Origin of the sequence: Neobacillus cucumis, assembly GCF_002860255.1 — a bacterium.
Lineage (GTDB): Bacteria > Bacillota > Bacilli > Bacillales > Cytobacillaceae > Neobacillus > Neobacillus cucumis_A.
Window position 1 is genome coordinate 115,344 of sequence record NZ_PGVE01000063.1, and the last position, 57,671, is coordinate 173,014.

Genomic DNA, 57,671 nt, shown 5'->3' on the forward strand with positions numbered 1-57,671 from the left:
ATGATGTGCTTTATCAAGGGGCAAGACAGACCGTATTTACCAATATAATCATTGTCATCATTACACTGATTATCGTTTTAATTGCCACCATGTTCATTTCTTTCCGATTGACAGCTCCGATAAAGGTCTTAATAGCCAATATGAAAAAGGTTGAGAAAGGTGTCTTCGAAGCAGACTTTGAGTCGTTAGGAAAGGATGAAATAGGAATGCTTGGAAGGCATTTTAAACTAATGATTGCAAAAATAAACGAATTATTTGAGCGGGAATATAAATTAGAAATTGAAAATAAATCTTCGCAGTTAAGAGTACTGCAATCGCAAATTAATCCTCATTTCTTATATAATGCCTTTCAGTCGATTGGAACTCTAGCACTGCAGTTGAAAGCGGTCCCCGTTTATTCGTTATTAACTTCCTTATCAAATATAATGCGATACAGTATGAATATGAAGGATGATATCGTCCCATTTTCAGCGGAGATTAACCATGTAAAAGCATACTTGAAATTGCAGAAGCAACGATTTGAAGAGCAGCTTGAATTTGAGTTTGACCTTGGAGAAGATGTGGACGAGGTATTGGTGCCAAAAATGATCTTACAACCAATTGTAGAAAATTGCTTTAAGCACGGTTTTGACCAACAGATAGAAAAAACAGCAGTCACCGTTCAAGCAAGAATTTTTAACGATTATTTATATATTAGTGTGAAAGATAATGGAATCGGTATTAGTGAGGAAAATCTTGAAAAACTTCGCAGAGAATTGTCTCACAACGGGAATCGTGAAAATCTGAGGAGCTCTGGAATTGGCCTGAAAAATATTTATGACCGCTTAAAGATTTATTATAGTAAACAGGCAGATATGGATGTCTTTAGTGGAGTAGAGGGCGGTTTTGTTGTTACGCTAGCCATTCCTAGAGTGATTCATAAAGAGGTGGTACATCCATGAAAGTCTTAATAGTTGATGATGAAAAACATGTTCGTGAAGGAATTAAGCTACTCGGTGAATGGGAGCTGAACGGGATTGTAGAAATTTATGAGGCAGGAAATGGGGAAGAAGCCATTCAGCTCATTCAAACCCTTCGTCCAGAAATTATTTTTTCAGATATGAAAATGCCTAAAATGGATGGAACACAATTGTTAGAATGGATAAAAGAAAATCAGCCAAATAGTAAAACCATTGTTGTGACTGGATACGATGATTATCACTATATGAGGAAAGCCATCCATTTTGGGAGTTCGGACTATTTATTAAAACCAATTGATCCAGAAATATTAAACCAAACGTTAGGTAAAGTGGTAAAGGAATGGAGGAAAGAGGAGAAAGAAAGAGAAAGTAAGACAACCAGTACCCAATTAATGAATGAAATGAAGCCAGTTTATCGGGACCGAAAACTGACTCAATTAATTAACAGTGACAACCTTAAGGAAGAATTGTATGAGGAATTTGGTTTTTCTAAAGCACAAACGTATCAAGTTGCACTGGTTCGAATCAATAGAAAGGCGATTGAAGCTTTTCAAGGTGATCGTGATTTAACTTATTTTACGATTTTGAACGTGTTAAATGAAATTCTGCAAGAAAAAGACTGTGGAATAGCCTTTCGTTATCTCGCTCATAAAGGGGAAATTGTGATTATTTTTTGGAACCACTTTGCCCAAATAGAAGAGCTTTTAGGACAAATCTATAAAGCGGTCCTTCATACTATAGGTGTTGCTTGTCCAATTGCTGTTGGAATCAAGGTAGAGAAAAGAAACAAGTTAATGGGTTCCTATCTGCATGCCAAGCAGGTTCTGTTGAACAGTAATATATTAGAAAATGCAGAAACCAAGGTTTACAGTCAGGAGGTCCTGCAAACGCCTGTATTAAAAAATTTATTTGTTTATTCTTCTGATATTGAATTAGCTATTCAAACTGGGGAAATAAGAGCTTTTGAAGAATTGATTGGCAAAATCGCTAAAGATTACATTGAGGGGAATAACCTATCGTGGGGACAGCTGCTGCAACTTGAAAATGAATATCTTGTCATTAGTAATCGTTGGTTTGAACACTATCATCTTGCAGGAAAGATTTCAGATCATATTGAATACCGTGTTGACCAATTTTTTAATCAAAATGCTGCTTTCCAGCTGCAGGATTATATTGATCGAACCATTCGTGAAATTGCCATTTTTTTAAGAAAAATTAAGCGAAACACCGTTCAGAAAAACAGTAATGTTATATATGAAATAGAGAAATATTTGGAGGCAAATTTTGACCGGGATGTAAAGCTGCAGGAGATTTCAGAGCATTTTTATATAAGCAGGGAATATATTTCGAGGAAGTTTAAACAGGAGTTTAATGTGAATATTTCTGATTATATCGTTAACATCCGTATAGAGCGGGCAAAAGCATTATTGAAAAATAGTGAGCTGAAAATTTATGAAATAGCCAATATGATCGGTTATCAGGACGATAAATATTTTCGTAAGGTATTTAAAAAGGTCGAGGGTGTAACTCCCAATGAATATAGGGAATTACATATGATTCAGAAATAAGCAGATAATAATTAGTTAAAGAGTGTAAACATAAAACAGATATTCATTGTAAAATACAGTGACCCAAATGAGATTTTGGGTCACTTTTATTTTTCATTTAAGACCTAGAATGCTCAATAAAAATACGATGGTAGGATGGGAAAGGATATGTTAAATTGAATTAATAATATAAATAGAGTAATAGATTTGCATAGGGATGTAAGGGCTTACTTAAGCCTTGAGGAGGACTGATATGTTTTTTTCCTTACGTAATCGTTTATTTATCGTATTTACTTGCTTATTAACGATTCCATTAATTCTATTGTCCTTTATTATTCCAAGCTGGTTTACATCCATCATTGAGGAACAGACTCAGGAATTGACAGTAGAGGCTATGGACCAATATTCACTGTTTATTGATTCTATTACAACTCAAGCGAAAGATTTAGGAAATCAGGTACTCGTAAATCAAACGACACAAAAATGGATCAAACTAGAAACCGAGAATGCCAATACACCTATCGGACAGAGGTTGTTACAGAAAAATCAACTCAAAATGCTGCTATCATCGATGATGGTTAACAATTCAAATGGGATGTCCATATCAGTTGTCTTGAATGACGGGACAGGGATTTGGGGAAATATCCCTAACATCCATCAAATAGATTGGTATCAAGACTATACTCAAAATAAGCAGCGATATATTAGGTCACATATTGACCCATTTCAGCCGACACAAGGTAATATTAATAGCTTTATTTTACCCCTCTTTGATATGAATACATTTGTCTCTTATGGGATGATTAAGGTGAATTTTCCTTCTGAATTACTTGAAACATCATTAAACAAAACGAAGATTGGAAAAAAAGGCCATGCCTATTTGATCAATCATAATGGCGAGAATATATTGCCTGGTAAGGTCCGAACTCCTAAAAAAGTCCTAAAACAAACCCTAATTAAATTAAGCGATGATAAAAATCAAAAGGGATTAATTGAAACGGAAGATCATGGAGAAAAGTATTTAGTTTTTTACCAAAAGTTGGGAGTTGGCGATTGGATTTTAATTAGTGAAGTGACCAAGTCTGAATTGTTCGCTAAAGTAACACATTTACAACGAAACCTGCTTTTAAGTAGTGCGATTGTGTTTTTTATAACAATTGCAGCTTCTTACATGATTTCTTCGAATATAGTTAGCCCGTTGGGTAAACTAGCAAAAGCAATGAGGTATATTGAAAAAGGGGATTTTTCCGGAGCCAAACGTTTTATGCCGACAATAAAATCTGCTAATAACGAAGTTGGTTATCTAATAACCGTCTTTAATCAGACCATTGATCGGCTAAAAAAGTTAATTGAAACCGAATATGAGGCGAATTTACGCAGAAAAGATGCGGAATACAAGGCTTTATTATTACAGATTAATCCTCATTTTTTAAATAATACTCTTGAAATTATTGGTGGATTAGCTGTGCAAGGGAAAAATAAACAGGTTATGGATGTAAGTGTTCACTTAGGCAGAATGATGAGATATTCGTTGAATACCCATAGTGATGTAGTTAATTTGGGAGAAGAGCTAAAGTATATCCGCAGTTACACCGAAATATTAAAGGTGAGATATGAAGAAGCGATTATAATTAATATTGAGGAAGATTTAGGGACAAGGAATCTCCCTATTATTAAATTTATTTTACAGCCGCTCGTCGAGAATGCAGTGAAATATAGTTTTATAGAAAAGACATCCGCAGAAATCTTTATTAAAACCAAACAAAGTAATCATTTCATATTTATTGTTATTGAAGATAAAGGGATTGGAATGTCTGAAGAAGTGATCTCCGATTTAATGAGTGTTGAACCGAAGAATGATAGTAATAGGGTACTTATGAGTAAAGGAAGCAGCATTGGACTTAGAAATGTAATAAGCCGTTTGAAACTTTATTACGGTTCAAATTTCTCGTATACGATTGAATCTGAAAAGAATGCAGGCACACGAATTACATTATGTATCAATGTTGATCGGGGTGATAGACATGTTGAAGGTGATCATCACAGATGACGAGATTCAAATTCGTAAAGGATTACGAATGAAAGTGAATTGGGAAGAAGAAGGGTTTCAAATTGCAGGGGAGGCATCCAATGGAGTAGAAGCACTCGAATTACTCCGTATGATGGATATCGATGTGGTTATTACGGATATGAGGATGCCAATGATGGATGGTATTGAATTAGCAAAATGCTGTCAGAAAGAGTTCCCAAACGTAAAAGTGGTTGTTTTATCGGGCTATTCTGATTTTGAATATGTAAGAGGATCGTTGAAAGAAGGGGTAAAAGACTACCTGTTGAAACCAGTTGCTCCGGATGAATTAGTAGAAGTATTGAGTAAGATTCGTAAAGAAGTGGAAGCGGAAAAGCTGATAAATGCCGAATCCTCCCGATTGCGCAGGCTTGTTCACTCCCAGCTTCAGGAGGTTCAGGAGCAATATCTGCTGTATCTAGTAAAAGAAGAATGGCTAGAGTTGAAGATGGTAACAGAAAGATTGTGTCAATTGCAGTTAGCAGAACTTATTAATGAAACCACAGAAGTACAATTTGTTACCGTGGAAATTAGAGAAGGGTCAGACAATCCGAATCGATTAAAGGAACTTTGGCTTCCCTTTCAACTGTTATGTAAGGAGATTGCGAAAGGCCATCCCAAAACCTATTCCTTCTATGACCCTAGTTACGCCAATATGATCCACTTTTTACAGATCCTCGAAATGGACAAAAGAGATCGTCCCTTAAGGTTAGTAAAGGAAATACAACAGACGGTTAAGAAACTCTTAAAATTAGAAACGGTTGTCGGTATTGGAAATGTGACTAGTGGCATGACAAATTTTAAGACAGGTTATATCTCTAGTTTACTAGCCTGGAGCCAAAGTCAACTTGGCTCAAAATCACAAGTATTGGATGGATCGAATGTACAAGAGGAAGTATTTGAGTTTTCACCAGAGATCGAAAGAAAGTTAACGAATGGAATTGAAAGTGTCAATTACGAGGCATTTAAAGAAAATATATACGTATTATTGGAAGGGAATCGACACCTCTCGATTATGTCCTTTACATTTGCTGCTAATCGAGTGTTATTTTTGTTAGGCTCACTCGGAAAAAAATATAATATGGAAACAAATGATTTTCAAAAGGTAATGTGGAATTGCCAGCAAAGTATTTGGGAGCTCAATTCGCAAAGTAAAGTAATCGAGCATCTTCTTCAATTAGCGAAGCTAATTATAGAGAAGGTACATGTAGCACGTTATTCAAACGGGAAACTAATCGTAGCTAGTGTTCAGCAATATTTGAACCAGCATTATGCAAGTGAAATTTCCCTTTCTATGCTATCAGATCTCTTCCATATTAATAGTGCACATTTATCCGAAACATTTAAAAATACAGTTGGACAGAATTTTAGTGATTATCTTGTTCAATTACGATTAGAGAAGGCCCGGCAGTTCCTGAAAGATAAACAACTTAAAATCATTGACGTAGCAAATTTAACTGGCTTTTCTAACTCGGGATATTTTAGTACCGTTTTTAAAAAGTATTTTGGACAAACCCCTGTTGAATTCCGGAATTCACTAGATTCATAAGTATTTTTTTAGCAGGAAGGGGGGAATGCAGATGAAAAAATGGTTATCTTGGATTATCTTTGTCATCATACTTATAAGTAGTTTATTATATGCACTCACTTTTTTTGATATATTCTCTAGCAGTAAAACAGAAAATGTAAAAAAACAAAAGGAAACAAACAAAAAAGTGCTGACCTTCTGGAGAAATAACGGAAACGCAGCAGAAAATAAGGCATATGAAGAATTAGTTTCTTCTTTTGAAGCAATTCATCCTTCTATTAAAGTTCGTATGAAGACGTTCCCGTATAGTGATTATGAAATAAGACTGCGAACGGAGCTTGCCACTGGAAACCCTCCTGATGTTTTGACCATTGACAGTCCAACCCTGGCTCTTTATGCCAATACTGGCTCATTATTATCGATTGATTCCTATATGAGAAAAGAGGGACATATTGAGGATATCCCTGAATCGACGTTAAAAGGAATGAGTTTTCAGGGGGACATATATCTGGCTCCACTCGTAGAATCTAGTATTGCATTGTTTTATAATAAGCGGCTTTTCAAGGAAGCGGGTATCCCTTTTCCATCAAGCGACCCGAATAAACCAATGACATGGGAGGAAGTGAGGGAGATGGCCAAAAAACTCACTAATCTCAATAAGGGAGTTTACGGGATTGATCCAGCTCAGGGTTTTAATGATGGGGAGTCTCCTGCTTATTTTAAAATGCCTCTCCTTTGGCAGTTTGGAGCAGATGTCTTAAGTCCAGATGGATCAACAGCAAGCGGGTATTTGGATTCAAAAGAAGCGTTAAAAGCCCTGCAATTTTATCAAGATTTATATTATAAAGATAAAGTTGCCGCTTTTGAATTGCCGCCAGACCCATTTGTATCGGGGAAACTCGCAATGACTGTTCTAGGATCTTGGACATTAAAAGAACTTGAAAATAGTTCGAAACTTAAGTTTGGAGAAGATATTGGTGTTGCCCCTTTGCCAAGAGAAAAGGATCAGGTCGTTCCCAATGGAGGATGGGCGCTCGGAATCTCTTCCAGAACAAAAAACTCAAAGGAAGCTTGGGAGTTTATTAAATATGTTACTAGTTATGAGGGGATAAAAAAATATGTTAACGAAACAGGGGATATACCTGCCAGGTACTCTGTTGCTAAAAACTTTCCTGAATTTAATCAATATCCTAAAAATATCTTTTTGGAACAGGCACAAAAATATTCGAAAAACCGCCCTGTTACCCCGGCTTACCCTGTGATTAGTGATGCCATAAAGACCTTATTTGAAGAAGTTGGGCTAGGTGGATATGAAGTTGGAGCTTCTGCAGAAGAAGCGGTGGAGAAGATTAACGCTAGTTTAAAACAAATACAGAACCAATAAAAGGTGGTCCTCTAGTTCAAAACTAGAGGATTTTTTATTTAGTAGAAGTGTAAACGATTTCAAAGTGCCGAAAATATTAAACACTCTTATCCGAAAATATTGAAATATTCCTTTCATCCACTTTGTTAAAGTAAAGCCAGAAGCAATTAACAAAGAGAGGAGGAATTAATGTGGAACAGGTATACCAAAAACTAGAGAATGGTCCAAACGAGGTCAGTCAAGCAAAAGTGGGCACAAAGATTTCGAGGAATCTAAAGTATATAAAGAATAATTATCAATTATATCTTCTTATTCTTCCGGCCTTGATCCTGCTGCTCATTTTTAAATACGTGCCTATGTATGGTGCCATTATTGCCTTCAAGGACTTTAATCCATTGCAAGGAATCATGGGAAGTCCATGGATTGGGCTGAAGAATTTTGAGAAGTTTATGAGCACACCAGATTTTGTAAATCTTTTAAAGAACACCTTACAACTAAGTGCCTATGGATTAATCTTTGGTTTTCCCGTACCTATAATTCTAGCACTAATGATTCATCGGATTAAAAGAGTGGCAATCAAGAAAAATATTCAATTAATTTTATATGCACCCAATTTTATTTCAGTAGTCGTTGTAGTCGGGATTGTTTTTATTTTTCTATCTCCGGTGGGACCTATTAACCGTTTAATTTCTTTTTTTGGCGGTGACAATATCTCCTTTATGACAGAACCTGGGTACTTCAGGTCGATTTATATCATAAGTGATATTTGGCAGTTTGCCGGATGGGCATCAGTGGTTTACTTAGCTGCCCTTTCCAATGTCAGCCAAGACCTCATTGATGCTGCCAAAATAGATGGAGCGAATATTTTACAACAAATATTCCATATCGATTTGCCAACGATTAAACCGATTATGGTGATTCAATTTATTTTAGCTGCTGGAAATATTATGAGTCTTGGTTTTGAAAAAGCCTATTTATTACAAACATCGATGAACCTTCCAACATCTGAAATACTGCCTACTTATGTATATAAAATTGGTTTGCAAATGGGCGATTATGGTTACTCAACGGCCATCGGGCTTTTCAATGCTGTGATTAATATCATTTTATTGATCAGTGTGAATCAAATCGTCAAACGGTTAAACGAAGGAGAAGGTCTATAAATCTACTAGAGTGGAGGTGAGAGGAATGTTCAAACATCAAACGAGGGCAGATAAGGTGATATTAACGACAAATGGGATAATCATGACACTAATCGTCTTTGCTATTTTAATCCCATTAATTTATGTCATTATGGCATCGTTTACAGACCCAGCTACATTATTAAACAGTGGGATTACTCTTAATCCAGCTAAATGGACACTCCAGGGATATTCACGGGTGTTTAAAGATGGATCCTTATTAACAGGCTTTCGGAATTCACTTTTTTATTCGACTGCTTTTTCGATTATTTCCGTTACGATCACGTTGTTCGCGGCTTATCCATTATCGAGGAAGGATTTTGTCGGCAGAAAAGTGATTATGACCCTCTTTATTATTACCATGTTTTTTGGCGGGGGATTAATTCCAACCTATTTGCTAGTCAAAAATTTAAATATGCTAGATACCATTTGGGCCATTCTATTACCAGGTGCGGTCAATGTATGGAACATTATTTTAGCAAGAGCCTACTTTCAAGGCATTCCTAATGAATTACGGGAAGCAGCGATTGTGGACGGAACAACGGACATCCAGTTTTTCTTTAAAATCCTGCTTCCATTAAGTAAACCCATCATTGCCGTTTTAGTATTATACCAATTTGTGGCACAGTGGAATTCCTACTTTGACGCCATGATCTATTTAAAAAGTGAGAATTTGCAGCCCTTGCAAATTGTTCTTCGATCCATCCTTGTTCAAATGCAGCCAAGACCGGGAATGATTCAGGATGCACAAAATACAGCCCAGCTCCAGCAAATGGCGGAAATGGTTAAGTATTCAAGTATTGTAATTTCAAGTTTGCCGCTTATTATTATCTATCCATTCTTCCAAAAATACTTTGAAAAAGGAGTCATGGTGGGTTCAATTAAGGGGTAAAAAATGTATTTTTAAACTAATAAATGGGGGGAAGGAATTATGAAGAAAAAGTATAAAATGAATTTTTTAGTAACAGCAGCACTGGTTACAAGTTTACTAGCTTCAGGTTGTTCGAATTCAGCCAGTTCGAAAAAAGAGGCAGATGGGGCCAATTCATCACCAAAGTATGAATTGAAAAATATCAATTTTCCATTAGACAAAAAGGTAACCTTAAAGTTTTTAACACAAAGCTCCCCAATTGCGCCAAAGGATCCAAATGATAAATTAATCTGGCAAAGAGTAGAAAAGGATACAAATGTTCATATTGATTGGACGAATTATCCTTGGGAACAATTTGGAGATAAAAGGAATTTGGAACTTGCCAGCGGCGACCTGCCGGATGCTGTGTTTCACGCGGGCTTAAGTGATAACGATATTTTGCGATATGCCAAACAAGGAGTGATTGTTCCTGTTGAAGATTTAATTGATAAAGATATGCCAAATTTCAAGAAAGTCCTGGATACACGTCCTGAATATAAGAAATTAATCACTGCGTCAGATGGACATATCTATTCTTTCCCATGGATTGAGGAACTCGGAAGTGGAAAAGAAGCTATTCAAGCATTAGACGACATACCTTGGATCAATAAGAAATGGTTAGATGAGCTAGGACTGAAAATGCCGACAACCACTGATGAGTTAGAAAAGGTACTGATTGCCTTTAAAGAAAAGAAACCAGAGGGAAAAAATGATGTCATCCCGATGTCTTTCATGATTAACCATGGTGGTGAAGATCCGGCCATGCTTCTAGGAGCTTTTGGCCAAGGTGATAACTATGATCATTATGTTGTTTCAGAAGATAAGAAAGTGGTCTATACAGCAAACCAAGATGGCTATAAAAAAGGAATTCAATGGCTTCACCAGTTGCAGCAGAAAGGTTTAATTGATAAGGAGGCCTTTACGCAAGACTGGAATACGTATGTGGCAAAGGGGAAGAACGGCCGTTACGGATTATACTTTACTTGGGATCGAGCTAATATTTCTGGTAATAATGAAGATTACGTTCCACTTCCTCCATTAAAAGGACCGGATGGACAGGTCAATGTTGCGCGTACCAATGGTTATGGATTTGATAGAGGCAGAATGGTTATTACAAGTGCAAACAAAAACCTTGAATTAACGGCAAAATGGATTGATAAGGCATACGAACCAATTCAATCTGTACAAAATAACTGGGGTACTTATGGAGATAAGAAACAACAAAATATATTTGAACTTACCAGCAATGGTTCTTTAAAACATTTACCGCTTGGATCCACTTCACCTTGGGATTTAAGGCAAAAAACAAATGTTGATGGGCCTTTGGCAGTTCTAGACAGCTACTATGGAACAGTAACAACCATGCCAGATGATGCTGCTTGGAGACTTGATATCTTGCATAAAATATATGTTCCTTCTATGAAAGCAACCTATAATTATCCTCCGATTTTCTTAGATAAAGAGGATCAAGATCAATTAACACAACTGGAGACAGTGGTAAAACCATATGTTGAAAGAAAGAAAGCAGAATGGATCTTAAAAGGCGGTATTGAAAAACAATGGGACGATTATTTAAAACAATTAGATAAAAACGGTCTTCCTAAACTACTAGATATTAAACAAAAAGCTTTAGATAAATATAATGCTGGGGAATAAGTTAGTAAGCTATTAAATAAGAGAGTGACCAACAAGCCGAAACAGAATTTCGTTTCTGTTCGGCTTATTTCTTCATGGAAAAGCAGATTTTCATACCGCTAGAAAGTTAGGTGAGTGAGATATGTATGATGTTGTAGCATTAGGTGAAGTATTGATTGATTTTACACCGGCAGGGATTTCAGAAAATGGAGAAGTTCGGTTTGAAAGAAATCCAGGAGGAGCCCCGGCAAATGTTCTTGCAGCGCTAGCTAAGTTAGGAAAGAAAACCGCGTTTATAGGTAAAGTAGGTAATGACCAGTTTGGCCATTATTTACATTCAGTATTACGTTGGAATAACATCGACACAAAGGGCGTTGTATTTTCGAATGAGTCCAATACTACACTAGCTTTTGTTCATCTAGATGACCAAGGGGATCGTTCTTTCAGTTTTTACCGTAATCCTGGGGCAGATAGGATGCTAAAGGAGCAAGAAGTCGATCTAGAGTTATTAAACCATACGCGTATCTTCCACTTTGGAACGATATCAATGACGCATGAACCTACTGCATCTGCCACTTTAAAGGCGATTACTTATGCGAAAGAAAAGGGTCATCTCATCTCCTTTGATCCTAATTTAAGAGTGAAACTTTGGGAGAATTTGAGTTATGCAAAGGCTATGTTTAATGTAGGTTTACGATATGCCAATGTCTTAAAACTATCTGAAGAAGAGCTTGAATTTATCTCTGGCTCGAAAGACCCTCATACGGGAACGGCTTATATTTTTAATCAATACCATACTGAATTAATCTTCGTTACGATGGGGGCTGAAGGCTGCTTTTATCGACTAGGAGAAAAAGTAGGAAAATGCAGCGGGTATAAGGTGGAGTCAATCGATACAACAGGTGCAGGCGATGCCTTCTTAGCGGGCATCCTTTATCAAATACTTGAGAACAAGCGTTTGATATCTAATTTGAGTTTGGACGATGTAGAACAAATGGTATTATTTGCAAATGCAATGGGTGCCTTAGTAACAATGAAAAAAGGGGCGATCCCGGCAATGCCATCAGTGGAAGATATTATAGCGCTAAGAGACAGCCAAGTGCTAATGTGAAAAGGAGAATTGAACCATAATGAACAAAATTAATGTGAATGAAAAGTTTCGTCCGCAGTATCACTTCACACCGGAATCCAACTGGATGAATGATCCAAATGGAATGGTCTATTATGCAGGGGAGTACCATTTGTTTTTTCAGCATCATCCTTATGGAACGACCTGGGGTCCCATGCATTGGGGACATGCTGTAAGTAAGGATTTAATTCATTGGGAACACCTTCCCATCGCCTTGGCACCTGATGAGCATGGTGATATATTTTCTGGCAGTGTGGTGGTCGATTGGAATGATTCAACAGGCTTTTTTCAAGGTGCTTCTGGGCTAGTTGCGATTTTTACCCATGCTGACCAATACCCGGATTCGGACCTTCCAAGACAGAGACAAAGTCTTGCCTATAGTACAGATCAGGGACGTACTTGGATTAAATATGAAGGAAATCCTGTCTTAGCAGAAGAATCAATCATTGATTTTCGTGATCCGAAAGTATTTTGGCATGAAGAAACCAATCAATGGATTATGATTCTTGCTGCAGGGGACCATGTAAGGTTTTATACTTCACACAACCTAAAGTCATGGGAATTTGCAAGTGAATTCGGAGCTCAATCAGGGTCCCATGCTGGAGTCTGGGAGTGTCCTGACATCTTTAAAATATCAGTTGATGAAAATGAAGATACGGAAAAATGGGTGATGATTGTAAGTATTGGTAATGATTCTGCTTATGTCGAGGGTTCAAGAACACAGTACTTTATAGGTGACTTTGACGGTTTCTCGTTTACTAATGATAACCCTGATGACACAGTACTTTGGCTTGACCATGGTAGAGATAATTATGCAGGTGTTACATGGTCAGATATCTCCAATGAAGATGGCCGGCGAATCTTTATTGGCTGGATGAGTAATTGGAAATATGCGAATGAAACACCGACCATTGGGTGGAGAAGTGCGATGACATTGCCGCGGGAATTAACATTAAAAGAAACCTCTGAGGGCGTTAGACTTATTCAAACTCCGGTGACTGAGCTTGAAAAAATCAGACGGGAAAAACGGTCATGGGATCAGTTCATCATTGAACCAGGGAAAAATGTATCAATTGACGTTTCTGGAGAACAGTCAGAAATTATAGCTGAATTTGAACTTCAGTCAGCAACAGAATTTGGTATTAAAATTCGAAAATCTGAATCTGAGGAAACCATTATCGGATATGATGCTGTAAATGAATTCCTATTTGTTAATCGTAATAACTCAGGAGTTACTGAGTTTAACGAATATTTTCCTTGCATGCATGGATCTTCATTAAAGACAGAGAATAATCTACTTAAACTGCACATTTTTGTTGATAGTTCCTCCGTCGAGATTTTTGCGAACAATGGCCAAGTGGTGATCACGGATTTAATCTTCCCTGATCCTAAAAGTACAGGAATTGAATTATATACAACAAATAAGAAAGTTAAATTAGCCTCGTTAGTTATCGTTCAATTGGCTTCGATTTTTTAATGACTACATCCAGTCTTGTTTTTTCTGATAACTGCTGAAGTTAATTGTTATGTCAAATTTAATGTAAATGAAATATTTGAGTTAGGGCAGATTACAACCTGAGTGATCCTGCCCTTTTTCAGCCATTAATTGAGTTTAAAACACTTAATAGGAGGGCTTTTCATGCAATTAGGCTTTATTGGATGTGGGGTTATTTCAACTGAACATGTTGAAGGATTAGCGGAGTTAAAGAGCAGCGGGCTGGAAACATTTGAATTGTCAGCAGTCTGTGATATTCAGTTTGAAAGAGCGGCAAATTTTGCTTTAGAGGTTGAAAAACGGTTAGGTAAACGCCCTGCTGTATATTCTGATTATCGTGTGATGTTAGAAATAGAACAATTAGATGCCGTTTCTATTTTGGTTAATCATGATTTGCATCATTCAGTAGCTGAAGATTGCTTTGCTGCGGGAGTAAATGTGCAAATGCAAAAACCGTTAGCAATTTCCCCTTCTTTTGGTCAGAAAATGATTTCTGATGCCAAAAAGTATAATCGTGTTCTAACAGTTTCAGAACCAAGTGTGTTAGGTGCAGCAAATGTTGCGATGGTCAATGCTGTAAAAGATGGAATAATTGGTTCTGTTTTTTTAATCATGGATTATGCGACAGTTTCTTTAAATCGAGGATTTTTCGCTGGTACTCCGTGGAGGCATATGAAGGGGAAGGCCGGGGCTGGCTGGATTAATGATCATGGTGTACACCGAACACACTTCTTTACTGAAATTAATGGTGCGATTGATGAGGTTTTTGCCTATACAGAAATTTTTGAAAAAGAATTAAGTAATGGTGAGTTGACAATTAAACCTACTGGAGAAGATACTGCCGTTACTGTATTTAAATTTAATAATGGGGGACTTGGACATTGGATGTGTGCCACATCGGCTCATGGTGAAAGAACCGGAGGTGTGTGGATTTATGGGAATAAAGGATGTCTTCGTCCGGGACAGCATGTAACACTTGATGATGGAAGAAGAATTTTGATACCAGAGTTAATAGAAAAATATGCATCGGATATTATTAAACATCCATTTGGCCATTCCTATGTGGAATTATGGGATGCGATAGTTAAAAATAAGACACCTATTTCTAGTGCTCAAAGAGGCTTAGAAGCATTAGGCGTTGTATTTGCTGCACTAGAATCGGCAACAATTGGCCAGCCAGTCAAAGTTAACGACATCCTAAATGGTAAAAAGCACAAGTATGAAGATACAGTTTTTGATGAGATGGAATCAAATAAGTGAATTTATAATCGAGCTCTAATAAAGATATGAATCTAGTAATTGATGTAATTGGAAGAGAGGGCAAAGGATGAAATCGACTTTGAAAAAATGGACTTTTGTATTTTTGTCAATCGTGCTTATCATGGCTGCAATGGGAACGATATTTACTCATCCTACGACAGGCAAGGCAACTGAATCGACAGAAACCGGGGAGGGTTCAACTATTATTGAAAACACAACCAAAGCAAATACGAATTTAACAGACTGGCAAGTGAAAGGGAAAGGCACATTAGAAGACACAGAACAGGGACTTTTGCTCACTTCGGAACCTAAAGGGAATGTTATGGCGATATCGGGTGTAATATCAGAAGATTTTATTTTTGAAGCCGATGTAAAAATCATCGACAAGAACGCAGACGCCACATTAGTGTTCCGGTCAAATGAAGATGGGTGGGACTCGTACATGCTGCAAATCGTGCCAAATGCGGGGATTATTCGTCTTCGTGATGCTCGTGATGAGTCGAGATTAAAAGTCGAACACCTAGTGAACCTGCAAGAAGGAGGGATCTATCATCTGATGGTAAAGGCGGTTGGTGATCATCTCCAAGTTTATTGGGGGGATCATTATGCTCCTGTCATTGATGTTCATAACGATTTATACAAGAAGGGGTTACTAGGTCTTTACGTATGGGATGGATCTGCCTTATTCCAAAATGTAAGCGTTAGCAAATTATCTAGCAATCTAGTCTCTTCTCAATATAAGGAAGGAAGCTGGGAACCAAACATCAAAGGGTTGAAGGGAATTGCCGTTGATGGGGGGGAAGCCAAGCAAATATATAATAAGAGTGAAAGCGACTTTGTTCTTGAAGGAAATATATCATTTGACCAAGATCTAGCGAAAGCTGGCCTTTTATTTCGCACAAATGAGCAAGGAACTACGGGTTATCAAGCGGTACTTATCAAAGAAGGAAACTCGGTCAAAGCTCAATTGGAGAAAGCGGACGGTACTGTACTTAAAACATCAGACCGCATTTATAAAACTCAAGAAGGTAGCATACACCATCTAGAAATTATCACAAACGGCAATCAAATGGAACTTTATGTTGATGGGTATACGGATGCAGCTGTAAAAGTGACGGATACGAGTTACAGTACTGGACTTGCCGGTTTTATCGTTAAATCAGGTACTGCTTACTTTCAAGATGTTTATGTTGTTCCATTATCCAGTTATTATGAAGAAAAATATAGACCGGATTATCATTATACCCCAGCTCGAGGATCTGTAAGTGATCCGAATGGACTCGTCTATTTTGAAGGTGAGTATCATTTGTTCCATCAGGATGGAGGAACTTGGGCTCATGCAGTAAGTAAAGATTTGGTAAATTGGAAGCGACTTCCTATTGCGTTACCATGGAATGATTATGGACATGTATGGTCTGGTTCTGCCATAGCAGATGTAACAAATGCCTCCGGTTTATTCACTCATGCTGGTGGTAAAGGGCTCATTGCCTACTATACTTCATTTAACCCAGATGGACCGAATGGTAATCAGCGGGTTGGTCTTGCCTATAGTACCGATCAAGGGCGTACCTGGAAATATTCAACAGAGCACCCCATCGTTATCGAGAATCCGGGTAAGAATGGTGACGATCTGGGCGGATGGGATTTCCGTGATCCAAAGGTGGTCCGAGATGAGACGAACAATCGGTGGATTATGGTTGTATCTGGAGGAGATCACATTCGTTTCTTTACTTCAACTAACTTAATAGATTGGAAGCTTACGGATAATTTTGGTTATGGTAATTATGTTCGCGGCGGTGTATGGGAATGCCCTGATCTTTTCGAACTTCCGATAGACGGTACAGGGGAGAAGAAATGGGTTCTGATGATCAGTACAGGAGCCAATCCGAAGACACAAGGATCAGATGCGGAATATTTTATTGGCAATCTGACAGCGGAGGGTAAATTTATCAATGATAATCCAGCAGGTACTGTGCTAAAAGCGGATTACGGAAAAGAGTTCTATGCGTCGACGTCCTTCGCCAATATGCCGGATAACCGCCGTGTGATGTTAGCGTGGATGACCAACTGGGATTATCCATTTGCTTTCCCAACGACGGGCTGGAAGGGAGAACTGACCATTCCAAGAGAAGTAAGATTGGTGAATACAAGTGATGGACTGAGACTTGCACAGGCTCCGATTAAGGAACTTCAGACTATTCGCAGTACCATATTTCAGGCGCAAAATAAGGCAGTCAACCCAACCAATGCTTCCAGCTTGATGAAGGGAATTTATTCAGGTGCTTTTGAAATAGAAGCGGAGATCGAAATTCCTGAGGACAGCAAAACAACTGAATTTGGATTTCATGTTCGCGAAGGGGCTGGCCAAAAAACAGTTGTTGGCTACAAAACAGAGGACAATCTATTATTTGTGGATCGTGCTGAGTCAGGAGAGACTGATTTCTCCAGCCTTTTTTCTACTTTACATGAAGCACCTTTAAAACCAAATAATAAACGTATCAAACTGAATCTATTTGTAGATAATTCTTCGATCGAGGTATTTGCTAATGATGGAAAAGTAGTTTTTTCTGATGTCATTTTCCCTGATCCATCAAGTCGCAGCATGAACTTCTACACAAAGGGTGGAGAGGTGAAGGTTGTATCTTTAAACGTACACTCGTTATCCAATACTTGGAACCCATACGTTGATGAGGGTACGAGTATTGTCATGGATTCAAATCAAAGAGAGATGAATATCGGTGATTCTCTCACTTTATTTGCGTCTGTGAAAAACGGAAAAGGAAAGGGAACTCAGCCAATCGAGTGGAAATCGAGTAATCCGAATGTAGTGAGGGTTGCCTCCACAGCTGACTCCAAAGCCGAACTTAAAGCGGGAAGCAAAGGCGAAGCGATTATTACCGCCTCTGAACCAAATGGAAAGGCTTCTGCAAGTGTTGTGGTAAGAGTGTATGATGGTGAATTCTATACGAATCTAACAGGATGGAAATCCGATCTTTCAGCCTCCCACTGGACCGTTACCGAAAATGGAATTCGTGGTACGTATACAAGTGATGCAAACTATGTGGCAAAGGAAGCAGCGGGAGACTTTACGTATGAAACAGATATGATGCTGGGACAATCAGGAGGAGCAGGTTCTATTCTTTTCCGGGCAAGTGAAGATGGCAGAAGCGGTTATTACTTTAATCTTGATCCGAATATGAAATTGTTCCGTCTTTTTTACAAGATTGACGGCCGCTTTGAGGACCGTATGGTTATTGCAAAAGTGCCATCCTTTATTCAACCAGGGAAGACGTATAAAGTAAAAATAGAAGCGAAAGGTCCTCACATCCAGATTCATGTAGATGGACAGAAAATTATCGATTTACAGGATGGGACCTTTGCAGAAGGACATTTTGGGTTAAATGTATTTGGAGGCCAAGCGTCCTATCAGAATGTGAATGTCAGCAATCTGTCTTTGGCTGATTTAACCGTTACAAGCTTTACAAATAAAGCATTAGGCAAAGCGCTTTATACAGCTAAGTCAGAGAACGGTGAGCCTGTGACAATAATTGATGCTGCCAAAGCTGTAAACTGGACTTTAGTACCAACAGGTGACGAATACGGTTCTTATTCGATACGTACTGAGGGCGGGAAAGCACTTGACCTGGATACAGGGCAAAATAAAATTCAGCTCTATAACTATCTTGGCTATAACAATCAGCGCTGGATTCTTACAAAAAATGAAAATGGTACGGTAACAATTACATCTGTTCATAACGGGAAGGCACTTGAAATATCAGAAGAGGGTATTTTGACACTAAACGATGGGAATCCAGATTTAGAGCGGCAGCAGTGGACCCTTTCATCTGAATTAAGATAAGTTGCAAAAGAAAAGCATTGCAGTGCCTATCGGACAGGAATGCTTTTTCTTTTGTGTCGAGGGGCAGCTTATGATAAAAATAGCAAAATAGTATATGTTTTCATTAGATGGTCTATGTTTTATCACTTATATACGATATAAGATAGGTTTATGAATTTTAAGCGTTTTCTTTTCGGGGGATAAATTTTGAAAATTGGGTGGGAGGAATTGAACATGACTGAAAAATTACGTGTTGCCATTATTGGCTGTGGTGGAATTGCGAAGGGGAAACATATGCCTAGTTTGGCTAAACTTGAACAGGTAGAAATGGTTGCTTTTTGTGATATTGAAGAAGAGCGTGCGATTGAGGCAGCATCTAAATATGGTACAGAGGACGCTGCGGTGTATGTAGATTTCCGAGAATTGTTAAAGGACAAGACCATTGATGTAGTCCATGTATGTACGCCTAATGATTCTCATGCCGATATCACCGTCGCGGCATTGGAAGCGGACAAACATGTAATGTGTGAAAAACCGATGGCCAAAACAGCTGCGGATGCTAGAAGAATGGTAGAAGCTGCAAAAAGGACAGGAAAGAAATTAACAATTGGGTACCAGAATCGTTTCCGTACCGACAGTCAGTACCTGCAAAAGGTATGTGAACGTGGTGACTTAGGTGAAATTTATTATGCTAAGGCCCATGCGATTCGCCGCCGTGCGGTTCCTACATGGGGAGTATTCTTGGATGAAGAGAAACAAGGCGGAGGACCATTAATTGATATCGGAACTCATGCGCTGGATTTAACTCTTTGGATGATGAATAACTATAAGCCAAAAGCTGTTTTAGGAAGTACGTTTCATAAGCTTGGGCAAAAGAAGAATGCTGCAAATGCCTGGGGACCTTGGGATCCAGAGAAATTTAAAGTAGAGGATTCAGCCTTCGGTTATATCACGATGGAAAATGGTGCTACAATCATGCTTGAATCTAGTTGGGCTATTAATATGCTGCAGACTGGAGAAGCCCAATGTACTCTATGCGGAACAGAGGGCGGAGCAGATATGTGGGACGGCCTTCGCATCAATGGAGAGGATTTTAGTAAGTTGTACACAAATCACATCAATTTGGATGCAAAAGGTGTAGATTTTTATGATGGTGAAACGGAAGGTGCAGCGGAATTAGAAGCGAGATTGTGGATTGAAAGTATCTTAAAAGATACCGAACCTGTTGTTAAACCAGAAGAAGCTCTAGTCGTAACTGAAATTTTAGAAGCTATCTATACGTCAGCGCAAACAGGGGAAGCTGTTTACTTTACAGAAAAACTTGCAGTTAAACATTAATAAACATTTAATCATATGAAGAGAATGGGTGACCCTGGTTTGTTTTCAAACCAGGGTCACTTAATATATTAAAAGGATTTATTCCGTTCCCTACTTTTTGAAATATATAACTATTCAGGAAAATATATATTGAAATTGAGGGTTAAATCTATTAATGTATAAATGTAATCGCTTTTTGAAATCGATTACATTAAGGGGGATATCTTTTTAAAAGGAGGGAAAAGGGGGGATTTTTGTTTGGCAACGATTGCTGATGTAGCAAAAAGAGCAGGGCTTTCAAGAGCTACCGTTTCAAGGGTAATTAACAACCATCCAAATGTGACAGAAGATAAGAAAAGGTTAGTTCGGGAAGCAATGGAGTTGTTAAAGTACGTTCCAAATACAACTGCTCAAAGACTTCGGAACCAAAGAACAGACACCATTGCAATACTAGTTCCAGTCCTTACTAACCCATTTTTCGCCTATTTACTGGAGGCGATGGATATGGTAGCAACTACGAACCATTTTCAGTTACTTATTTGCCAGACGAGATATAGTAAGCAGAAGGAACTGGATTTTCTGGAGCTATTAAGAACAAAACAAGTAGATGGTTTAATTTTAACTTCATACGAAAACGATTGGAAACAAATTGAACCGTATTCAGCATTTGGTCCCATGATCCTATGCAATGAATATGAAAGAAACTCAATTGTTTCAATTATTCGGATGGATCAATTTGAGGCGAGCTACATAGGAACACGGCACTTGATAGAACAAGGCCATGAAAGAATTGCGTGTACCTGTGGCGATAAAAGTAACCTAGCCAAGGATCGACAAGCTGGTTACAGGAAAGCTCTTGAGGAAAACGGGCTTTTGGTTCAAGAGGAATGGATATTTTCGAATGTATTCGATATTGAGGACGGTAAAAGGGTATTAAGAACGATTATGAATTTGAAAGATGCACCTACAGCCGTTTTTACCGGGAGTGACCAGGTGGCAGCGGGAATGATTATGGCAGCTAAGGCGATGGGAAAAAATGTGCCGAGTGATATTGCCATCATTGGTTTCGATGACCAGCCCATTGCCAGAGTAGTAGAGCCGGCGCTCACAACCATAAGACAACCCATTGAAGAACTTGGAAAAACAGCAATGGAAGTAATGATTGATTTCATTAACTTAAAGAAAGATGTCAGCCACCAAGAGATTCTATTACCCTATGATTTGGTAATTAGAGATTCAACTATGTCAAAATTGAAATCGATTTCAAAATAGGGGGAAGAACATTGAAAAAGTCGAAAAAAGCAAAACTTTTAGCTGTATTTGCTACATTATCCTTGGCACTAGCTGCTTGTAGTTCCGATCAATCAAGTACACAGGAAAAGCCAGCTGGAGATAAGACTAAGACAGCATCCGAGCAAAAAGTAAAATTAGTATATGCACGCGGGAAGGATGTAACGAAGGGAACGGAAAAAATGGTGGAAGCCTTTGAAGCATCCCATCCAAATATTGATATTGAGTTCCGGGAGATGCCATCTGATACAGGAAAGCAGCATGATGCATATATAACGGCTTTTAATGCAAAATCTTCTGAAATTGATGTTATTGATATGGATGTTATTTGGCCTGCTGAATTTGCTCAAGCTGGTTATGTGCTTCCACTTGACCGCTTTATCCAGCAGGATGGAATTGACTTAAATGAATATAACCAGGGAGCTTTAGGTGCAGCTCAGTTTAACGGTAAACAATGGGCCCTTCCAAAATTTGTCGATGCAGGTCTACTTTACTATCGAAAAGACCTAGTTAAAGCAGACGAAGTACCAAAAACCTGGGATGAGTTATTGGCAAAAGCAAAAGAAAAGAAGGGACAGGGAAACACAAAATTCGGTTATGTTTTCCAATCCAAACAGTATGAGGGACTTGTGTGTAACGCTGTAGAATTTGTCGCGTCCTATGGCGGAGCATTTATCGATAAAAATGGTAATGTAGCCGTAAATAGCCCTGAAGCAATCAAAGGTTTAAAGAAATTAGTTGAAGTTGCCAAGTCTGATGTAGTACCTGGTAATGTAACAACCTTTACTGAAGTTGAATCAGATCAAGCATTTATTGAAGGCCAAACGGTATTCTTACGTAACTGGCCATATGAATACGCTAGTGCAAATGACAAAGATAAGTCCAAAATTGTTGGTCAAGTAGGCGTAGCACCACTTCCAGCAGGTGATAAAGGTTCTGCGGCAGCACTAGGCGGTTGGATGGCCGGTATCAATAAATATTCCAAGCATCCAAAAGAATCATGGGAATTTTTAAAGTTCATGGCAGGTGCTGAGGGTCAAAAAATTGATGCAATCTACGGAGGACATGCACCAACTATTACAAAGCTTTACCAAGATCAAGAGATTCTTCAAGCGAATCCAACTTTTGCTGATAAAGGCTTCGTAGACGGTTTAAGTGCAGCAGTTTCTCGACCAGTCGCTCCGAATTACCCTGAAATTTCTGAGATTATTCAAATTAATATTTCAAAAGCAATTGCAGGGGAACAGACCGTGGAACAAGCGGCTCAAAATATGGAGAAAGAAATGAAGGCAGCCCTTAATAAGTAATATTTAGAAGCCAGGATTAGCCTTCCTCTTGGAGGGCTAATCCGTTTAAATCCCTAAAAAGGAGGGGTTAACGTGAAAAATAGTGCCCTTAAAGTAGAAACAGATGATTATAAAGCATCCATTAGAAATACTTCTATGACCCCGAAAAAGAAAAGAAAAAAACTCTTTACTGAGAAAACGGCAGGATATTATCTTGTGGCACCTGCTATGATTTTAATCTTCCTCATTGCCATTTGGCCTGTTTTGCAATCCTTTTATTTTAGTTTGTTTGATCTAAAATTAAACAATCCCACAAAATCAGAAGTCCATTTAAGTTATAATATCGACTTAGAACGATACCTGAATAACTATCCATTTTTAATTGGAGCCATTGACAATGAAATAAAGAGTGGGAATGGCGCCGAGGAGCTTCAGCCCATAAAAGATCAACTGCAGTCCTTAGATAAAAAGATACGCAGTAATTCTGAAATAAGCTCAAAATATGATTCCGTAAACGATAAGTTAATGAATTTTGAACAGGTCACCTCTGATTTAAGCATTGCAAAAATTAATAGAACAATGGCTAAAGAATACGAAAATACCTCCGAAATTATTAATAATAAAATCAAGAAATTGTCCGTTAAGGTTAAGTTATCACAAGAGAAGAAACTCCTTGGATTAGCTTCAGGTTATGGAGATGCGCTCATTCAGCCTAATTTTATCGGCTTACAACATTACAAAGATAATCTAACTTCCAGCAGAATGTGGAAGGCGATTGGAAATACTACCACATTTACGATTATTTCTGTCTTTGTTGAATTAGTTCTTGGACTAGCGATTGCCCTTTTAATTAATAAGGCATTCATTGGACGAGGCCTTATCAGGGCGAGCATTCTGATTCCTTGGGCCATTCCAACCGCAGTCTCTGCTCTAATGTGGAAATTCTTATATGATGGTCAAAATGGGATTATTGCCAAGATTTTTGCTGATCTCGGGTTAGTCGATCAGATGGAAAAACTTCTTGTAACAGACACGGGAGCAATGTTTTCGGTCATCTTTTCTGATGTTTGGAAGACTACTCCATACATGTCTTTGTTGTTATTGGCGGGACTTCAAACCATTTCAGACTCCCTTTATGAAGCAGCTTCCATTGATGGGGCTGGAAAATGGAAACAATTCATGAAAATTACTTTGCCTTTGTTAAAGTCAAGTATACTTGTTGCACTTCTTTTTAGGACACTAGATGCCTTCCGTGTCTTTGATTTAATTTATGTTCTAACCGGCGGCGGACCTGCCAACTCTACTGAAACCATTTCTATCCTTGCTTATAAAGTGATGTTTTCTCAAACGAATTTTGGTGATGGATCTGCTCTCTCTGTCATTGTATTTATATGCGTAGCCATTATTTCAATGATTTATATCAAGTTTTTGGGCAGAGATTTACTAAATGACCGATGAGGAATTCGACAGTACACCATTTTTTAAGGGGGGATTTTAATATGAAGAAAAAAGCAAGTCCATTGTTTTATGTGTTTCTCATATTGTTTGTCTTTGTTGTCATGTTTCCATTTCTATGGATGCTGATTAGTTCCATAAAACCAGCTACTGAATTGTTCGGGGATAAGGCATTCACACCCTACACCTCAGATCCGACAATGGAGAATTATAAATCTGTTTTCTTTGATCATCCGTTTTTGAGATATTTATGGAATAGTACGGTGGTTTCAACCATTACAACTGTGTATGCCGTTACAGTTGCGTCTTTTGCTGCTTATGCCATTGCCAGACTTCAATTTAGAGGAAAAACATTTATTCTAGGGATTGTCTTATCCGTCTCGATGTTTCCACAAATTGCAACGATTACACCTATCTATATCTTTTTAAAGAACCTAGGACTAACCAATTCCTATTTAGGATTAATTATTCCATATTCGACCTTTACGCTGCCGCTCTCTATTTGGATTCTGGTAACCTTTTTCCGTAAAATTCCGCTAGATCTTGAAGAAGCGGCAAAAATAGATGGTGCTACTTTAATGCAAACTTTTTGGAAGGTTATCATGCCTCTTGCATTACCAGGAATATTTACAACTGCGATTCTTGTTTTCATTGCAGCATGGAATGAGTTCTTTTTTGCCCTTACCATCAATACAGACGATAAGTATAAGACGGTACCGATTGGGATTGCTATGTTTCAGGGGCAATTTACCATTCCATGGGGTGAGATTGCCGCGGCAACAGTAGTGGTGAGTGTTCCACTAGTCATAATGGTTCTTATTTTCCAAAGGAGAATTGTTTCTGGTTTAACCTCGGGTTCAGTTAAAGAATAATAGCAAAATAGTATAGGAATTAATTATATCATCTATGTTTAAATGGGTTTCCACATTATAAGATGTAATCAAATAAGTAATGTTTTTATTAAATAATAACGAGTACCATAATTGCCTTTTGGGAAATGGGTGGCAAAAAAGGAGAGTTTAAAATGACAAGTAAAAACTATCAATTAGTTATTGTTGGTTATGGTGGAATGGGAAGCTACCACGGGAAGTTATTAAAGGATAATCAAAATATAAATATTATTGGAACCTATGATATTTCAGAAGAAAGAAAAACAGCCTCCTTGGTTGATGGATACGCGGTTTATGAAAGCTTAGAAGCTGTTTTATCAGATGAGGCGGTTGATTTTGTTCTTATTGCCACTCCAAACGATGTTCACAAAGACATTGCAATAGCCTCTTTAAACGCTAAAAAGCATGTTATTTGCGAAAAGCCGGTGACGATTAACAGTCATGAGTTACTTGAGATTATGGAGGCAGCAAAAATTAATGACCGTGCCTTTATTGTCCATCAAAACCGTCGATGGGATGAAGACTTCCTAACGATGAAAAAGGTTTATGACGAACAAACTATTGGTGATGTTTTTCATATTGAATCAAGGGTTCAAGGGGCAAATGGAATTCCAGGAGATTGGCGCCACCTGAAAGCTTTTGGTGGAGGAATGCTTCTTGATTGGGGTGTCCATTTATTAGATCAGCTATTATTTATGGTTGATAGTAAGATTACGAGTGTTTTTGCTAACTTAAGTTATATTTTAGGAGACGATGTTGATGACGGTTTTCAGGTGTTTATCACATTTGAAAACGGTATCACATCTTTGATAGAAGTTGGAACCACAAACTTTATTCAACTGCCGCGTTGGTATGTAAAAGGAACAAAAGGTACAGCCGTTATTCATGATTGGGAACTGAACGGTAAAATCGTGACTCAAAATCTTGGAGAAGTAGAAGCACCAAAACCGATTAAAGCTGGTCAGGGATTAACAAAAACAATGGCTCCACCGTCTGAAAAAGCTGTAAGTACATCGGACTTACCTGCAGCAATCGTATTAAAAGAAAGCTTTTATGAAAATGTCATTTCAGTAGTTGAAGGTACCGAAGAACCAATTGTTAAAAACGAAGAAGTTTTACGTGTTCTTAGATTGATGGAAACAATATTTAAATCAGCTGAGAAAAACGAGGTCATTAAAGACTTTGATGCTGTACCTTCAAAAAACATTTAAGAAATAATGGAAAGGCTAGAAAAACTGGTATTTTCTAGCCTTTATTTTTATTATTCAAGCCGACGGTACATACCAGGAGCAACGCCATATTTCTTTTTAAACACTCTGTGAAAATACGGATAGGTACCAAAACCACAGTCTTCAGCAATCTGTTCGAGTGTTAAGGTAGTGTACTTCATTCGCTCTAGGCAGGAGGCCAAACGGATTTCCTGTGTATATTCCATGATGGTTTTCCCCACACTGCTTTTAAAAAGATGAACCGACCTCGAGACACTAAGCCCTGCATGACGTGCCACATCCTCCACCTTAAACTGGGTTGTAGCATGTTCCTCAATATATCGCATCATCCTTGTTACTGGATATGGATAATGGTAGGAGGGGACCGTTTCACTTACAGCCCGTTCAAGAGTTAAACAAAGCGCTCGGACTAAATAGTCGGAGAGTTCTTCGTTTTGACTTGAGTCAGGACGGCGTTTTTCAATCATAATTTGGCGCCATAGGAGCAGCATCTTTTCATCCAGATCAATGCGGGAAATAGGCGGCTTCTCGGAGCGATCCCACCATTCGTCGAGCCAACTTCCTTCGCAGCCAATGTGATAATCTCCGCTGATTTGTCCTTCTCTGACAAGAAGTTCATAATGATCTCCTGGTTTAATAAGCAGTAGATCTCCTTTCTCAAGTCCCATCTTGGTTCCTTTTACCACTACTTCACATAGTCCTTCTGTTTGCAGGCGAAAAAGGTAAGACGGGTATCCGGCTTTATATTGGGAGTGATATCCCTTTGTATGAAAAGAATATCCGCAAAAAAGTATGTTTGTGGTCATATGATCCCTCTCGTAAAAAAGTAGCAGAATAGTAGATGTTTTAATTATATCATCTATGTTTATCATCAAAAATAAAATATAAGATGAAATCAAATAAGGCATGTTATAGAATTGGAGGATTAAGGATGAGAAACATTCCAGTAGCGGTGCAAATGTTTACATTAAGAGAAGAAAGTGCGAAAGATTTTGCTGGTACGCTAAAAAAGGTGGCAGAGCTTGGCTTTGATGGTGTTGAGCTTGCCGGATTCCACGGATTAACTGCACGAGAAGTAAAAGATTTACTAGATCAGCTCGGGCTAAAGACCGCTGCCTGCCATGTACCACTTGAACAATTGAAAAACAATCTGTCTCAAGTGATTGAGGATCAAAAAGTATTAGAAAGTAGATATGTGGTTTGTCCCTATTTAATGCCAGATCAACGTAGTGAAAGTGACTACAAAGCTCTTATTTCGTTTTTAGAAGAGGCAGGTGAGGCTTGCCAGCGTGAAGGGATTTCCTTATGCTATCATAATCACGATTTTGAACTTGAACGGTTATCGGATGGCCGAATGGCACTAGAAACTATTTTTGATGGGACAAACCCAGAGGTGGTAAAGGCAGAGCTCGACGTGTACTGGTTGACAAAAGCAGGCCAAAAGCCGTCAGAGTGGATCGAACGATATAAAAATCGGACACCGCTGATTCATTTGAAGGATATGACCACAGATGAAGAACAATTCTTCGCTGAACTTGGAACAGGCGGCGTTGACCTGGAAGCAGTCCTTCATAAGGGAGAACAAGTTGATATTAAGTGGTGGGTCATCGAGCAGGATGTAAGCCGGCTTACCCCTTTAGAGAGCATAGAGATCAGTATTAATTATTTAAGAAATAAACTTCCACATCTCTTAAACCAATAAAAATAGTTCAATATTTTTCACCCTATTTGTCAATGTAAGCAGTTTCAATTATTCTGGTATTCTTTAAAATAATAGATGAACAGTGAAAAGGAGTGACCAATCATGTTGAAAGTAACGGTATGGAATGAAAACCGTCATGAACAAAAAAATCCTGTCGTAAGGGATATTTACCCACAGGGTATCCATGGAACAATCGCTGATTTCCTAAAGACTGAAGGATTTGATACAAGAACAGCAACCCTTGATGAGCCGGAACATGGATTGACGGATGATGTTTTAAATAACACCGATGTATTAGTTTGGTGGGGCCATCTCGCTCATAGTGAAGTGAAAGATGAAATTGTTCAGAAGGTTAAAGAGCGTGTTCTTGATGGAATGGGGCTAATTGTTCTTCACTCCGGTCATTTTTCAAAAATCTTTAAGACTTTAATGGGAACAAGCTGTGATTTAAAATGGCGTGAAGCCGGTGAAAAGGAACGAATTTGGGTCGTTAGTCCAAGTCATCCAATTACAGAAGGACTCCCTGAATATATTGAAATAGAAAATGAAGAAATGTATGGTGAACATTTTGATATCCCGCAGCCTGATGAATTGATTTTCATGAGCTGGTTTGAAGGTGGCGAAGTCTTCCGCAGCGGCTGTACATATAAGCGCGGTAATGGAAAAGTGTTTTACTTCAGACCTGGACATGAAACGTATCCAACCTATCATCATAAACAAGTTCAGCGCGTCATTATAAATGCAGTTAAATGGGCAAAGCCTGTGAAGCGTGAACGGCCAGTTTACGGAAATGCAAAGCCGCTTGAAGAAATAAAAGGGGGAAAATAATCTTGAAAAAGTTAAGAATAGGCGTAATCGGCTGCGGCAGTATTGCACAGCATCGTCATTTACCAGAATATCAAATTAATCCTAATGTAGAGCTTGCAGCAGTTTGTGACATCAATCAGGAGCGGGCACTAGAAGTAGCAGAAAAATACGGAGTACTTTCCTATACAGATTATAACGAGTTAATAAAAAGTGGTGAAGTGGACGCGGTGAGTGTATGTACACCGAACTATCTCCATGCTCCTATTACGATTGCGGCCTTAGATGCAGGCCTTCATGTCTTATGTGAAAAACCAATGGCTACCTCTAAGGAAGAAGCAGAGGCCATGAATGCTGCAGCAGAAAAAAGTGGGAAAGTATTAATGATTGGTCATAATCAGCGTTTTGTACCTTCCCATCAAAAAGCACGTCAGCTTATCCAAAGCGGAGAAATCGGTAGAATTTACAGCTTCCGCACGGCATTTGGCCACGGCGGACCAGAAGGCTGGAGCGTAGACGGAAAAGAAAGCTGGTTTTTTGAAAAAGAAAAAGCATTCGTTGGTGCTATGGGTGACTTAGGTGTTCATAAAACAGATTTACTGCGCTATGTATTAGGGGAAGAAATTGTTGAAGTAGGTTCCTTTGTCGAGACGAACGCAAAGGAGTTTGCCGATGTTGATGACAATGCCGTTTGTGTATTGAAAACAGAAAGCGGCATCATTGGTACACTTGCTGCGAGCTGGGCTTATGTAAGCAAGGAAGATAACTCTACCATCATTTACGGTGAGAAGGCCATCCTTCGTTTAGAAGATGACCCAATTAATTCTTTAGTGGTTCAATATAGTAATGGTGAAGTAGTTAAATATGAACTAGGAAAAATCCAATCGAATGATGCGGGAGGACAAAACAACTCTCACGTTATCGAGCATTTTGTCAATGCTATTCTGCTAGAGCAGGAGCCTGCTGTCCCTGGTGAAGAAGGGATGAAATCTTTAGAGGTGATTCTGGCAGCTCTTAAATCCAACGAAACGAAGCAAATTGTTCAAGTTAGATAGTTTATTAGCAATAGAGTTGGCAGCAACGTTTGCGGTCAACTCTGTACTGTTTATTTGTACAAGGGAAACAACGTTACTAAAAGTGAGGAGAGTATAATATGAAACTAGGAGTCTTTACTGTATTATTTGCTGAAAAAACGTTCGAGGAAATGTTAGATACGGTTCAAAAAGCTGGTTTACATGCAGTTGAAATTGGTACTGGCTGCTACCCGGGGAATAGCCACTGTGATTTAGATTTGTTATTGGAAAATGAAGAGGCAAGAAAGGAATACCTTCAAAAAGTGGAGGAACGCGGATTAATTATCAGTGCGTTCAGCTGTCATGGAAATCCGATATCTCCAGAAAAGGAATTTGCTCAGGCGTCTCACGAAACACTTATAAAAACAATTAAATTGGCATCGTTACTGAATGTACCTGTTGTTAACTGTTTTTCTGGTACAGCTGGTGACCATGAAGATGCAAAGTATCCTAACTGGCCTGTTACCCCTTGGCCAAATGAATATGGCGATGTATTAAAATGGCAATGGGAAGAAAAGCTGATTCCATATTGGAAGGAAGTTGGCCAGTATGCAAAAGACAATAACGTGAAAATCGGCCTTGAACTTCATGGCGGCTTTTTAGTCCATACCCCATATACCTTGTTGAAATTACGTGAAGAAACCTGTGATGCCATTGGAGCCAATTTAGATCCAAGTCACTTATGGTGGCAGGGAATTGATCCGGTTGCTGCGATAAAAATCTTAGCGAAAGAAAATGCGATCCACCATTTCCATGCAAAGGACACATACATTGATCAAGAAAATGTGAATATGTATGGGTTAACAGATATGCAGCCATATGGAGAAGTACAGACAAGGGCATGGACCTTCCGTTCGGTAGGCTGCGGACATGGATTAAAAGAATGGTCAGATATGATGAGCGCCCTTCGCACCTATGGATATGATTATGTAGTCAGCATTGAGCATGAAGATCCAATCATGTCGATTGAGGAAGGATTTACTCGTGCTGTAAACAATTTGAAATCTGTCTTAATTGAGCAGCCTATATCCCAAATGTGGTGGGTATAACAGCTAAGAACAACATCTTAGAATCAGAGGTGCCATATGAATAAAAAATGGTGGAAAGAAAGTGTTGCCTATCAGGTATACCCAAGAAGCTTTATGGATAGTAATGGTGACGGCATTGGGGACCTAAAAGGTGTTACTTCCAAATTGGATTACTTAAAAGACTTGGGAATCGACGTCATTTGGTTATCTCCCATGTTCAAATCTCCCAACGATGACAACGGTTATGATATTTCCGATTATCAGGATATCATGACCGAGTTTGGAACGATGGAAGATTTTGATGCACTTCTTGAGGGTGTACATCAACGCGGGATGAAATTAATATTGGATTTGGTCATTAATCATACAAGTGACGCACATCCTTGGTTCATCGAATCGCGTTCCTCAAAGGATAACCCAAAACGTGATTGGTACATCTGGAGTGACGGCAAGGAAGGAAAAGAACCGAATAATTGGGAGTCGATTTTCAGCGGCCCTGCTTGGAAGTATGACTCTTCGACGGACCAATATTTTATGCATATTTTCTCAACCCGTCAGCCCGACTTAAACTGGGAAAATCCAGAGGTAAGGGATGCACTATACGACATGGTAAATTGGTGGCTTGATAAGGGAATCGATGGCTTCCGTGTTGATGCCATTTCCCATATTAAAAAGGAACCGGGCTTCCACGACATGCCAAACCCTGAGGACCTGGATTTTGTACCTTGCTTTCCAAAGATGATGAACGTGGACGGAATTGATGAATTTCTAACCGAATTCTCGCAAAAAACGATTAAAAACTACGACATTATGACTGTAGGAGAAGCAAACGGTGTCGGGCTGGATGATGCTGATAAATGGGTCGGTGAAGATAACGGCTATTTCAATATGATCTTCCAATTTGAGTTTTTGGGTCTTTGGGATAAAGACGCAGATGACCGCGTCGATGTACGTGCATTAAAGAAGAATTTAACCAAATGGCAAAAAGGGTTAGAAGGCAAGGGGTGGAACGCCTTATTTATTGAAAACCATGACCAGCCCCGCCGCGTATCAAGTTGGGGAAATGACCAGAAGCTTTGGAAAGAAAGTGCCAAAATGCTGGGCGCGTTATACTTTCTTATGCAGGGTACACCGTTTATTTATCAAGGCCAGGAAATTGGGATGACCAATGTCAAGTTCCCATCGATTGAAGATTATGATGATGTTGGAATGGTTAATTATTACAAAGTTGAAACGGAAAAGGGACGCTCCCATGATGAAATTATGGAGATCATTTGGAAACAGTGCCGAGACAATGCCCGGACTCCAATGCAATGGGATACTTCCAATAAAGGGGGATTCACCACAGCGAATCGAACATGGCTGGGAGTAAATCCAAATTTTAAAGAAATTAATGTCGAGTCACAATTAAATGATCCTGATTCTATTCTATCCTTTTATAAAAAGTTGATTCGGTTACGTAAAGAAAATCCACTGTTTGTCTACGGAACATATGAATTGCTATTGCCGAATCATAAGCATTTATTTGTTTACACTCGCCGTCTTGGAGGACGCAAGGCTTTAGTGATTAATAATTTTAGAGAAAAATCAACAAGATTCAAAGTTCCAACAAATGTTACCTTTACTGCTTCTGAACTGGTATTAAATAATTATGAGGCTGCAGATAGGAAATTAAGAAGAGAGTTTACTTTAAAGCCTTATGAAACAAGGGTCTACATGTTAAAGTAAATAAATTTTAAAAGACGATTCGAATTTTCGAATCGTCTTTTGTCTGATTGTTATTAGGCTCTTGCTTTTGCTTTTTCAATTACAGTATTCTTGTTTCCTACTCTTTTGAAGAAAGGTACCACCCAACGGTCTAATCCGATTCTACCAGCGTTGTAGCCAGCAGTTAAGATGATAAATCCTAAGAAGATGTCCCTAGGGTTGTGAGATACAGTTCCTGCTAAGAAGAAAGAGAAGTTCATGACTAGACCAAAGAACATGGCAGTTGTTGTTAAGCATCCTAGGATTAAGCCTAATCCGATTAATGTTTCACCCAAAGGAACGATGACGTTAAAAATATCCACGTTTGGTAAGGCAATGTGTTTTAAGAAGTCCACGTACCAGCCAAAGACGACTGCACCGTCTGGGCCTTTAACTGGGTTTGCGATGGCTCCTTTTAAGAAGCCAGAAGCATCAAATCCACCGCTGGATAATTTTCCAATCCCTGCTGTAATCCAAGAGTAGCCAAGATATAAACGTAAAACAGCTAAAATAACTGAGGCAGCTTTATTCTCTCTTAAAAATTTGTTAAACATAAATGATTCCTTCTTTCATTTTTGTTTGTTCTTTATGCTTCTACTATATTCCTTTTTTATCTTAAAAACATGGCAATAGGGATAAGTTCAAAGTTTGTTCGAAATGTTTTTACAGAAATTTGAACATCCGTGTTATTAACCATTTTTAGAAATGATAAATTCGCTTACAATGGGAAGAAACGCCGATTGTTAAGTATGTCGATTTTTGTTATTTTAAAAATAAGCTACGTTGAATAGACTGTTGATTTCCACTTCAGGCGAGAGTGGTTTACGGGCGGTCCAGGAAGCATGGAGAGCTTGATCTTTTAGATTCATTATTTTCTAGCATATGAGGGAGAATTTACATGGTAAGACCAAGGATTAACATTCAACTACTATTAAAGATTATTTATAGTTTGTTCTTCATTATGATTTTGCTAGAATTGGCTGTTTCTCTCTTTTTCCCATCTGTTCCATTCATTAGGTTTGCTTCTATTCTAACATTAATGATCACACTTCCCCTCATCATCTTAACCCTCAAGGAAATGAGAAAAAAAGATGAAGAATCTATGCAAAATCAACTGAAATTAAAAAACATATTCGATACATTGGATGTTGCTATTTGGTCCCATGATTTGAAAACTGATACTCTGTTAATTACCCCAGGGATTGAGAAGCTCTATGGTTATACCTATAAAGATTTTTATAAAGATTTAGATCTGTGGAAAAAGGTCATTCATCAAGATGATGTATGTCTTCTTAATGAGAGAGCAAACAGGCTGGCAAGAGGGGAAACTGTTACTAGTGAATATCGGATTATCCGCCCTGATGGAGAGGTCCGCTGGATCCTGGACAGAGGATTTCCAAGTCTTGATAACAATGGAGATTTTATTTATTTTAATAGTGTCTTATTTGATATAACCGATCGAAAAGAAAGTGAAGATCGTTATCGTACTCTAGTCGAAATGTCACCAGACATCATTGCCGTTGTAAGTCAGGATACAATTGAATATATAAATGAAGCAGGCTGCAGACTGGTTGGAGCTAAGCATCCTAAGGAATTGATTGGTAAATCATTATTAGAGTTTGTGCCAAAAGAAATTGTGGAAGCCTTTAAAATTAGGGGAGCTAAATTACGTGACCAGGAAGTCAGGCTTGAATTTCAGTTAAAACAATTAAATGGAGAGACCATCGAAGTTGAACTTGCCTCTGCTCCTATCTATTATGAAGGCAGGTTTGCGGTACAGGTGGTTGGACGGGATATTACGGAACGAAAACTATCAGAGAGAACGATTAGAAATATGGCATACCATGATACATTAACGGGATTGCCGAATCGAAATCGGTTCCGGCTATATCTGAACCAAATATTAAATCAAATAGAAGAAAGTAAAATGTTAGCTGTATTATTCATTGATTTAGACAGATTTAAAATAATTAATGATACAAAAGGTCATACGGTTGGGGATCTTATTCTTAAGGAAACAGCAGAACGCCTAAAAATAGTAATTGAAAAAGAAGGGTTAGTATCCAGGCAGGGCGGGGATGAGTTTATCATACTATTAGAAAATGGTGATCGAGAAAAAGCAGCAGAAATAGCCCAGCACATCTTAATTGAGTTTTCTAAGCCATTAGTTGTTAATAATCAAGAATTCTTCGTTACCCCAAGTATAGGAATCAGCCTCTATCCAACAGACGGATTAGATGAGGAAACCTTAATTAAGAATGCAGATACAGCTATGTATCAAGCAAAAGAACGTGGAAAAAACAATTTTCAATTCTACTCATCTAATTTAAATGGCATTTCCGTTAGAAAAATGGAGCTTGAAAATGGTTTAAGAAAGGCTTTAGATCATAAACAATTTACGCTTCATTATCAACCGCAAGTATCTTTAGAGACAGGAGAGCTAGTTGGTATTGAAGCATTAATACGCTGGGAGGACCCAGTACATGGACTTATTTCTCCTGGAGAATTTATCCCGCTTGCGGAAGAAACAGGCCTTATTGTTCCGATAGGGAAATGGGTAATTGCTGAAGTCTGCCGCCAAAGGAAACGATGGGAGAAAGCCGGACTTCCGAGCCATGTACCGATTGCTGTTAATGTATCGGTCCGTCAATTTGAGGATGAAAATCTGATGCACTATATTGCAATGGTTTTGGATGAGACAGGTCTTGAAGGAGTTCAATTGGAGTTAGAAATCACTGAAAGTATTATGCAAAACTTAGAGAATTCCATTATTATTCTAAATCAGTTAAAAGAGCGGGGGATTCTTCTTTCCATCGATGATTTTGGAACAGGCTATTCTTCTTTAAGCTATTTAAAACATTTACCGATTGATAAAATTAAGATTGATAAGTCCTTTGTTGATGATATTCTATACCATTCAAATCAAGGGATTATGGTAAAAACAATTATTGATATGGGCTTAAATATGAATTTTACTGTGATTGCTGAAGGCATCGAGACAAAGGAACAGCTATTCTTTTTAAGAAATAATAAATGCAATATTGGCCAGGGCTACCTATTCAGTAAGCCGATACCTGCCGATCAAATGGAAGAATACCTTATAAATAAAAAAAGTGGCAGTCAGTTTTTTTAACTGATTGCCACTTTTTTTATTTATATTGAAACCTGTGCCTTGGCTGTTACTCGGCGCTCCCATGGTTTCATTAACCAGCGTTTTAGGGCGAAGCAACCACGCAGCCATTCGTCTGCTCCTTGAGCAAGCCAAACACCTAATAATCCTAGTTCATAATGGACTCCAAGCAGGTAGCTGAGTGAAACAGCAATGCCCCACATTGACAAGATACCGATGAACACTGGGAAACGAACATCACCAGCGGATTTGAGAGAATTCATCAAAACTATATTCATAGCCCTGCCTGGCTCCACGAAGACAATCGCCCATAAAACAGGGAGACCGACTGCGATAATTTCAGGGTTCTTTGTAAATGTTTCTAAAATAGGTGAACCAATCATAGCAATGATCAAGGACGTTAAGGTTGAGGCAGTCATAGCTATTTTTAATGTACGTATACCGCGCTTTAAAGCCTTGTCATACTGTCCGCCGCCAATGTATCGTGCGACTAATAGCTGCGTTCCTTGGGCAATCGCAAACGTAAATAGAAAACAGATATAGTTAATATTTAAAATATACACACGTGCAGCAAGGGAAGCTGTCCCCATAGAGACGACAAAGCTGGTAATAATCAGCTGTGAAAACTGATAGGAGAGATTCTCGCCGGCGGAAGGAATCCCAATCCCTAACAGCCCTTTAATATCTTCTTTTTTAGCACTTATAACATCTTTAATATTCAGATTTAAAGCCAGCCGGTTATAGACAAAATAAATTAAGGCGATTATAGCAAAGGCACGTGCAATGACAATGGCCCATGATACTCCTGTTACTCCTGTAACCGGGAAACCAAAAATCTCAGTAATAGCAATGATATTTCCAATAATACTGATAAAATCAGTCATAATCGTGACAATCATTGATTCTTTTGTATAACCATGACTCCGCAAGATGGCGCTTAGGGCAAGGGAGATAGATTCAAAAAAGAGGGAAATACCGCATATCCTTAGAAAGGTTAATCCGTACTCAAATACCTTTCCATTGATATCGAATAATTGTAAAAGCTGTTCGCCAAAACAGAAAACGATGGCTGACACGATGATGCCAAACCAAACGTTCAGTCCAAATACGGTCCGTGATAACTGTCTAGCATATTTCAAGCGGCCGGCACCGATGTTTTGGCTGATTAAAACAGTCCCCCCGATGGAAGTCACGTTAAAAACGAGGATGAATATATTTAATAGCTGATTGGCAACCCCTACACCGGCAGCAGCTGAATCCGAGTAATGGCCAAGCATAAAGGTCGCAATGATCCCAATTCCCATATGTAATGAGAGTTCGATAAAAAGCGGCCAGGATATACTGAACAGTGATTGTTCTTGATATTTATAAGATTTTTCCTCCAAATCTATTTACACCTTCTCTATTAACTTATTAAAAACACAAATTACATTTTACACCCAAATGCCTGATAAAAATAGTGTGAAATCTTCGATGTGTTTTTTATCATATTCGATTTGTGCTTGTATAAGACGTAAAGAAGAAAAGCTGACGCTTTTGATTCAAACGTCAGCAAGATGTAGTGGGGTTTATAAATTAGAACTATTGCCCCCATTTCATTGTAATGGATAAAGTACAGCAATTAAGCGACACCAATTGGGCAGGATGGGTGGCGAGGGTGAAATTGACACCGGTAGGAGTAAATTTGGTGATCACAGGAACCTTTAAGCCGATGGTTTTAATTAACTGGTCAACTTCGACCTGTTTTCCTTGCTGTGCTGCACTCATTATTTTACGGGCAAATTGAACATCCCCAAGCCGGTCTAAAAGAATGCTCCCTTGAGCCATTAACAGCCGAAAGGTTTTGACGGACATTTCAAATATCTTTATATCGACAGGTGGATACGAACGTAGGATTGGAGCATTTATTGTATAGGGTCGATAAAACTGATGGGGAGGAATAGCCGGTTGATAAAAAGGGTTGAAGTACATGCTTTCTCTCCTTCCATAATCAAAACACAGGGCATTATACGGTATGAAAAAAAAGGGTCTTTTGTTCCTTAAGGGGCAGGATGAACCTGGTTGATATTAACTAATTGACCACATGAATAGTAAGTCCCCTGACGGATTTATTTTATTTATAAATGAATTTGGACTAGAATTAACTGATGAGAGTCATTTGAGGGAAGTGATTATTATGAATCAAGCCATTATATTATTTATTCTCGCTGGACTAGCTGAAATTGGCGGGGGGTACTTAATTTGGCAGTGGCTTCGTGAGGGCAAGCCATTTTGGTTTGGAATTCTGGGTGGATTGGTATTAGTCGTATACGGGATTATCCCTACATTTCAAAAATTCCCCTCATTTGGCAGGGTATATGCGGCTTACGGGGGAGTCTTTATTATTCTTGCTTTATTATGGGGATGGGGAGTTGATAAAAAGACGCCTGATTTATACGATTGGATCGGTGCGGTGATCTGTTTGATTGGTGTAACGGTTATCCTTTGGGCGCCAAGACATTAATATCTTTGGTGAATGCAAACCTAATAAATATTATTTTCGATTCACGAAGTTTTTTCATTCCTTGCAAAAGAAAATATGGTATTCTTTGTTAGGGAGGAGAGAATGATATGCTGCAAAGTTTAAATAAACGACTTGTCAAAATTATGCCTCTTATTACTCCAGTTAGTGTAATATTAGGCGTTCTGCTAAGCACTTATATAAAGGATTTTTCTTATTTAATTCCGTGGTTCTTTGCTTTTATGACCTTTGAAGGAAGTTTAAGTTCAAATTTTAAATCATTAAAGGATGTCATTGTACATCCATTTCCTATATTTCTAGCAATGATGATTTTACATGTCCTTATGCCGCTCTGGGCTTGGGGTGTTGGTCATGTTGCTTTTTCAGGTGATGTTTACACGATTACTGGACTGGTTCTCGGTATGGTCATACCAACTGGTGTGACGAGTTTTATTTGGGTTTCGATCTATAAAGGGAATATCCCTTTGGTGCTATCGATTATATTAATAGATACCCTTTTGTCCCCGTTCATTGTTCCATTGACCCTTTCATTGTTTATCGGTCAAAAGGTGGAAATGGATACCATTAGTATTATGAAGGGAATGTTAGGGATGGTTGTCATCCCGTCATTAATTGGAATGACTTTAAACCAAATGACTAAGGGAAAAGTAAAAGAACAGTGGGGTCCAAACTTAGCTCCTTTTTCAAAAATTTGTCTAGGTATTGTTGTGATGCTGAATGGAGCCGTTGTCGCCCCGTATTTGAAAAATTTTAATCTTAAACTTGTTAGTATCATTCTAGTGGTCTTTTTCATTGCCTTAACAGGGTATTTGTTTTCTTTCTTCATTGGCCGATTGATGAAAAGAAGACAGGGGACGGTTATCACTTTGACGTTTACAGGCGGGATGAGAAATATAAGTGCCGGAGCTGTTTTAGCGGTTTCCTTTTTTCCAGCGGCGGTGGCCGTTCCGGTTGTCGTTGCTATGCTTTTCCAGCAAGTACTTGCCTCGTTAAATGGACATTTTGTCGAGCGCTATTATAGTAAAAAGGTAATTAATAATCAGAAATCGATTGCTTTATAATATAAAATAAACGAAAAAGCCAGTTTTATTAGAAAACTGGCTTTCATTCTATCCTTATGCATCGATCTTAATATGATTAAAAGTTGAAACTTGGAATAAGCCCTGATCTGTCAGCTTTAATTCCGGAATGACCGGCAATGACAAAAAGGAAAGTGTTAAAAATGGATTAAAGAGGTCGCTTGCTCCTAACATCTTTAGAGCAAGATGGATCTCGTTTAGCTTGTTGTACACTTCCTGATAAGGACGATCAGACATTAGTCCGGCGATAGATAGCTCTAAAGCGGCGATTACTTGCCCTTGATCCACTACAACCATCCCGCCTTGCATCTCTTTAATCGTGTTTGCAGCTAGAACCATATCCGGGTTGTTAGTCCCTGCAATAATGAGATTGTGAGAATCATGGGCTATTGTGGTAGCGATCGCACCTGTTCTCAATCCTAATCCTTTTACGATCCCTAAGCCCATCTCTCCTCTCATATGATGGCGTTCAATGACAGCTAATTTTAATTGGTCATTTGTTATAGATGGCTGAAATAACCCTTGATCACATGTTTCCACCTGCTCGACGACATGGGTGGTTACTAGGCTGTTAGGGATAATTTCAATAATATTCGCCTTACAGTCTTTAAGAGAAATGTTAAAACTGTTTTCTGTCAGCTTATGGAAACAAACGGATTCACATATCTTTTCAGATACAGGGGGACTTTTCATGCTCATTTCCTCCAAAAGCACACCATCCTTGACAACAGCAAGCCCATCTTTATATACATCCGTTATTTGAATGGTTTCCAGGTTGTTAAAAAGAATAAAGTCCGCTTTATACCCGGGGGCAATGGCTCCTTTATCATCTAGCCCAAAACATTCCGCGGTATTAATCGATGCCATTTGAATCGCAATGAGAGGAGAAAGCCCGGAGGCTATCGCTAGACGGACATTATGATCAATACTGCCTTCGTGAACAAGATCATCCAAATGTTTATCATCTGTTACAAAAAGACAGCGACGGGAATTGCGTTCATTGACGACAGGAAGCAGCTGAAGCAAGTCTTTAGCAACTGTACCCTCGCGAATCATCAAATACATGCCCCTAAGAAGCCGCTCCTTTGCTTCCCCGGCGGTTGTACTCTCGTGATCTGTTCGGATTCCGGCGGACATATAAACGTTTAAATCAATTGCCTTTAGGCCGGCTGCATGACCATCAATTTTTTTGCCGAGCTCCTTGCTATCAGATAATTTTTTTAACATATCTTGGTCAGCATTAACTACCGCTGGATAATTCATTACCTCAGCCAATCCAAGTACACGCGGATGTTTATATAAAGGCTTTAAATCTTCGGCAAGCAATGTAGCACCAGCATGTTCAAAGGCTGTTGCAGGCACGCAGGAGGGGAGCATAAAGTAAAAGTCAAAGGGTAGGTTTTCTGAGGAATCCAGCATATATTGAATCCCTGTCACCCCAGAGACATTTGCAATTTCGTGTGGGTCAGCAATGACAGTAGTTACTCCATGTAAGAGGCTGACCTTAGCGAATTCCCTGGCCGTTACTGTGGAGGACTCAATATGGACATGCCCATCAATAAACGCAGGGCATACGTATTGACCGGCTGCATCAATCATGTTTCTTCCTTTATACTCTCCAATTCCTGCGAAAAAACCATCTACAATGGCGATGTCACCCTCAATTATTTCACCGTTAAAGACATCAATTATTTTTCCATTCTTAATGACAGTATCTGCAGGCACTTTTCCAGATGCCACCGAGATTCTTCTTTCTAGTTGATTTTCCTCCATAGTCAACATCCTCTTTTGTAAATTAATATTCAACTTTATCTTGTGATTTTTCCCAGGTTTTAAACGGCAGGTCGCCATTGTCAGGAAAGATTTGTTTCATTGGAATCTGGCGATATTCCTTTGGTAAGGCGAGTTGTTCATAAATAAATTGATCATCGAAGCCAATTTTCGCAGCGTCTTCTTTCGTGCATGCATAATAAACAGCCTTTGGCCGAGCCCAATAAATCGCGCCAATGCACATTGGGCAGGGTTCACAACTCGTATAGATTTCACAGTTCTCAAGCTGAAAGCTTTTTAAATTTTGGCAGGCTTCACGAATTGCCTGCACTTCGGCATGAGCTGTGGGATCGTTTGAGGCAGTCACTTCATTCCGACCTCTTCCAATGATCTTTCCATCTTTTACAATAATTGCCCCAAATGGACCTCCATGACGAGTCATCACATTTGTTAGGGCCTCATCAATCGCTTCCTCCATAAATTTCTCTTCTGACATAAACACTCTCCTATCTTACTTTATATTAAACGTTTGTCTCTTTGTGATTGTGCCTTCTAAATAAAGGAGAAAAGCAACAATTTCCCCTTTAAACTTGAGATATATTATTCTATAACATACTCATATTTTCTCCTTTGTTGTAAGGATATCTTACAGACTTTTTCAATATGACTCTCGTTAGAAATATTCCCAATCATTTAAAAGAATAAAATTCCTCTTCATCTGGCATTTTAAATGATTATTAAATTTTTATGTTAGATTATATGACACCAATGTAGAAGCTATTTCCCCTTTTGGATATCATTAGTAAAAAGCTGATGATAGAAACTTTAACATTATCCTTAGTTACATAATCTCACCGCTCCAACCGGGCCGAAAAATAGAGAGAGAATATATGGATTTTTTAGGAGGTCTATCGAAACATAAAGGTTAAAAGTAAAGGGAGGCTTTGTATGGACGGGATACATGAGATTTTGGACGTTATCTATGGGTCTGTTACTGATGATGTTCTTGCTACAATCATCCGCGTAGAAGGATCAGCTTATCGAAAAGAGGGTACTTCCATGCTGTTCCGAGGTGATGGAACGCAAATAGGTCTTCTAAGTGCTGGCTGTCTTGAGAAGGACTTGTCTTATCATGTTCAGGATGTCATAAACCAGAGAAATACAAAAACAATTGTTTATGATTTAAGGGACGAAGATGATCTGTCATGGGGTCAGGGAGCAGGCTGCAATGGTGTAATCAGTGTGCTTTTGGAACCTATAGATGCCTGTCTTCGTGAGCACCTCTGTAAATTAAAGTTCCATCTTGATAGCGGCAGGCGAGTGACGATGATAAAAAAATTATCTAAAGACTACTCGGTCTCTGATTATTTGTTTATGACAGATGAACAGCAGCTGTTCGGAAAATGGCATGGAAGACTATCCTTGCAAATAAAAAGCTTATTAAATTGTATACACCAATCATTACCAAAAAGCGGGATTACTTTTTCTCAGGAATTATCAGCTGATTTATATCTTCATTGCTTTGAACCTAAGCCGCGGCTCATTGTCTTTGGAGCTGGCAGAGATGCGGTTCCATTAGTTAGTATGGCTTCGCAGGCAGGATTTTCAGTCCTTGTCTCTGATTGGCGCCCAGCATTATGTAAAGAAAAATTTTTTCCGGATGCAGATCAATTATTCATGGGTTTTCCAAGTGAAGTGATGTCGATGCTTTCCTTATCAAGCATAGACTCCGTCATTATCCTTACACACCATTTTCAAAGGGACCGGGAATTGTTACATCTTTTAAAAGGACACAAGTTAAGGTACTTGGGTGTACTTGGATCAAAAGCAAGGACAAAGCGTTTGTTTGATGGGAGGGAAATACCTCCTGAGATTACGAGCCCGGTTGGATTGCCAATAGGCGCGGAAGGTCCGGAAGAGATTGCTATTAGTATTGTAGCAGAATTAATCCAGAGACAACGTCTAAAGAAGCCCGAAAAGGCAATGGCGAGGGAAAGGAGCTGGTCAAGTTATGATTAGGCAGGGTGCGGCGATGTTGGACTCACCGTCAGTTTGGCTTCCGGCTAATCTTGCCGAAGCATGGGAATTAAAACAACGATTAGGTTTAAATGCCTGTTTTGTCGCGGGAGGCACGCTCCTTCAGACACAGTGGCAAAAAGGGTTTGAATGTCCCCGCCATTTAATCAGCTTGGAAAAGATTAACGAAATGCGAGGCTGTGAAAAAAACAATCATAACGGAGAAGCTAGTACCCGTATTGGTGCTTTAACCACACTAGCTGCATGCAAGGATGACCCTTCACTTTTAAAAAATATCCCCTTAATAGAAGAGGCTATTAGAACTATCGCAGCCCCGGCTGTACGTAATCGGGCAACGATTGGAGGCAATATTGCAGGTGGATTTGGCGATTTAATTCCTGCCCTTATAGCGCTCGATGCTTCTCTTTCCTTATATGATGGAGGTAAAACTGAAATTAAAAGTTTATCAGATTGTATAGGTCAATCTGGCGGCACCATTCTTACCGCCATTTATGTTCCTGAAAATAGAATACTTGGCCAAAAAAGATATTTTTATAAAAAGCTTGGGTTTAGAGAGGCATTTACCCCTAGTATTGTAACAATCTCCGGCTGTTGTAAACTCAACTCACAAAACGAGGTTGAATACATCCGTCTTGTGGCAGGAGGGGGGACAACACCATATCAAAGATTATCTTGCTGTGAAAAGTTAGTAGAAGGACTGACCTTGTCTAACGAATTATTAACCACTCTTTTTCAAGCAATAAGAGAAGAGTTTCATACGACAACAGATCCGTTTACAACGGCAGATTATAAAAAAACAGTAGCTGCCAATATGATTGTTTCAAAGATTGCTAGCTTTGCTGGTTAGAAAAGGAAGGGGTCTTATGTCAAACCAAACTAGCCTTTCAGATAGGAAAAGGAGGGTACGTCCTGATGGTCCCGAAAAAGTGACCGGCAGAATGATATACCTCACAGATTTATCTTTTCCTAACATGCTGTACGGTAAAGTGTTAAGAAGCCTGGAGCCGCATGCAGAGATTGTATCCATCTCGGTTGAAGAGGCAAAGAAGCTTCCAGGTGTAAGGGCTGTTGTAACTTATCGGGACGTTCCGGGTTTGAACGGCTTTGGACTTATTTTTCCTGACCAGCCCGTTCTTTGTAAGGACCGTGTGCGCTATGTAGGGGATGCTCTTGCAGCTGTCGCAGCAGATACAGAGGAGATTGCTGAACAGGCCTTACATTTAATTAAGGTGGAATACAAGAAACTTCCAGTCGTTGATAGTCCCGAAAAAGCCCTTCAACCGGATGCTCCGCTTCTCCATCCAGGAGGAAACATTCTACATCACCCCCATTTTAAAAAAGGTGATGCCGAAACGGCCTTTCAAACATGTGCCATTGTGGTCGAGGAAACCTATGAGCTGCCTAGACAAATGCATGCTTATATGGAAACGGAAGGCGGTGTCATTGTTCCGGAACCGGACGGGAAATTAACGGTATATGTAGGTACCCAGCATGGTTTTAAGGACCGTTTTCAATTAGCAAGAATTCTAGATATGTCTGAAGCAGATATCCGTATTGTTTCGAGTCCAATGGGCGGATCCTTTGGAGGAAAGGATGAATTAAATATTCAACCGTATGGGGCCTTGCTAGCTTTAGCTGCAGACTGCCCTGTTAAACTTCATAACAGCAGAAAGGAATCGGTAAAAGCAGGCATTAAACGACATCCAATGAAAATTACGATGAAAACGGGAGTTGATACGGAGGGGAATATCCTTGCACACAAGGTGAAAATTATCGCCGATACAGGGGCCTATGCCACATTAGGTCCAGCAGTTTTGGACTTTGCGGTGGAACATGCACCAGGTCCATATATCATCCCCCATATAGATATTGAGGGTTTATCTGTTTTTACAAATAATGGAGTAGCAGGGGAATTCCGAGGATTTGGTGGAAACCAGATTACCTTTGCCTTAGAAGGACAAATGGACCGGCTGGCAGACAAGTTGAATATGGACCCGCTTCTTTTTCGAAGGAAGAATTTAAGGAAGCCAGATGATCCTGGTCCATTAGGACAAAAAATAGCTCCGACTAGTGGAGCGTTGGATGTCCTTCAAGCGATTGAACGTTTACATGCTGAAAAAGCAAAAGGGTGGAAACAGGAAAAGACGGATCAATGGAAAGTGAGAGGAACTGGGATGGCCCTCACGATGCATGGAGGAGGACTTGGGATTGACCGTTTGGATCCTTCTGGCGGACGTCTTTCTTTTACAAAGTCAGGAAAAATTGAAGCGGCCTTTGGCTTTGAAGAATGTGGTCAAGGTCTTCTTGCAGTAATTGAAACCTTATTAATAGAAGAATTCGAGTGTACAGAGAAAGATATTCAAATTGTTATAGGTGATACAGCTCTGGTACCTATCAGCGGCTCCTCTACTGCCTCAAGATCAACCAGTATGGTATGGCAGGCACTGCAAAGAATGAAGGGTTCTTTTCGGAAGCAAATTCTAGAGCTATCGCAGCTGTTGACTGGGATCCCTGCTGATCAGCTCCGAATGGGACGGGGGGGAATCTGGCTGATCGAAAATATGGATGCTTCAGAACCTTTCATTACTTTTAGTGAACTGGCAAAGCAAATGCCAAGCGGCGGTTCGATTAATGTTCATACTTCGTTTAACTTTCCGACGAGTCCTGATGCAAGCGTAGGTGGAAGCCATTATTTGTACGCCTTTGCGGCTGTTATGGCTCAGGTTGAAGTGGATGTTTTAACAGGTCAAGTGAAGGTATACGCGATCGATCAAGCAGTGGCAGCGGGGCCTATTGTGAGTCCATTGGGGTATTTAGGGCAAATTGAAGGCGGAGGTGTGATGGCGTTAGGTTATACGTTGATGGAGGAAGCCATTATGGAGAAGGGGATTTATGTAACCGACAATTTTGATACCTATTTTATTCCCACTATTTGTGATGTTCCTTACAAGACAAAGGTTGAAGCGATAGATCAATTGGCTGAAGGCGATCTGTTTGGCCCTAGAGGTGTAGGGGAAATTGGAACGGTTGCGGTTGCTCCTGCGATTGCAAGAGCGATTTATGATGCAGCAGGTTGTTGGGTAAATAAATTACCTGTTTCTCCTGAAATCATATTAAAATCTGCCAGTTTTGGAGAGAGGAAACCGTGGATATGAAAAAAGTCATCCAGAGTATAGAAAAAACGACTTCTACTCCTAAGATCGAACTTACTCTTACCGTCAATGGTGTCCTTCATCAATTACAGGTGGCGCCTGCAGCCAGGTTGTTAGATATTTTACGAGAAGACTTAGGACTACCAGGTACCAAAATGTCTTGTGAAATAGGCCGTTGCGGGGCATGTTCTGTTCAAATGGATGGTCAACTGGTTAACTCTTGTTTGGTCATGGCCTATCAGGCAAACCAAGCGTCCATAACTACCATTGAAGGTTTAGGAGAGGGTGTATGTCATCCCATTCAGAAGGCATTCTTGGAAGAGGGCGGTTTTCAATGCGGGTATTGTACACCAGGGATGATTATGGCGGTCAAGGCATTGCTGGATTCAAATTCCACTCCGAATAAACATGAGATACAGGAGGCACTCTCTGGGAATTTATGTCGGTGTACGGGATATGGAGGAATTATTCGTTCTGTCGAAAGTGCAATAACAAGCTTAAAAGAAAAAGAGGTTACAAACATCGAGGAGTGACTTACTTATGGCTAAAGTACTAACCGAAGGGGTTAAGGAAGATATAAAGACAGAAGAGCTATTAGTAAAGAATGGCCTTGTCTTTACTGAAGAAGGCTTTCGTGAGGTAACAATTAAAATTAATGAAGGAAAGATTGTTTCCATAGTCGAAGATGAAGCAGGTCCAATGATAGAGACCACAGGTATCATCGATGCAAGTGGCTGTCTTGTGGTTCCTGGATTCATTGATGCCCATGTTCATTTTAATGATCCAGGCAGAACGGATTGGGAAGGTATAGAGACCGGGAGCTGTGCAGCTGCAATGGGAGGGACGACCACCATTTTTGATATGCCTTTGAATTGCTCTCCCTCGATTATAAATTTACAAAATTTACTCGAAAAGAGGGAGTATCTAACTTCATTATCCTATATTGATTATGCACTCTGGGGAGGAATGACTGGAACTAATCTTAATAATAGTCAGGAATTAGCCCAAATGAGTGAGCGTGTCATTGGATGGAAGTCCTTCATGAGTGAAAGTGGGATTGATGATTTTAAATATTTATCTCCCAATGAATTGAAACAGGCCATGCAAGCGGCAAAGGAGCATGATAAAATTCTTGCCCTTCATGCGGAATGGGAAAATGATATTGCTAGACTTACAGCTATTAATAAAAAACATCCCTCGATGAATGAACGAAGTGCTTTTTTAGCAAGCAGACCCATTTCTGCGGAAGAGAAGGCCGTATGCTATGCATTAGAGCTTGCCGCAAAGTATGGAACCGCTATTCATTTTGTTCATATCAGTTCACCAAAGGTAGTCGGTTTAATCGAGCAGGCTAAAAGAAGTGGTGTAGATGTAACAGTGGAAACCTGTCCGCATTATTTGATTTTTGATGAAGAAGATTTTCTTAGAGAGGGAGCAATTCTAAAATGTGCCCCGCCGTTAAGGCCTCGCGTTGAAGTGGAAGGATTATGGGAGTGTCTTGCAAACGGAATGATTGATACGATTGGGTCCGATCATTCTCCATGTCTTTATTCGATGAAATCGACGGAATCCATCTGGGATGCTTGGGGTGGGATTCAAGGCGTTCAATTTACATGGCTGGCAATGGTGGATGAGGCTTTGAAGCGTGGTGTATCTCTTAAACAGGTTTTTCCTCTAGGGACGTCTAATGTAGCAGACCGATTTGGCTTGGCTGATCGAAAAGGAAGAATTAGTCCGGGATTAGATGCCGATTTGGTATTCATTCGATTAGATGAAACGACTGCTGCAGAACAAGAGTCTTTTGGATTTAGAAATCCTTTTTCACCATATGAGGGTCGAATATTTTCCACAAGGATTAAGAAAACGATGCTTCGTGGAAGGGTTATTTATGATGATGAATTTGGAATGGCAAATGAAAAATTAGGTGTCTGCCTTTAATTAAGCGAGGGAGGGAAAAGGAATGAAACTTACCCAGCGCGAGCAGGGAAAATTAATGATTGTTGTAGCTGCGGACTTGGCAAGACGTCGTAAGGATCGCGGCTTAAAACTAAATTACCCGGAGGCGGTAGCTCTCATAACCTATGAGATGATGGAGGGGGCAAGAGATGGAAAATCGGTGGCTGAACTGATGAGTGATGGCACCAAGATTTTAGCTGCTAAAGATGTAATGGAAGGTATTCCCGAGATGATCCGGGACATTCAGGTGGAGGCAACCTTTCCGGATGGAACAAAACTAGTAACGGTACATCAGCCAATTCGGTAAAATGTATAGGGCAAAATTTAACTACACCTAATTTACGGAGTGAAGAACATGATTCCAGGCGAATATCACTTAAGAAAAGAGCCGATTGTTTGTAACGAAGGAAGGCTGGTTTCAAGTCTTATGGTGCTCAATCTAGGAGACCGGCCGATTCAAGTAGGTTCACATTTTCATTTTTATGAAGTAAATGCGGCCTTGCAATTTGAACGTAAGAAAGCCTATGGCAAACATTTAAATATCCCGGCAGGTACGGCTGTCCGATTTGAACCGGGGGATGCGAAAGAAATAGAACTTGTCCCTTTTGCCGGCAGCCGTGAGGTCTATGGATTAAATAATAAAACGGATGGTCCTCTGGACACGAAAAAGGAGGGGAACGATGAGCTTTAAGATGTCGAGAAAGCAATACGCAGATATGTTTGGTCCCACAACCGGAGATGCCATCCGGCTTGCTGATACAGACCTATTTATTGAAATAGAAAAAGACTTTACCGTTTATGGAGATGAAGTGAAGTTCGGGGGAGGTAAAGTTATTCGGGACGGGATGGGCCAGCATCCGCTCGCAACAAGAGCAGATGGAGCGCTCGATACGGTGATAACCAATGCCATTATCGTCGATTATACCGGCATCTATAAAGCGGATATCGGGATTCGGGATGGGCGGATTGCCGGGATTGGTAAAAGTGGCAATCCGTTATTAATGGAAAAAGTAGATATGGTGATTGGGGCATCAACAGAGGTCATCGCTGGAGAAGGAATGATTGTGACAGCAGGCGGCATTGATGCCCATATCCATTTTATTAGCCCGCAGCAAATCGAAACCGCCCTTTCTTCTGGAATTACCACCATGATTGGAGGCGGTTCAGGTCCTGCCACTGGAACGAATGCTACAACCTGTACACCGGGTGAATGGAATATCCACCGAATGTTAGAAGCGGCGGAAGAATTCCCGATGAATTTGGGGTTCTTAGGAAAGGGAAATGCTTCGGCAGAAGAACCGTTAATTGAGCAAATCAATGCCGGTGTCATTGGTCTAAAGCTTCATGAAGATTGGGGGACAACATCATCTGCTATTGACCACTGTCTAAGGGCTGCAGATAAATATGATATTCAAGTAGCGATCCACACAGATACCTTAAATGAAGGCGGATTTGTCGAGGATACATTGGCAGCTATAAATGGCCGGGTAATCCATACATATCATACAGAAGGCGCAGGCGGAGGGCATGCACCCGATATTATTAAGGTTGCAAGCTATCCCTATATTCTTCCATCTTCCACCAATCCAACCCGTCCTTATACAAAAAATACATTAGATGAGCACCTTGATATGCTGATGGTATGTCATCATTTAGACCCTGAAGTACCAGAGGATATAGCCTTTGCTGATTCCCGGATCCGTAAAGAAACGATTGCAGCCGAGGATATCCTGCATGATTTGGGTGTATTCAGTATGATTAGTTCCGATTCCCAAGCAATGGGCCGGGTCGGTGAAGTGATCACTCGTACATGGCAAACAGCCGATAAGATGAGAAAGCAGCGAGGGAAACTGCCGGAGGATACAGGTGTAGGTGATAACTTCCGAGTGAAACGGTATATCGCCAAGTATACGATTAATCCAGCGATTACTCACGGCATAGCGGATGAGGTTGGTTCCATCGAGGCGGGAAAACTGGCCGACCTCGTCATCTGGGATCCTGCCTTTTTCGGGGTAAAGCCTGAGTTAGTGCTGAAGGGCGGTATGATTGCACACAGCTTGATGGGAGATCCGAATGCCTCAATTCCTACTCCCCAGCCTGTGTTATATCGTCCAATGTTCGCTTCTTATGGAAAGGCAAAGTATTCAACTTCGATTACCTTCCTGTCAAAAGCAGCGATTAGTCTTGGGGTTCATCAACAACTTGGCCTAAAGAAGCTGATTAAACCGGTGAAAGGCATTCGAAGCTTAAGTAAGAAAGATATGAAGTTTAATAGTGAAATGCCAAAAATTGAAGTAGATCCTCAAACCTATGAGGTCATAGTGGACGGAAAGCTTGTGACCTGTGAACCGGCTGAAGTTTTACCGATGGCACAGCGTTATTTTTTGTTTTAAATTACACGAGCTAGGTTGCTTAGTAAAGGGGGATAAAGATGATTATAGAACAAATCGTTGGCAATCTTGATGACATTTCTGTAAGTGGCAGGCATATCGAAAAAATATATTTATCAAGTGATGATTTAGTGAAGCGCATTCAGCGGGTAACAACGGACCACGGGAAAGAGATCGGGATTCGGTTAAAAGAATCAAAAGACTTGATGGATGGCGATATATTATTCATGGATGAGCGAAATATGATTGTCATAAGTGTCATGAGTGATGACTTACTGGTAATTCAGCCTGCAAACATCAAGCAAATGGGGGAAATTGCCCATCAGCTTGGCAATCGACATCTGCCAGCTCAATTTGAAGGGGAAGTCATGCTTGTCCAATATGACTACCTTGTGGAGGAGCTCCTAGAGCAGTTAGATGTGCCTTATTCAAGGCAAATTAGAAAAGTGAAAAAGGCATTTCGCCATATCGGTCATCATCATGGATAACCAGTTATTAATTTTACTGCAATTTGGCGATTCGAACTTTCCTTCCGGAGCCTTTTCCCATTCATTTGGTCTGGAAACTTATATTCAGGAAGGCACCATCCATAATAAAGAAACATTTTTTAACTGGATAAGAGTGTTTTTGGAAAAACAGCTTGCAGCAACGGATGGACTTGCCTGCCGATTAGCCATTGATGCCTTAAGAAAGAATGAAGTAACGGAGATTTGGAATCTTGATCAACTGCTTTTTATGCAAAATGTTCCTTTAGAAACGCGCCAAGCGAATAGAAGAATCGGAGAAAGGCTCATTAAGATGGGTCTGGATTTATATTCGATTCCATTATTAGAAGAATATCAGATAAAGATCAAACAAAGAGAGGCATATGGACATCCGGCCATTGTGTTTGCGATGATCAGTCAATTCTTACTGATAGAGAAAAACCAAATCATTTTGACCTATTTATATTCTACAGTTGTCACTCTAGTTCAAAATGCAGTACGTGGCATCCCGCTGGGTCAAACAGCGGGTCAACAAGTTCTTTTGGCACTGCATCCTTATTTAGATGAAACGGTAAAGCGAATTGATAGGATGAATAAAGATGACTTTGGAGCGGCGGCACCTGGAATGGAAATCGCGCAAATGCGTCATGAGCAGCTGCATGTCAGGTTATTTATGTCCTAATAGATTAAAAGAAAGAAGGGATAAGTATGGAGCCCATTCGAATTGGAATTGGCGGACCGGTCGGAGCAGGAAAAACCATGCTGGTCGAGCGGCTAACGCGAAATATGAATGATGAATTTAAAATGGCTGTGGTAACCAATGATATCTATACAAAGGAAGATGCCCAATTTCTAATAAAAAATAGTGTGCTTCCAGAGGATCGAATTATTGGAGTGGAAACAGGCGGCTGTCCGCATACAGCTATACGGGAAGATGCATCGATGAATTTTGCCGCTATTGATGAATTAAAGGAGAAACATCCTGATCTTCAGATAATTTTTGTTGAGAGCGGAGGAGATAACCTGGCTGCCACTTTTAGTCCTGAACTTGTCGATTTCTCAATTTATATTATTGATGTGGCCCAGGGGGAGAAAATCCCGCGTAAGGGCGGACAGGGGATGATTAAATCGGATTTGTTCATTATCAATAAGATTGATTTAGCACCGTATGTGGGGGCAAGTTTAGAGGTTATGGAATCAGATACAAAGGCTGCCAGAGGGAATAAACCATATATATTTACGAATTTAAAAACCGATATTGGCTTAGACTTGGTCATTGATTGGATCAAAAGACATACGTTATTGGCAGGATTGGGATAGGTGGTCACGCAAACTGGATACCTGAGATTGACAGCTGCAAATAAAGGCGATCATACGATATTAAAAGACTCATATTCTGAGGGCGCGTTTAAAATCACTAGACCAGTTTATCTTACCACAAGCGGCGAGGCCTATTTTTATATCATGAATCCTGGCGGGGGGTATGTTGACGGGGATACTTATCAAATTGATATTTGTCTGGAGGAGGCTGCAAAGGCAGTAGTGACAACCCAATCATCTACCAAAATCTATAAAACGCGGACTCAGCCAGCTTTTCAGAGGATGAACATTCATTTAAAAAATGGAAGTGTCTTAGAGTATCTGCCTGACCCAGTCATTGCTTATCAGAATGCATGTTACAAGCAAACCATGGTAGTGAAGATGGAGCCAGAGGCTTCGATTATTTGCTCCGATATTTATACCCCGGGCTGGGCTCCAGATGGGACATTTTTTCAATATGACTCTCTCCAGTCAAAAATGGAAATTTATATGGACAACAGGCTGGTATTATTTGACCATGTTAAATTGGAGCCTGACAAAGACTTCGCAGGAATTGGCATGATGGAGGGATTTACCCATTTTGGTTCACTAATTGTTATTGACCATCGGATTACCCGGGCTCTGCTAGAAGAAGTGCAGGAACCTTTTGATTCATACTCAAATAGCAGAATCGGTATTTCGATGCTGGAGGTTCCGGGCTTTGCGCTAAGGGTATTAGCTAGTTCAACACAGGAGATCGAAAAGGTTCAGTCACTCTGTCATGAAACCATCCGACGGAGGATTTTTAAAACTGACCCTGTATTCCTTAGAAAATATTAATCGGTGAACCTGTTACTGATTTTTTCTTTCACTTCAATAAAGTATAATAGAATAAATAATTACTTTGTTTTGGAGGGTCATATGACAAAATTATTTGTAGACCAGACCATTGAAATTCATGCTCCTGCTTCAAAGGTTTGGGAAGTTCTGACCATCTCAGAGAATAATCAACATTGGGCAAAGGAGTTTTCTAGCGGCGGTCCCCAGTTTCATCTGGAATCGACATGGGAGATGGACAGCCCTGTCTATTGGAAAGGTCAGGACGGGACTGTGATTGTTGAAGGAAATGTAACAGCTGTCGAGCCGAATAAACTTCTGCGATTTACCGTATTTGATGTACGTATGGAGGAAAGACCTGCAGTTACTGAAGAAGATGGGATTACTTTTAAATTGGCTGAAAAAGAAGGCCAAACGCTGCTTCAGGTATTACAGGGGGATTTTTCCGCGATGACAGATGGTCAGTACTATCGAGATGCCAGTGCTGAAATTTGGGATAAAGTCCTGCCAAAGGTAAAAAGGATGGCTGAGGAAAATTAAGACTGCTTTCATCGGGTTAGATATTTTTATATCTGCCCTTTTTTTGTTATGGTAAAATTTTTATAAAAAGGAGTTTTGGAAACCATGAATATTATTGATCTGCATTGTGATGCCTTAATGAAACTCCAAGAAGCAAAAGGCGCATTACGATTTGCTGATGCCAAAGAACTCCACACAAATAAGAAACGATTACTAGCAGGCCAAGTTAAGGTGCAGTGCTTCGCCATATTTATCGAGCCGGAAGTAAAGGGAGATCAGAAGTTTCAGGTCGTTCTTGAACAAATTGATTATTTTTATAAGGAAGTGCTCGGAAAAAATCCAGATATGGTCCATATCAAAGAGTGGTCGGACTTTGACCGTTTAAAGCTTGGACAGATTGGAGCGATGTTAACACTTGAAGGTGTGGACGCTATTGGCAATGATTTGGCGAAGCTTCATATTCTCTATCAGCTGGGAGTTCGGTCGGTCGGATTGACTTGGAACCAAGCGAATCTTGCTGCCGATGGGGCGGGGGAACCGCGTGGAGGCGGGTTGACCTTGTTTGGAAAAGAGATTGTCGAGTTTAATAATGAACATCAGATCCTCACGGATGTTTCTCATCTAAGTGATAAGGGGATTTGGGATGTTATTGAATTAGCGAAGTATCCGATTGCCAGTCATTCCAATGCCAGGGCTCTTTGCAACCATCCCCGCAATTTAACGGATGAACAAGCGAGGGCCATGTTTATGCAAGGCGGGCTGATCCATGTGGTATATCATCCACTGTTTATTAAGGAAAGTGGTGCGGCAACTATTGCCGACTTGGTCAAACATATTGACCATTTGTGTGGTTTAGGCGGTGTGAAACAAATTGGGTTTGGCTCTGATTTTGATGGCATCACCACCTTTGTTACCGGCTTAGAGGATGCCTCTAAAAGTCAAAGTTTGATCAATGAATTGTTAAAGCATTTTAAAGAAGAAGCGGTAAGAGGTTTTGCCTATGAGAACTTCCTTAACCACCGGCCAGGGACTGGACGCTAGTTTGTATTAAAAGGAGTTATTACAGTGTATCTAACTATAAAAGAAACAGCAGAATATTTATCGGTACCAGAGGCTGCCGTTAAAAGCCTTATCCAACAAAAGAAAATTCGTGCGCTATTTGACGGGGAACAGTACCTAATATACAAAGAACAATTTGCCACCCATTTAAAACAGGTGGAAAAATACAAGGAACTAGTCGATGAATACCTAAGCGAACCCATTCCAGAAAGCATCGACGTAAAAGACGAAGATTAATGGTGCCTTTAATGATGCCCCTTTAATGGTGCCTGACACCATTCGTGGACACTGTCCGTGTGGAGAGGACAGAAAGAGGTGATTACATGTCTAATTTGTTTCTTAAAAGGGTTTATGAACCTTATGATGAGATGGATGGATCCAGGATATTGGTGGACCGGTTGTGGCCGCGGGGAATCTCAAAGGATGCTGCCAGATTGTCTTATTGGTTTAAAGAGGTAGCCCCGAGTAATGAACTCAGGAAATCCTTTTGTCATGTTCCGGAACTATTTGAACAGTTTCGGACCAAATATATCGAGGAGCTTCGTAGTGATGACTTGAAACGTGATTTGGTAAGGCAGATACTTGAACTGGCTGCCAAAGATCGTGTCACTCTCTTATATGGAGCCAAAGAACCTGTCTATAATCATGCTCAAGTGTTGATGGAGGAACTTAAAAGACAAACTATAGAGTCAGAAGATTAAATTTATCCTCATTCTCTTAAAATGAGTTCTTGAGGACAAAACAACAAATGGAACGATGGAAAAGGTCGTCAAGAGGCGTCCTTGAGGACAAAACTCAGAGTAGAAGGATGGAAAAGGTCGTCAAGAAGAGTCATTAAGGACAAAACTCAGAGTGGAACGAAGAAAACGGTCGTCAAGAAGAGTCATTGAGGACAAAACCTAGAGTGGAACGATGGAAAAGGTCGTCAAGAGGCGTCCTTGAGGACAAAACTCAAGGTGGAACGACGAAAACAGTCATCAAGAGGTGTCCTTGAGGACAAAACAAAGAGTGGAGCGATGGAACCTGTTCTCAAAAAATTAAAGCAGAAGGCCAACCAGCCTTCTGCTTTAATTTTTCCTGAACCTGCCCATAACCTCCATCGTTTGCATAATATTCACAAACGCCTGGGGATCAACGTTTTTAATGGTGTGCTTTGTTTCATTAAGCTCAAACTTAGTAATGACAGTAGTTAACATCTTCTTAGACTTATGTGTGTAGGCCCCCTCAACATCAGTCACCGTTACACCCCTGGCATGGCATTGGAACAATGCTTCCGTCAGCTCGTGATACTTATCCGTTATAATGGTGATCGTTAATTTATTCTGCGTCGTATAAACCATATCAACTGCACGGCCGGCCACATAAATGGCAATAATGGTATAAAGGGTAATATTCCAGCCAAAAATCAGTCCAGAACTACCTACCACGAAGAGATTCATACACGTATTTAAAAAGCCAACCTGAATATTCTTCATTTTAGCCAGTGATAAGCTGATAATATCAGTCCCGCCCGTTGATCCGCCTTGCCGGATAATAAGCCCAACAGCAATTCCATAGAGAGCCCCGCCAATAATCGAAGATAGAAGGATATCAGGACTGATCGCACGAATAGGAATAAATCTCATACTAAGCGACAATACCAAAACAGCATATCCAGTAAGAAAAACAAATTTTTTACCCAAATATTTAATCCCAATAAAGAATAGCGGGACATTAATTGCTAGGATAATCAACCCTGTATTGATATTGATAAAATGATGAATAAGGAAGGCTATTCCTGTTACACCACCAGATGTCAGCTTATGTGGGATGAGGAAGGTATTAAAGGAAAAACCGAAAAGTATAGCGCATAGTCCAATGACGATGATTTGAAAAATTAATCGAAACAAATGAAACACCTCAGTTACTTATTCAGCCACCTTATTAAAAACCTCCACTTAGTTTGAGTCAATATAAACTGTTTAATGTTACGAAATTGTACAAAATTATGTATTTTATTTTAAAAAAAACGCCTTGAGTTTAGGCGTTTAATTTTAAATAACGTATAAGTAAACGGTAAGGAAATGTGCTAAGGTCCCCAACAAAATAAAGATATGGAAAATTTCGTGAAAACCTAAATATTTGGTTTCTAAGAACTTTGGTTTTTTGCCGTAAATGACTCCGCCAATCGTATAGAAGATCCCTCCAAGAAAAAGCAAGAACAATCCGACAGGGTTTAAACTTCCGGTAAGTGGGGAGAAGACAAACACAATCATCCAGCCCATCGCAATATACAATGCTGTCGAAATCCAGCGAGGACATGTAAACCAGACCATCTTAAAAACAACACCACTAATGGCTACAGCTGAGATAATCGAAAATAAAATAGCCCCTGTTTTCCCATTTAAACTAATAAAACAAAAAGGAGTATACGTCCCAGCGATTAATACAAAAATCATGGAATGATCAAGCCGGCGTAAAAAGGCTATCACCTTATCACGTGCGATCACCATGTGGTAAGTAGCCGATGCGGAGTAGAGTAAAATCATACTAACACCAAAAATAATGACAGCTGTAATAGCAAGCGGGGTGGGAGTGTTCATAGAAGCCTTAATGACCATTGCCAGTAAACCAACGAACGATAAAATAGCCCCTGCTAAATGGGTTAAACCATTAATAGGTTCCCGAATATAATTTTGCATTTGATTACCTCCTAACACAACAT

At 39.6% G+C, this 57,671-nt stretch carries 50 protein-coding genes (1 of these 50 only partly in view); 42 read left to right on the forward strand and 8 right to left on the reverse strand.

Going from position 1 to position 57,671, the window contains the following annotated elements; all coding sequences use genetic code 11:
- The 18 genes from CVD27_RS16185 to CVD27_RS16270 all read left to right on the forward strand — a co-directional run.
- Window positions 1-941, forward strand: partial view of a cache domain-containing sensor histidine kinase gene (locus CVD27_RS16185; RefSeq protein ID WP_101648930.1) — the 3' portion only. 877 nt of this gene lie to the left of the window's left edge; only the last 941 of its 1,818 coding nucleotides appear in the window; the start codon falls outside the window, past its left edge; the stop codon is at window positions 939-941.
- Window positions 938-2,527: a response regulator transcription factor gene (locus CVD27_RS16190; protein ID WP_101648931.1), complete on the forward strand. Its 1,590-nt coding sequence runs from the start codon at window positions 938-940 to the stop codon at window positions 2,525-2,527. Before CVD27_RS16185 ends, CVD27_RS16190 begins: the two co-directional genes overlap by 4 nt.
- Window positions 2,528-2,759: 232 nt before the next feature.
- The gene (locus tag CVD27_RS16195; protein ID WP_101648932.1) at window positions 2,760-4,556 is read left to right on the forward strand and encodes a sensor histidine kinase; all 1,797 of its coding nucleotides are present in this window, start codon (window positions 2,760-2,762) and stop codon (window positions 4,554-4,556) included.
- Window positions 4,531-6,123 carry a response regulator transcription factor gene (locus CVD27_RS16200; RefSeq protein WP_257984390.1) on the forward strand — a complete coding sequence of 531 codons (1,593 nt, stop codon included), beginning with the start codon at window positions 4,531-4,533 and terminating at the stop codon, window positions 6,121-6,123. The genes CVD27_RS16195 and CVD27_RS16200 overlap by 26 nt, the downstream gene beginning before the upstream one ends.
- A 31-nt stretch (window positions 6,124-6,154) precedes the next feature.
- Window positions 6,155-7,486, forward strand: coding sequence for an ABC transporter substrate-binding protein (locus tag CVD27_RS16205; protein WP_101648933.1), 1,332 nt, complete (start codon window positions 6,155-6,157; stop codon window positions 7,484-7,486).
- A 239-nt stretch (window positions 7,487-7,725) separates the two neighbouring features.
- Window positions 7,726-8,628 (forward strand): ABC transporter permease, encoded by a 903-nt coding sequence (locus CVD27_RS16210; RefSeq protein WP_257984397.1) that lies wholly within the window; start codon window positions 7,726-7,728, stop codon window positions 8,626-8,628.
- 25 nt (window positions 8,629-8,653) lie between these two features.
- A complete protein-coding gene (locus tag CVD27_RS16215; RefSeq protein WP_101648934.1) occupies window positions 8,654-9,538 on the forward strand; it encodes a carbohydrate ABC transporter permease in 885 nt (294 codons plus the stop codon).
- Window positions 9,539-9,577: 39 nt separating this feature from the next.
- Window positions 9,578-11,212, forward strand: a complete 1,635-nt coding sequence (locus CVD27_RS16220; protein WP_101648935.1) for an ABC transporter substrate-binding protein — start codon at window positions 9,578-9,580, stop codon at window positions 11,210-11,212.
- Window positions 11,213-11,333: 121 nt separating this feature from the next.
- A complete protein-coding gene (locus tag CVD27_RS16225; RefSeq protein WP_101648936.1) occupies window positions 11,334-12,302 on the forward strand; it encodes a carbohydrate kinase family protein in 969 nt (322 codons plus the stop codon).
- Between the two features lie 19 nt (window positions 12,303-12,321).
- Window positions 12,322-13,797: a glycoside hydrolase family 32 protein gene (locus tag CVD27_RS16230; RefSeq protein WP_101648937.1), complete on the forward strand. Its 1,476-nt coding sequence runs from the start codon at window positions 12,322-12,324 to the stop codon at window positions 13,795-13,797.
- Window positions 13,798-13,959: 162 nt separating this feature from the next.
- Window positions 13,960-15,075, forward strand: a complete 1,116-nt coding sequence (locus CVD27_RS16235; protein WP_101648938.1) for a Gfo/Idh/MocA family protein — start codon at window positions 13,960-13,962, stop codon at window positions 15,073-15,075.
- A 121-nt stretch (window positions 15,076-15,196) separates the two neighbouring features.
- Complete coding sequence (locus CVD27_RS16240; protein WP_374703079.1) at window positions 15,197-18,934, forward strand: GH32 C-terminal domain-containing protein; 3,738 nt, start codon at window positions 15,197-15,199, stop codon at window positions 18,932-18,934.
- Between the two features lie 213 nt (window positions 18,935-19,147).
- Window positions 19,148-20,251: a Gfo/Idh/MocA family protein gene (locus CVD27_RS16245; RefSeq protein WP_101648939.1), complete on the forward strand. Its 1,104-nt coding sequence runs from the start codon at window positions 19,148-19,150 to the stop codon at window positions 20,249-20,251.
- Window positions 20,252-20,488: 237 nt separating this feature from the next.
- A complete protein-coding gene (locus CVD27_RS16250) occupies window positions 20,489-21,502 on the forward strand; it encodes a LacI family DNA-binding transcriptional regulator (RefSeq protein WP_101648940.1) in 1,014 nt (337 codons plus the stop codon).
- Between the two features lie 11 nt (window positions 21,503-21,513).
- Entirely contained in the window at window positions 21,514-22,827 is a 1,314-nt protein-coding gene (locus CVD27_RS16255; protein WP_101648941.1) for an ABC transporter substrate-binding protein, read from the forward strand.
- A 135-nt stretch (window positions 22,828-22,962) separates the two neighbouring features.
- Window positions 22,963-24,264, forward strand: coding sequence for a carbohydrate ABC transporter permease (locus tag CVD27_RS16260; protein WP_101648998.1), 1,302 nt, complete (start codon window positions 22,963-22,965; stop codon window positions 24,262-24,264).
- A gap of 41 nt (window positions 24,265-24,305) precedes the next feature.
- Complete coding sequence (locus CVD27_RS16265) at window positions 24,306-25,133, forward strand: carbohydrate ABC transporter permease (protein WP_101648942.1); 828 nt, start codon at window positions 24,306-24,308, stop codon at window positions 25,131-25,133.
- Window positions 25,134-25,285: 152 nt separating this feature from the next.
- Complete coding sequence (locus CVD27_RS16270; RefSeq protein WP_101648943.1) at window positions 25,286-26,362, forward strand: Gfo/Idh/MocA family protein; 1,077 nt, start codon at window positions 25,286-25,288, stop codon at window positions 26,360-26,362.
- Window positions 26,363-26,412: 50 nt separating this feature from the next.
- On the opposite strand, the gene CVD27_RS16275 is transcribed toward CVD27_RS16270, so the two are convergent.
- Complete coding sequence (locus CVD27_RS16275) at window positions 26,413-27,186, reverse strand: helix-turn-helix domain-containing protein (protein ID WP_101648944.1); 774 nt, start codon at window positions 27,184-27,186, stop codon at window positions 26,413-26,415.
- Between the two features lie 125 nt (window positions 27,187-27,311).
- On the opposite strand from CVD27_RS16275, the gene CVD27_RS16280 reads away from it, so the two are divergent.
- From CVD27_RS16280 to CVD27_RS16300, 5 genes are all read left to right on the forward strand, one after another.
- Window positions 27,312-28,082 carry a sugar phosphate isomerase/epimerase family protein gene (locus CVD27_RS16280; RefSeq protein WP_101648945.1) on the forward strand — a complete coding sequence of 257 codons (771 nt, stop codon included), beginning with the start codon at window positions 27,312-27,314 and terminating at the stop codon, window positions 28,080-28,082.
- Window positions 28,083-28,184: 102 nt separating this feature from the next.
- Window positions 28,185-28,910, forward strand: a complete 726-nt coding sequence (locus CVD27_RS16285) for a ThuA domain-containing protein (RefSeq protein WP_101648946.1) — start codon at window positions 28,185-28,187, stop codon at window positions 28,908-28,910.
- Between the two features lie 2 nt (window positions 28,911-28,912).
- Window positions 28,913-29,941, forward strand: a complete 1,029-nt coding sequence (locus CVD27_RS16290) for a Gfo/Idh/MocA family protein (RefSeq protein WP_101648947.1) — start codon at window positions 28,913-28,915, stop codon at window positions 29,939-29,941.
- 98 nt (window positions 29,942-30,039) lie between these two features.
- Window positions 30,040-31,008: a sugar phosphate isomerase/epimerase family protein gene (locus CVD27_RS16295; RefSeq protein ID WP_101648948.1), complete on the forward strand. Its 969-nt coding sequence runs from the start codon at window positions 30,040-30,042 to the stop codon at window positions 31,006-31,008.
- Window positions 31,009-31,044: 36 nt separating this feature from the next.
- Window positions 31,045-32,715: a glycoside hydrolase family 13 protein gene (locus tag CVD27_RS16300; RefSeq protein ID WP_101648949.1), complete on the forward strand. Its 1,671-nt coding sequence runs from the start codon at window positions 31,045-31,047 to the stop codon at window positions 32,713-32,715.
- 53 nt (window positions 32,716-32,768) lie between these two features.
- On the opposite strand, the gene CVD27_RS16305 is transcribed toward CVD27_RS16300, so the two are convergent.
- Window positions 32,769-33,287, reverse strand: coding sequence for a DoxX family membrane protein (locus CVD27_RS16305; RefSeq protein ID WP_101648950.1), 519 nt, complete (start codon window positions 33,285-33,287; stop codon window positions 32,769-32,771).
- Between the two features lie 344 nt (window positions 33,288-33,631).
- On the opposite strand from CVD27_RS16305, the gene CVD27_RS16310 reads away from it, so the two are divergent.
- Window positions 33,632-35,866: a bifunctional diguanylate cyclase/phosphodiesterase gene (locus CVD27_RS16310; RefSeq protein WP_101648951.1), complete on the forward strand. Its 2,235-nt coding sequence runs from the start codon at window positions 33,632-33,634 to the stop codon at window positions 35,864-35,866.
- Window positions 35,867-35,886: 20 nt separating this feature from the next.
- On the opposite strand, the gene CVD27_RS16315 is transcribed toward CVD27_RS16310, so the two are convergent.
- Both CVD27_RS16315 and CVD27_RS16320 read right to left on the reverse strand, forming a co-directional pair.
- Window positions 35,887-37,248: an MATE family efflux transporter gene (locus tag CVD27_RS16315; RefSeq protein ID WP_101648952.1), complete on the reverse strand. Its 1,362-nt coding sequence runs from the start codon at window positions 37,246-37,248 to the stop codon at window positions 35,887-35,889.
- A 196-nt stretch (window positions 37,249-37,444) separates the two neighbouring features.
- Window positions 37,445-37,834: a hypothetical protein gene (locus CVD27_RS16320; protein ID WP_101648953.1), complete on the reverse strand. Its 390-nt coding sequence runs from the start codon at window positions 37,832-37,834 to the stop codon at window positions 37,445-37,447.
- A 205-nt stretch (window positions 37,835-38,039) separates the two neighbouring features.
- Here CVD27_RS16320 and CVD27_RS16325 point away from each other — a divergent pair, with 205 nt between their 5' ends.
- Together CVD27_RS16325 and CVD27_RS16330 are read left to right on the forward strand one after the other, a co-directional pair.
- Window positions 38,040-38,366 (forward strand): YnfA family protein, encoded by a 327-nt coding sequence (locus CVD27_RS16325; RefSeq protein WP_180960322.1) that lies wholly within the window; start codon window positions 38,040-38,042, stop codon window positions 38,364-38,366.
- 107 nt (window positions 38,367-38,473) lie between these two features.
- Window positions 38,474-39,445, forward strand: a complete 972-nt coding sequence (locus CVD27_RS16330) for a bile acid:sodium symporter family protein (RefSeq protein ID WP_101648954.1) — start codon at window positions 38,474-38,476, stop codon at window positions 39,443-39,445.
- A 54-nt stretch (window positions 39,446-39,499) separates the two neighbouring features.
- Here the strand turns inward: CVD27_RS16330 and ade are convergent, their stop codons facing one another.
- Both ade and CVD27_RS16340 read right to left on the reverse strand, forming a co-directional pair.
- Complete coding sequence (gene ade, locus CVD27_RS16335) at window positions 39,500-41,236, reverse strand: adenine deaminase (protein ID WP_101648955.1); 1,737 nt, start codon at window positions 41,234-41,236, stop codon at window positions 39,500-39,502.
- 22 nt (window positions 41,237-41,258) lie between these two features.
- Window positions 41,259-41,729, reverse strand: a complete 471-nt coding sequence (locus CVD27_RS16340; protein WP_101648956.1) for a nucleoside deaminase — start codon at window positions 41,727-41,729, stop codon at window positions 41,259-41,261.
- Window positions 41,730-42,181: 452 nt separating this feature from the next.
- Between CVD27_RS16340 and CVD27_RS16345 the strand changes: the two genes are divergently transcribed.
- From CVD27_RS16345 to CVD27_RS16420, 16 genes are all read left to right on the forward strand, one after another.
- Window positions 42,182-43,252: an XdhC family protein gene (locus tag CVD27_RS16345; protein WP_101648957.1), complete on the forward strand. Its 1,071-nt coding sequence runs from the start codon at window positions 42,182-42,184 to the stop codon at window positions 43,250-43,252.
- Window positions 43,245-44,117 (forward strand): FAD binding domain-containing protein, encoded by an 873-nt coding sequence (locus CVD27_RS16350; protein ID WP_101648958.1) that lies wholly within the window; start codon window positions 43,245-43,247, stop codon window positions 44,115-44,117. The genes CVD27_RS16345 and CVD27_RS16350 overlap by 8 nt, the downstream gene beginning before the upstream one ends.
- A 16-nt stretch (window positions 44,118-44,133) precedes the next feature.
- Window positions 44,134-46,425 (forward strand): xanthine dehydrogenase subunit D, encoded by a 2,292-nt coding sequence (gene pucD, locus CVD27_RS16355; RefSeq protein ID WP_101648959.1) that lies wholly within the window; start codon window positions 44,134-44,136, stop codon window positions 46,423-46,425.
- Entirely contained in the window at window positions 46,422-46,955 is a 534-nt protein-coding gene (locus CVD27_RS16360; RefSeq protein WP_101649000.1) for a (2Fe-2S)-binding protein, read from the forward strand. The genes pucD and CVD27_RS16360 overlap by 4 nt, the downstream gene beginning before the upstream one ends.
- A 7-nt stretch (window positions 46,956-46,962) precedes the next feature.
- Window positions 46,963-48,360, forward strand: coding sequence for an allantoinase AllB (gene allB / locus CVD27_RS16365; RefSeq protein ID WP_101648960.1), 1,398 nt, complete (start codon window positions 46,963-46,965; stop codon window positions 48,358-48,360).
- 22 nt (window positions 48,361-48,382) lie between these two features.
- Window positions 48,383-48,685, forward strand: coding sequence for an urease subunit gamma (locus CVD27_RS16370; RefSeq protein ID WP_101648961.1), 303 nt, complete (start codon window positions 48,383-48,385; stop codon window positions 48,683-48,685).
- Window positions 48,686-48,733: 48 nt separating this feature from the next.
- Window positions 48,734-49,069, forward strand: coding sequence for an urease subunit beta (locus CVD27_RS16375; protein WP_101648962.1), 336 nt, complete (start codon window positions 48,734-48,736; stop codon window positions 49,067-49,069).
- Window positions 49,059-50,771, forward strand: coding sequence for an urease subunit alpha (gene ureC / locus CVD27_RS16380; RefSeq protein ID WP_101648963.1), 1,713 nt, complete (start codon window positions 49,059-49,061; stop codon window positions 50,769-50,771). Before CVD27_RS16375 ends, ureC begins: the two co-directional genes overlap by 11 nt.
- Window positions 50,772-50,809: 38 nt before the next feature.
- Complete coding sequence (gene ureE / locus CVD27_RS16385) at window positions 50,810-51,256, forward strand: urease accessory protein UreE (RefSeq protein ID WP_101648964.1); 447 nt, start codon at window positions 50,810-50,812, stop codon at window positions 51,254-51,256.
- Window positions 51,249-51,935 (forward strand): urease accessory protein UreF, encoded by a 687-nt coding sequence (locus CVD27_RS16390; protein ID WP_101648965.1) that lies wholly within the window; start codon window positions 51,249-51,251, stop codon window positions 51,933-51,935. The genes ureE and CVD27_RS16390 overlap by 8 nt, the downstream gene beginning before the upstream one ends.
- A gap of 26 nt (window positions 51,936-51,961) precedes the next feature.
- Window positions 51,962-52,573, forward strand: a complete 612-nt coding sequence (gene ureG, locus CVD27_RS16395) for an urease accessory protein UreG (protein ID WP_101648966.1) — start codon at window positions 51,962-51,964, stop codon at window positions 52,571-52,573.
- 27 nt (window positions 52,574-52,600) lie between these two features.
- Window positions 52,601-53,392: an urease accessory protein UreD gene (locus CVD27_RS16400; protein ID WP_257984393.1), complete on the forward strand. Its 792-nt coding sequence runs from the start codon at window positions 52,601-52,603 to the stop codon at window positions 53,390-53,392.
- Window positions 53,393-53,473: 81 nt separating this feature from the next.
- Complete coding sequence (locus CVD27_RS16405) at window positions 53,474-53,929, forward strand: SRPBCC family protein (protein WP_101648968.1); 456 nt, start codon at window positions 53,474-53,476, stop codon at window positions 53,927-53,929.
- A gap of 84 nt (window positions 53,930-54,013) precedes the next feature.
- Window positions 54,014-54,949 (forward strand): dipeptidase, encoded by a 936-nt coding sequence (locus tag CVD27_RS16410; protein WP_101648969.1) that lies wholly within the window; start codon window positions 54,014-54,016, stop codon window positions 54,947-54,949.
- 24 nt (window positions 54,950-54,973) lie between these two features.
- Complete coding sequence (locus CVD27_RS16415; protein WP_101648970.1) at window positions 54,974-55,204, forward strand: excisionase family DNA-binding protein; 231 nt, start codon at window positions 54,974-54,976, stop codon at window positions 55,202-55,204.
- Window positions 55,205-55,290: 86 nt separating this feature from the next.
- The gene (locus CVD27_RS16420) at window positions 55,291-55,668 is read left to right on the forward strand and encodes a DUF488 domain-containing protein (protein WP_101648971.1); all 378 of its coding nucleotides are present in this window, start codon (window positions 55,291-55,293) and stop codon (window positions 55,666-55,668) included.
- Between the two features lie 366 nt (window positions 55,669-56,034).
- Here CVD27_RS16420 and CVD27_RS16425 read toward each other — a convergent pair whose 3' ends face one another.
- A complete protein-coding gene (locus tag CVD27_RS16425) occupies window positions 56,035-56,856 on the reverse strand; it encodes a YitT family protein (RefSeq protein ID WP_180960320.1) in 822 nt (273 codons plus the stop codon).
- A 144-nt stretch (window positions 56,857-57,000) separates the two neighbouring features.
- Window positions 57,001-57,648, reverse strand: a complete 648-nt coding sequence (gene trhA, locus CVD27_RS16430; RefSeq protein WP_101648973.1) for a PAQR family membrane homeostasis protein TrhA — start codon at window positions 57,646-57,648, stop codon at window positions 57,001-57,003.
- Between the last annotated feature and the right edge of the window lie 23 nt (window positions 57,649-57,671).

Coding starts and splice junctions, on each gene's coding strand:
- CVD27_RS16190 (WP_101648931.1), top strand. CDS start 938: ATGAAAGTCTTAATAGTTGATGATGAAAAACATGTTCGTGAAGGAATT.
- CVD27_RS16195 (WP_101648932.1), top strand. CDS start 2,760: ATGTTTTTTTCCTTACGTAATCGTTTATTTATCGTATTTACTTGCTTA.
- CVD27_RS16200 (WP_257984390.1), top strand. CDS start 4,531: ATGTTGAAGGTGATCATCACAGATGACGAGATTCAAATTCGTAAAGGA.
- CVD27_RS16205 (WP_101648933.1), top strand. CDS start 6,155: ATGAAAAAATGGTTATCTTGGATTATCTTTGTCATCATACTTATAAGT.
- CVD27_RS16215 (WP_101648934.1), top strand. CDS start 8,654: ATGTTCAAACATCAAACGAGGGCAGATAAGGTGATATTAACGACAAAT.
- CVD27_RS16220 (WP_101648935.1), top strand. CDS start 9,578: ATGAAGAAAAAGTATAAAATGAATTTTTTAGTAACAGCAGCACTGGTT.
- CVD27_RS16225 (WP_101648936.1), top strand. CDS start 11,334: ATGTATGATGTTGTAGCATTAGGTGAAGTATTGATTGATTTTACACCG.
- CVD27_RS16230 (WP_101648937.1), top strand. CDS start 12,322: ATGAACAAAATTAATGTGAATGAAAAGTTTCGTCCGCAGTATCACTTC.
- CVD27_RS16235 (WP_101648938.1), top strand. CDS start 13,960: ATGCAATTAGGCTTTATTGGATGTGGGGTTATTTCAACTGAACATGTT.
- CVD27_RS16240 (WP_374703079.1), top strand. CDS start 15,197: ATGGCTGCAATGGGAACGATATTTACTCATCCTACGACAGGCAAGGCA.
- CVD27_RS16245 (WP_101648939.1), top strand. CDS start 19,148: ATGACTGAAAAATTACGTGTTGCCATTATTGGCTGTGGTGGAATTGCG.
- CVD27_RS16260 (WP_101648998.1), top strand. CDS start 22,963: ATGACCCCGAAAAAGAAAAGAAAAAAACTCTTTACTGAGAAAACGGCA.
- CVD27_RS16265 (WP_101648942.1), top strand. CDS start 24,306: ATGAAGAAAAAAGCAAGTCCATTGTTTTATGTGTTTCTCATATTGTTT.
- CVD27_RS16270 (WP_101648943.1), top strand. CDS start 25,286: ATGACAAGTAAAAACTATCAATTAGTTATTGTTGGTTATGGTGGAATG.
- CVD27_RS16275 (WP_101648944.1), bottom strand. CDS start 27,186: ATGACCACAAACATACTTTTTTGCGGATATTCTTTTCATACAAAGGGA.
- CVD27_RS16280 (WP_101648945.1), top strand. CDS start 27,312: ATGAGAAACATTCCAGTAGCGGTGCAAATGTTTACATTAAGAGAAGAA.
- CVD27_RS16285 (WP_101648946.1), top strand. CDS start 28,185: ATGTTGAAAGTAACGGTATGGAATGAAAACCGTCATGAACAAAAAAAT.
- CVD27_RS16295 (WP_101648948.1), top strand. CDS start 30,040: ATGAAACTAGGAGTCTTTACTGTATTATTTGCTGAAAAAACGTTCGAG.
- CVD27_RS16300 (WP_101648949.1), top strand. CDS start 31,045: ATGAATAAAAAATGGTGGAAAGAAAGTGTTGCCTATCAGGTATACCCA.
- CVD27_RS16305 (WP_101648950.1), bottom strand. CDS start 33,287: ATGTTTAACAAATTTTTAAGAGAGAATAAAGCTGCCTCAGTTATTTTA.
- CVD27_RS16310 (WP_101648951.1), top strand. CDS start 33,632: ATGGTAAGACCAAGGATTAACATTCAACTACTATTAAAGATTATTTAT.
- CVD27_RS16320 (WP_101648953.1), bottom strand. CDS start 37,834: ATGTACTTCAACCCTTTTTATCAACCGGCTATTCCTCCCCATCAGTTT.
- CVD27_RS16325 (WP_180960322.1), top strand. CDS start 38,040: ATGAATCAAGCCATTATATTATTTATTCTCGCTGGACTAGCTGAAATT.
- CVD27_RS16330 (WP_101648954.1), top strand. CDS start 38,474: ATGCTGCAAAGTTTAAATAAACGACTTGTCAAAATTATGCCTCTTATT.
- ade (WP_101648955.1), bottom strand. CDS start 41,236: ATGGAGGAAAATCAACTAGAAAGAAGAATCTCGGTGGCATCTGGAAAA.
- CVD27_RS16340 (WP_101648956.1), bottom strand. CDS start 41,729: ATGTCAGAAGAGAAATTTATGGAGGAAGCGATTGATGAGGCCCTAACA.
- CVD27_RS16345 (WP_101648957.1), top strand. CDS start 42,182: ATGGACGGGATACATGAGATTTTGGACGTTATCTATGGGTCTGTTACT.
- CVD27_RS16350 (WP_101648958.1), top strand. CDS start 43,245: ATGATTAGGCAGGGTGCGGCGATGTTGGACTCACCGTCAGTTTGGCTT.
- pucD (WP_101648959.1), top strand. CDS start 44,134: ATGTCAAACCAAACTAGCCTTTCAGATAGGAAAAGGAGGGTACGTCCT.
- CVD27_RS16360 (WP_101649000.1), top strand. CDS start 46,422: ATGAAAAAAGTCATCCAGAGTATAGAAAAAACGACTTCTACTCCTAAG.
- allB (WP_101648960.1), top strand. CDS start 46,963: ATGGCTAAAGTACTAACCGAAGGGGTTAAGGAAGATATAAAGACAGAA.
- CVD27_RS16370 (WP_101648961.1), top strand. CDS start 48,383: ATGAAACTTACCCAGCGCGAGCAGGGAAAATTAATGATTGTTGTAGCT.
- CVD27_RS16375 (WP_101648962.1), top strand. CDS start 48,734: ATGATTCCAGGCGAATATCACTTAAGAAAAGAGCCGATTGTTTGTAAC.
- ureC (WP_101648963.1), top strand. CDS start 49,059: ATGAGCTTTAAGATGTCGAGAAAGCAATACGCAGATATGTTTGGTCCC.
- ureE (WP_101648964.1), top strand. CDS start 50,810: ATGATTATAGAACAAATCGTTGGCAATCTTGATGACATTTCTGTAAGT.
- CVD27_RS16390 (WP_101648965.1), top strand. CDS start 51,249: ATGGATAACCAGTTATTAATTTTACTGCAATTTGGCGATTCGAACTTT.
- ureG (WP_101648966.1), top strand. CDS start 51,962: ATGGAGCCCATTCGAATTGGAATTGGCGGACCGGTCGGAGCAGGAAAA.
- CVD27_RS16405 (WP_101648968.1), top strand. CDS start 53,474: ATGACAAAATTATTTGTAGACCAGACCATTGAAATTCATGCTCCTGCT.
- CVD27_RS16410 (WP_101648969.1), top strand. CDS start 54,014: ATGAATATTATTGATCTGCATTGTGATGCCTTAATGAAACTCCAAGAA.
- CVD27_RS16420 (WP_101648971.1), top strand. CDS start 55,291: ATGTCTAATTTGTTTCTTAAAAGGGTTTATGAACCTTATGATGAGATG.
- trhA (WP_101648973.1), bottom strand. CDS start 57,648: ATGCAAAATTATATTCGGGAACCTATTAATGGTTTAACCCATTTAGCA.